The sequence below is a fragment of the Mycobacterium sp. 852002-51163_SCH5372311 genome (assembly GCF_001667115.1).
Lineage (GTDB): Bacteria > Actinomycetota > Actinomycetes > Mycobacteriales > Mycobacteriaceae > Mycobacterium.
The window spans coordinates 1-41,981 of the sequence record NZ_LZIJ01000012.1 but is presented as its reverse complement, the minus strand read 5'-3'; the positions used below and the strand labels follow the sequence as shown (position 1 = coordinate 41,981).

Genomic DNA, 41,981 nt, shown 5'->3' with positions numbered 1-41,981 from the left:
GGTCCCGGCCGTCGACCGGCGGCCGTCGCCCGCCGGCACGGCGCACCTTCTCCTCCGGGCAGCGCGCGCTGCTGTGGGCCGCCGGGGTGCTCGGAGCCCTGGCGATCATCATCGCCGTGCTCATCGTCATGAATCGCGGTGGAAACGAGTCGCCCACACCGACGTTGACCGACACCGGAACCCCACCGGCCAGCAACACGCCGAGCGGGATGGCGTCCGGCCAGCCGGGACTGAATTGGACGGATCGCGCCCAAGCGGGTAATTCTGGACGTCAACCGGCCGAACTCGGCTGGGTTGTCAGGTTGATGCCGCAACCCGGTTCGTCGCCGGCCCGACTTGAGACACCGGAATGACTACCCCCCAGCACCTTTCCGACCGCTATGAACTGGGCGACATCCTCGGTTTCGGGGGTATGTCCGAGGTTCATCTGGCCCGCGACCTCCGCTTGCACCGCGACGTCGCGGTAAAGGTGCTGCGCGCGGATCTGGCCCGCGACCCCAGCTTCTACCTGCGCTTCCGGCGGGAGGCGCAGAACGCGGCGGCGCTGAACCACCCGTCGATAGTCGCGGTGTATGACACCGGCGAGGCGGAAACGCCGTCGGGTCCGCTGCCCTACATCGTCATGGAGTACGTCGACGGCGTCACGCTGCGCGACATCGTGCACACCGACGGTCCGATGCCGCCCCGGCGGGCCATCGAGATCATCGCCGACGCCTGCCAGGCGCTGAACTTCAGCCACCAGAACGGCATCATCCATCGCGATGTCAAGCCGGCGAACATCATGATCAGCACCACCAACGCGGTCAAGGTGATGGACTTCGGCATCGCCCGCGCCATAGCCGACGGCGGCAACAGCGTCACCCAGACGGCGGCGGTGATCGGAACCGCGCAATACCTCTCGCCCGAACAGGCCCGCGGCGACTCCGTCGACGCGCGGTCCGACGTCTACTCACTGGGCTGCGTTCTTTACGAAATCATCACCGGTGAACCGCCATTCACGGGCGACTCGCCCGTCGCGGTGGCCTACCAGCATGTCCGCGAAGACCCGGTTCCGCCGTCGGAACGGCACGAGGGGATTTCCGCCGACCTCGACGCGGTCATTCTCAAGGCCCTGGCCAAAAACCCCGACAACCGCTACCAGACCGCGGCCGAGATGCGTGCCGACCTGGTTCGGGTGCACAACGGCGAGACGCCCGAGGCGCCCAAGGTGCTGACCGACGCCGACCGGAGTTCACTGCTGTCGTCCGGTGGTGGCGGGTACGGGGGCTCCCGCACCGACCCGTTGCCCAGGCAGAACTTCGACGACGACGACGGCGAGCGCGGCGGCGGTTCGATCGGCCGCTGGGCTGCCGTGGTCGCCGTGCTGGCGGTGCTGACGATCGTCGTCGTCATCGGCTTCAACACGTTCGGCGGAAGCCCCCGAGACGTTCAGGTGCCCGACGTGCGCGGTCAAGTGTCGGCCGACGCCATTGCCTCGCTGCAGAACAAGGGCTTCAAGACACGCACCCAGCAGAAACCCGACTCGACGATCCCGCCCGACCATGTCATCGGCACGGAGCCCGGCGCCAACACCTCGGTGGGTGCGGGCGACGTGATCACCATCAACGTGTCGACCGGCCCGGAGCAACGCGAAATACCCGACGTCGCCTCGATGACCTACACCGAGGCGGTTGACCGGCTGAAGCGGGCCGGATTCAGCAAGTTCAAGCAGACGACGTCGGCGTCAACCCCCGAGCAGGCGGGCAAGGTCATCGGGACGAACCCCCCGGCCACCCAGTCGTACGCGATCACCAACGTGATCACCGTCATCATCGGCTCCGGGCCGGAGACCAAACAGGTCCCCGACGTCAAGGGTCAGACCGTTGAGCTGGCGCAGAAGAACCTGACCGTCTACGGCTTCAGCAAGTTCAGTCAGGCCGATGTGGACAGCCCCCGCCCGAAAGGCGAGGTGATCGGCACCAATCCGCCCCCGGGCCAGCCCGCCGCCGTCGACTCGGTGATCGAGCTGCAGGTGTCCAAGGGCAACCAGTTCGTGATGCCGGACGTGCGCGGCATGTTCTGGGTCGACGCCGAACCGCGACTACGCAACCTGGGATGGACGGGCGCACTGGATCGGGGCCCCGACGTGGACGCCGGCGGAGCTGGGCACAACAAGGTCATCTCGCAAAGCCCGACGGCCGGGACCCCGGTCAACTTCAACGGGATCATCACGCTGACGTTCGGCCAGTAGCCTCGATTTCCGTCGGCAGGTGTGGCCGCACCGCGGCGAGCACCTCATTCTCCAGCCGACGCACCAGTGTGTCGTCTCGTGTCCACCCGCAGAACTCCAGCCAGTTGGCCAGCATCCGGTGGCCGCCTTCGGTCAGGATCGACTCGGGATGGAACTGGACGCCGTGGATCGGTAATTCGGTGTGTCGCACACCCATGATCACGCCGCTGCGGGTGCGCGCCGTGACCTCGAGCACCCTCGGCAGCGACTCCGGCAGGATGGTCAGCGAGTGGTACCGCGTCGCAGTGAAGGGATCCGGAAGCCCTTGCAGCACACCGATATTCGTATGGAAGACCTGGCTGGTCTTGCCGTGCAGCAGCTCGGGGGCGCGGTCGACGGTGGCACCGAACGCCACGCCGATGGCCTGGTGTCCCAGGCAGACCCCCAGCAGCGGGGTCCGCGCCGCAGCGCACGCACGCACCAGATTGATCGACGCGCCGGCCCGTTCCGGGGTGCCCGGACCCGGACTCAGCAGCACGCCGTCGAAGTGCTGGACGGTCTCGTCGGACAACCGGGCGTCGTCATTGCGCCACACCTGGGCCTCGACACCGAGCTGTCCGAGGTATTGCACCAGGTTGAAAACGAAGCTGTCGTAGTTGTCGACGACCAGAATCCGCATCGTGCCAGGCTACCTTCAGTAGCCGATGGGGCCCGCGGGCTGCGCGAAGTGCATCCGGACCGGCTCGGTGCGCCCGACGATCTGCACGTCCGGCTTGACCTCCTCGCGGTAGCCGAGACCGAACCGCACCACGTACTGCTTGTAGAGGGTCACCAGGGGAGCGCCGGCAAGGGCGGCCTGCATGGCCGACGCATTGCCGATCGCCGTGATCGCGTACGGCGGGCTGTAGGTGCGGCCGTTGAGCAGCAACGTGTTGCCCACACAGCGGGGCATCGAGGTCGCAATGATTCGCTGGTCCTGCATCTGAATCGCCTCGGCGCCCGCGCTCCACAACGCGTTGAGGACGGCCTCGATATCTTGCTGATGCACCACCAGGTCGTCGGGGGAGGCGTCGCGCGGGAAGCGGCCATTGGTGTCGCGCTGCGCGTCGTCGAGGGTCACCACCAAACCCGGCCCGTGGACCGGGTTCATGCCCGCCTCACCGGCCAGCTCGGCGGACCGCCTCAGCATCGCCGCCAGCGCGGCGTCCGAAGACCTGCCGTGCGCCGCGTCGATCTTGGCGGCCAGCGCATTGCGCTCGGCATCCAGACGGCTCACCGATGACCGCGTCTCGCGGACCAGGTCGACCAGCCGCGGCGCGTCACTGCGACGGATTTCGGCCCCGCCGGATACCCCGTGCGTGGCGGCCAGCAGCAGACCGGCCAGCAGGCACACCAACGGCACACCGAAACGCCAGGGTGAGCGACGCGCGTTCGTCGCCTCCTTGGCGTCCTGTGCGTCCTGCGCACGTTTCATCGGAGTTCCGTTCCTCGGTCGCGGTCCCAGGTGGGTTAGTCTCGTAGCCAAGCTATGCCCGAGCGTGCCTGGGCATGCACTCGCTATCGTTGCATCCGTCCCGCTTGCTGCGTTGTCGAGGTATTGAGCTAGTTCCCGAGTAGTCCCCGAGGTAGCCCGAGGTAATCATGCCCAAGTCCAAGGTCCGCAAAAAGAACGACTTCACTGTCAGCGCGGTGAGCCGCACACCGGTGAAAGTCAAGGTCGGACCGTCGAGCGTGTGGTTCGTCGCGTTGTTTGTCGGTCTGATGCTGATCGGCCTGGTCTGGCTGATGGTGTTCCAGTTGGCGGCGGTGGGCAGCCAGGCCCCGGCCGCGCTGCACTGGATGGCGGAACTGGGGCCGTGGAACTACGCGATCGCGTTCGCTTTCATGATCACCGGATTGTTGCTCACGATGCGCTGGCACTGAGCAACCTTAGACACGTGATGAATTCATTTTGGTGCCATCTCTTTACTGAGCCAGCAACTTTCCGGTCCCTCAATCACACGCGTGTGATTTATCCCCACTGTTGATAGCGCTTGTGGATAACTGCATCGACAGTGGTGGGAGGGTGTAGAACCCTCATGCAGCAAACTCAGTGGGAGCCTCCCGCCGCCGGAATCGCTGGTTGCGGCGTTGCGGGCGTCGTGATGGCTATTGTCGGTGTGACCGTGGTCACAGATGTGCCAGGGCGCGTAATGGCGGGCATTGCCGCACTGGGTTTGATCTTGTTTGCGGGCTTCTCGTGGCGCGCGCGTCCAAAGCTGGCAATTACCTCCGCCGGTCTGGCCTTGCGGGGGTGGTTCCGCACGCAGCTATTGCAACCCTCCGACATCAAGATCATCCGGATCACGGAGTTTCGCCGCTGGGCCCGCACCGTGCGGTTGCTCGAGATCGAAACGGTCGACGGCGGTCTGACCGTGCTGTCCCGTTGGGACCTCGGGACCAATCCGCTGGACGTGCTCGACGCGCTCACCGAGGCCGGCTACGGCCTCCCATAAGCACCCTCCCGGCGAGCGTGCGCGTATGTGCACCGACACGCCCGTTGCGGACGGCATTTTGCGCACTGCCGCGGGGGCCGGCCGCCCGTGCCGACTTAGGAGATCGTGATCGACTCGATGACGACCGGCTCGGTGGGCCGGTCGTTGCCATCGGTGGGCGTCGTGGCGATGGCGTCGACGACCCGCTGCGACTCGGGGTCGGTCACTTCACCGAAGATCGTGTGCCGGCGGTTGAGGTGAGGTGTCTGCCCGACGGTGATGAAGAACTGTGAGCCGTTGGTGCCCGGACCCGCGTTGGCCATCGCCAGCAGATAGGGCTTGTCGAATTGCAGCTCGGGGTGGAACTCGTCGGCGAACTTGTAGCCCGGGCCGCCGCGGCCGGTTCCCGTCGGGTCGCCGCCCTGGATCATGAAACCCTTGATCACCCGGTGAAAGACCGCGCCATCGTAGAACGGACCGGAAGGCCCGCCCGATGCGTTCTGGGTCGAGTATTCCTTGGTTCCCTGCGCCAGGCCGACGAAGTTCGCGACGGTCTTGGGCGCGTGGTTTCCGAACAGGGCGATCTTGATGTCACCGCGGTTGGTGTGCAGCGTGGCGGTGGCGGTCTGATAAGGGCTGTTGGTCACGGGAACACAGTCTGCCATCAAGCGGGCGCGGGGCCGCACCGGGTGTCACCCGACGCGGCGTGCCCGCAACGTGCCCGCGAGCGGCCCGATGGTGGCAGTCTGTGGAGGTATCAGGGCAGCGACGGCTAGGACCTCGAAAGAACGCAGAAAGGCGGCAGATGAGCGCGAAGACGCAAGCCCGGCTAACCCCTCAGGAGCGATTGACCCGCGGCCTGACCTACTCAGCCGTGGGCCCGTTGGACGTCACACTCGGCCTTTTCGGGATCGGGCTGAATTCCGCGCAGACAACCGCGTCGTCGCTGCGCCGCCGCTATCAAGAAGGCAAGCTGGCCAGGGAACTCGCTGCCGCGCAGGAATCACTCGCTCAAGAACTCGCCGCAGCCCAAGAGGTGGTCACCAACCTCCCGCAGGCATTCCAGGAGGCCCGCCGATCCCGGCGACACAACAAGCGGCCGTGGCTGATCGCCGGCGCCGCCGCTGCGACGCTGGCCGTCGGGGCCGTCACCTTCAGCATCGTGCGGCGCTCGATGCGTCCGGAGCCGTCGCCCCGGCCGCCGAGCGTGGAAGTCCAGCCGCGGCCCTAGGCGCGGCCGGGGACTAACGGCCTTCCCGGAGAACCCGACAGCATTTCTGTCAGCAGGCTAGGCGGCGTCGAACTGAACCGGAAGCGTTGCCGGGCCGGTGATTCCGACGATCGGCTTCCACACCGACGGCCCAGTGTGACGCAGATTCCGCATCCGGCCGGCCATCACCCGCAGCGCCTCGGCAAGCTCGCGCCTGGCGAGGTTCGCGCCAAGACAGTAGTGCGCGCCCGCGCCGAATGTCTGCATCGGCGCCGCGCCCTTGCGCGTGATGTCGAGGCGATCCGGCTCGTCGAAGACGCTGGGGTCGCGGTTGGCGGCGGCCGTGTTGCACAGGACGAAGGTGCCTGCCGGAATGATGACCCCTTCCAGCTCGACGTCCTCAGCCGCGATCCGCATCACGCCAAAAACCACTGGGGAATAACGCATCACTTCCTCCGCGGCCTTCATCGCCAGCTCGGGCTGCTCCGCGAGGAGTTCCCATTGCTCGGGATGGTCGCAGAACACATCCACCGCCGCGGCTACTTGGTTGCGAGTGGTGTCGGTGCCCGCCATCAGAATTCCGGCCGCAAGCATCCGCAACTCTTCGATGCTCAGCCGGTCGCCATCGTCCTCGGCGCGGATCAGTTCGGAAATCAGATCGTCGGTGAGTGAATGGCGCCGATCGGCCACCATGTCGTCGATGTACCCGTCGAGTTCTTCCCACGCCGTGAGGATTTCGCGCTCGTAGGCCGCGACGTTCCACGTGAAGAGCTTGAAGAAGTCGTCGGCCCACGCGGAAAAGCGCCGCCAATCCTGGCGAGGAGCACCCAGGAGCGCGCTGATGACCGGAACCGGATACGGCCGAGCGACGTCCCCGACAATCTCGCAGCGTCCCGTGGCCATCAGCGGGTCGATCAACTCGTTGAGGATGTCCGTGATCGTGGTGTCGAGTCGGGCCACCGACCGCGGCGTGAACGCCTTCGACACGAGTCGGCGAAGCCGGGTGTGATCGGTGCCGTTCATGGCCAGCAAGCTGGTGCTCGTACGAAACCACAGCGGGCCGGAGGTGATGCCCTGTGTTTCGAGGCCGAGCCCCGGGGGTGGGCTGAACCGATGGTCGCGCAGCGTGGTGTGCACCAGGTCGTAGCTCAGTATCTCGGGGCCGTGCGGCCCCATCGCGATCGAGCTCTGCTCAAGCGCTTTTCGGAGGTTCCGGTGAGCCTCGTCGGGACTCGGGGCCTCTTCGTACCCGACCGCAGGAAGGTCAGCTTCGAACACGCTCGGGGTTTTCGATCCAATGACAGCGACACTCACGATGACCTCCCGGGCTCGCGACGATTTTCGACGCCTTCAATCCTCGGGACGAGCGCAAAAGCTCAATAGCGTAGTCGACTACTTGTGTTGCGGCAGGGCCTCGCAAATGTGGTTTCGCGCGGGCTCAGCGTCCGCCGCGACCGGCGCTCAGGATGGACGCCAGCTCTTCGCGAGATTGGGCACCCACCCGTTGACACGCGCGATATACGTGGCCCTCGACGGTGCGCACCGACATCACCAACCGTTCGGCGATCTCGCGGTTGGAAAGGCCGGCGACGACGAGTTCGACGACGCCGCGCTGGCGGCCCGACAGGGGAAGACCCACGCGGCTGCGCAATGCCGGCGTGTCCAGCCCACCGCACTCGTCCGCCAATTCCCGCGCGAGCGCTGCCGCATAGAGGCCGCGCTTGCTTCGGTCATTGCGGGTGAACATCGCGGCCGCCTGCGCTGCGGTGTCGGCGGCCGCGGCCCGATCACCGATGGCCCGGTACTCGGATGACGCTGCCAGCAGCCCATCGCCATCGTTGGCCCGCAGCGATTCCGTGTGTCGCGCAACCGCATTGGCGAGCGGCAACGACAACGCCCCGGCCAGTTCGCGCGCGCGTTCCGCACCGCAGCTATCACCCCACTGGGCCGCGGCCTGGATGCAAGCGAGCTCGTGGGTCGGCTGAGCGCGCTCGCGCGCCTGCGCGGCCGCGGCCCGCGCGGTCTCGACAGCGTCGGTCAGGCAACCGCTGGTGGCCAACGCCCAACCGGTCGCCAGGGCCAACCCGGTGTGCATGAACAGGTAGTCGGGCGGAACACACGACCGGGCTTTGGCCGCCGCGTCGTTGGCTTCCTCGGGCTGGCCCAGCTTGGCGTGTGCTTCAGCCAACGCAAAGCAGCTAGCGGGGTGCAGGCCCGTTGTGACGCTGTGCCTTTGCACCCCTGCCTGCGCTTCGTGAAGGAGTTTCACCGCGTCGCCAGCGGCGCCGCGAACCAGCTCGGCCTGACCCAACAGGAATGCCAGGTTTGCATAAGCAAGGCCAGGAACATCGCGCGCTGAGTCGGCGAGCTGCGCTGCGGCAGTAATGAATTCGTCGATGCGGCCGGTCAATCGGCAGGCCCGGCCGTAGACAGCACCGAACCAGAACCGCATGTGCGACGCCTGAAAAGACGTGGTAGCGCGACGCAATGCCTGCTGGGCGACAGATGTGAGGTCGTCAACGTCTCCCAGCGCGCCCATTGCCATGATCAGCGCCAGCGATGCCATCATTGCGTGAAAATCCGGCAAATCCGCGGAACTCAGTGCGGCTCTGGCCTTTTCAGCGGCTGATACACAGCGCGCGGACACCGCGTCGACGCAGGCTTCGACAGCGGTGCGCTCCGCCCGCTGCGACGGAGTTTCCTGCATCCGCGCCAAGCCGTCGAGGATCTCCGCGGCGTCGTTGGGTCGGCCAAGCATCCAGACCAGGTTGGCCGCCCGCACCGTCGCCCAATGATGCGCGTCCTCACAGCCTTCACCGATCTCCCGCAAGGCCGTTTCCGCCTGCTCGCCGCGACCGAGAAGTACCAGGTTCATCGCCCGAACCCCCATGGCGTCGGCTAACCCCGCTTCGGTAGCAGCGGTTGCAAATCGATCAGCCAGGGTGAGATCGAGCAGCGTCATCGCATGCCGTGCCGATTCCAGGTACAGCTCGGGGTGGGGGTCGAGGTCGGACTCGAGGGTGAGCAGCGCCCGGCGCACGGTTGCGCGCATGTCGGCGTCAGGGTCTTTCGCCAGCCGTTGCGCCAACCTGCCCCGAATTCTCGACAAGTACATCTCGCCTGCCGTTGCGCGGCGCAGTTCACCAAGGAGCGGGTGCGCCAGCCGCGTCATCAGTGTGTCGCCCGTACGCTCAACGCTCACCAGATGCATCTGCTCGGCGACCTCCAGCTCGTCGCGTCCCACCAGGTCGCACAACACGTCCACCGCCAAGGGCTCACACTGCGACAACGTGTCGACAACCAACGCCAATTGCGGGGTGAGACAACTGAGCTGCCGCCCAACCGCGTCGTGCAGGCTCGCCGAGACCGCCACGTCGTCGTCCCACATCCACACCCCGGCCACTTGCCGGATCCGTCCCGCCGCAAGCTGGGCACTCAACAGCTGACGCAAAAACAATGCGTTGCCCGCGGTGAGCTTCCACAACCGATGGGCGCTGCGAGAATCGACGGCTCCGCCAAGCGTGCTCTCGATCAAGCCGCGGGTGGACTCTTCGGACAGGGTCGCAAGGTCCAGACGGGCCAACAGACCGTCTTTCCACAGCGCAGTCACCGCGTCGGGCTCGTCGCCACCCGTGCGCACCGTGACGACCAGGCGAGTCCCACGCGACTGCGCCAGCTGGTGTACAACGAGTGCAGACAATCCATCGAGCAGGTGCGCGTCGTCGACACCCACCAGAACGCGGCCCCGGCCTTGTTGGGCGACAAAGGAATTGGTGACCCGACGCACGTTGGTCAGTGGATCGGCCATCTCGTCGCCGAGCGATCCGATGAACGCGCCCAGCGGCAGCGGGCGCGCCGATTCCGTGCCGACGACCCAGTTCGTGCGCTCGCCGGCGGCTTCGGCGCGACGAAGGACTTCGCGGGCGAGCGCTGTCTTGCCCACGCCCGCGTCTCCGACGATTACCACGCCGGAGTACCTACCCGCCCCGCCTAGTGCGCGGTGAATGGCGGCTAATTCGCTGTCGCGCCCTGTCAACGGATCTCCGCTGATCACACGGCGACTATAACCATGCGCCAGCCACCAAACGAGACCATTACTCGACTATTTCAAGTCGTTCGCCGGCGCGCTGACTCATCAGTCTTGTGCGCGGCGCTGATAGTCCCAGCGCTCCAACATCGCCTGCAGATAGCTGACACCCACGGCGAAAGTTGGTGCCCCGATCAGGACCAGCGCTACCACAACGGCGTTCACGGCCTCCCCCTTTGCGAGCGACTAAAGCCAAAGCGGCGCGAACTGCTGCCCGAGTCCGTAGCGGGTTACAGGCGATCCATTTCCCGCGACATGCAGGCGTTCTCAAGGAAGGAATAGCGCTTCGGATAGTCCCCGCGGGACGCGCGCACGTCAGGTGTTGATGCCGCAAGCATCCTGCGCATTGCGGTGACGACAACGGAGAGCCCGCCGGCCGACGGCCGCCGCGTCGTCGGCCGCACTGGCATCGCCGCCGCGGTGCTGAAGGCAACCTCTTGCACGGTGATCAATACCGGCGGCGGCACCCCGACTTGGGGGTTGGGCTCAGTATCCGGTGCGGCGAGGGCGAGGGTTTCTGCCGTTGCGGTCATTTCGGGCCTCCTTGTGGTTTCCGGCCAGGTCGACGGGCTATCGCCGTTGCTGTGCCCACCTTCCATTGCGTCCAGCTTCGCGTGCGCAGGCCGGGATGTACCGCGTAGTGGACTACGCGAATTTCCGTTCGCAGCTACGCGGCGGGTGCCTCGGCGCAATGGCGGATGGCCAGGGGCCGGCGCTCCTGGCGTTGACTGCGCTGAGGGCGCGCCACACTCGTATTCTTGCGCCGCACACCCAGAGTCAACGGCAAAGTGCGGTCCTGAGCAGGGGTTTGTGTGACATCCTGTGCGGGTGGCCGCCGGGGTCGCCCCTACCGGGGTGGTGACCTTTTTGTTCACCGACGTGGAGGGCTCGACCCGTCGGTGGGAAGCCGACGCCGATGCGATGCGCGCCGCGCTAACGCCCACGATCAGGTATTGCGTACCGCGATCGAAACCCACGGCGGCTGGCTGTTCAAGCACACCGGTGACGGGGTGTGCGCGGCGTTCGCCTCGCCCAGGTCAGCGGTGGATGCGGCGGTGGCCGCGCAGCGGGCACTGGACTTGCCGGTGCGGATGGGCATCGCCACCGGCGAAGCCGAACTGCGCGACGGCGACTACTTCGGCACGGTGCTCAACCGTGCGGCGCGGGTGATGGCCGCCGGGCATGGTGGTCAGATTCTCGTGGCGGACTCGACGGCGGGTCTGCTTGCCGGAGTAAACCTGGTCAATCTGGGGCCGCGTAGGTTGCGGGATGTACCCATGCCCATAGCGATGTTTCAAGTCCAGGCGGCGGGACTTCGGACGGAGTTTCCCCCGTTGCGGGCGCTCGATACCACTCCCGGAAATCTGCGGCCTGCGACTACCAGCTTGATTGGACGTGAGTCCGAGGTCGCCGAGCTTGAAGCGGCGGTCAGGGCGCATCGCTTGGTGACGCTGACCGGTGTGGGTGGGGTCGGTAAGACCCGTCTGGCAATAGAAGTCGCAACGCATCTGGCTGATGAGTTTCCTGACGGCGTTTGGTTTTTCGAGTTGGCCGCGGTGACTGACCCGGCGGCGGTTCCCGATGCCGTAGCAGCGGTGCTGGGCATCACCCAGCAACCGGGTAAGACCGTCAGTGAGTCGGTGGCCGCTGCGTTGGAGGGCCGGGTCCGGCTGTTGGTGATCGACAATTGCGAGCACGTCCTCGCTGCCGCCGCTGACTTGATCGAAGCGATACTCGCAAGGTCGGCGACTGTACGAATCCTGGCCACCAGCCGCGAGGGACTCGGAGTCCCAGACGAGCAGGTTCGGCCGGTGCGCTCGCTGGACGCCGCCGCCGGAATCGACTCCGCGGCCGTCAGCCTGTTCGTCGAACGCGCACAGGGCATTTCGCCGAGTTTCTCGATGGTCGACGGCGATGAAGCCACCGCAGTCACCGAGATTTGTCGGCGCCTGGACGGGATTCCATTGGCCATCGAACTGGCCGCCTCCCGGATGGCGTCGATGACCGCCAGTGAAATGCGTGACCGTCTTGATCACCGCTTCAGGCTGCTGGTCGGCGCGCGGCGCGGCCTGGAACGTCACCACACGCTGCGCCACGCCGTCGCCTGGTCCTACGACCTGCTCGACGACACCGAAAAGACAGTGCTGGAACGCTGTTCGGTGTTCGCGGGCGGCTTCGACCTCCAAAGCGCCTGCGCGATAGCCGGATTCAGCAACTCTCACGTCCTCGACGAGTACGCCATCCTCGAGGTGCTCGACGCTCTGGTGCGCAAGTCACTGCTCGTCGCGGACCAGTCTGCTTCACGCACACGTTTTTCGATGCTCGAAACGATCCGCCAGTTCGCCGAGGAACAACTCGTCACATCCGGTGCGGCAGAAGCGGTCCGGACCGCCCACGCGCGGTACTTCGCCGGACGGGAAACCGACATCATGGACCTGTGGGACAGCCCGCGCCAGCGCGAGGCCTACGACTGGTTCACGGTCGAGTTGGCCAACCTGCGCACGGCGTTTCGGTGGGCTGCCGATCAAGGCGACCTGGACGCGGGCGCCGCCATCGCGGCGTATGCAGGGTGGCTTGGCCCCTGTCTCGAGAACGGCGAACCGACAACTTGGGCCGAAGAGTTGATAGAACCCCTGCGCGGCGTCGAACATCCTCGACTCGCCGCCGTTTGTGCTGTGGCGTCGTTGTGCATGGTCGTCGGACGCTTCGAAGAAGCCGTGCGCTATAGCGAGATCGGCCAGACAGTCATCGCCGCTGCGAGCGATAAGGTGTCGTACTTCGGCGAGGTGTGGCTCGGCCTTGCCTATCTGTTCGTCGGCCGGCCCGAACGTTATCTCGAGCTAAGCCGCGCCCAGCTGGCCCGCACCGGCGAAGCCAACATATGGGCCAGGGTGCATCTGGTGTCCGCTTTAATCTCCTCCGGTTCGACTGACGAAGCGATGGTCACCGCCAACGGCCTCATCGACGCCGCCGAAGCCAGTCAAAATCCGATGGTGCTTGCGTACACACTTAACGTGTGCGGGTATGTGTTCCGCGACGCTGATCCAGGCCGTGCGCTCGAGGCGTCGCGCCGCGGTGTGACCGTCGCGCGGGACAGCGGCAACCGAACGTATGAGACGCAATTTTCGCACTGGCTGGCCGGAATTGAGATCGAACACGGGGACCGGGCGGCGGCGTTGAATCACCTAGACGTGGCCATCCGCAACATCCATGAGTCGGGCAACATCGGCACGTTGCATATCTCGCTGGCATTCCTGGCCGTTGCCCTCGACCGGCTCGGACGCTACGAACCAGCGGCCACCATCACTGGTTTCGCAACGGTCAATCCCGTGGCCGCACGGGAACTCGGCGCAGCGATCACCCACCTCCGCGAGGTTCTCGGCGACCAAACCTACGAATCGCTCGCCCGCAAGGGTGAATCCATGAACACCGCCGCCATGGTGACCTACGCCTACGACCAAATCGACCAGGCCCGAACAGAACTGAACGCGGTCTCGGAATAGAGACCTTCGGTGACGCCGAGGTGTCGAATCAGTGGAAACAAACCAGTGGCAATCACTGACATCACGGCCTGACACCGCTGCTCAGCCACGCTCAACTCCCTCATCTAGGCAGTGTCAAGGATCAACCGAAACAGCTGTAAAGAATCAGAGAATCAGCCGAGGCAATACCCAGCAAAAAGTGGAGCCTAGGGGAATCGAACCCCTGACACCTGCCTTGCAAAGGCAGTGCTCTACCAACTGAGCTAAGGCCCCTCGACGCCACGGGGTGGGCCATCGGGTGGATCGGTCACCGCCACATGCCACACCTCGACGTCGCGTCGGGACCGCACCACCGCCACCACCACAGCGAGCGCTGCCAGTGGCAATGCGAGCCTCACACAACGTCTTGACGAGCACATGGTTGTGGGCCTAGGAGGACTCGAACCTCCGACCTCTTCGTTATCAGCGAAGCGCTCTAACCGCCTGAGCTATAGGCCCGTACACGGGTACGGCCGAGCGACGAGATTACCGCAATCGACTCCCCACTCCCAAAAGCCGCTCGACTAGTCCAGATCGGCGAGGGTCACTTCGATGCCGCCGATCAGGTCGGTGGCCAGGTTGTAGATGAACGCCCCGATGGTCGCCATCGCGGTCAGCAGCACAATGTTGACCAAGCCGATCAGCACGGCGCCGCCGAAGATGGTGCCGCTGGAAACCAGCTCACCGGCGCTGCCGCTGGTGTTGTTCAGCAGGTCACCGACGTTGCTGTTGAGTTTGGCCCATACACCCATGCCGCCGAGCACCAGGTACAGGAACGCGACCGCGATCATCCAGACGAAGAACAACGCCACCGAGAGCAGCAGTGACACCTTCAAAGTGCTCCACGGATCGATCCGGCGGATCTGCATGCTGGCTCGAACCGGTCCCCGGGCCCTTCGCGACACGTGCACCCGGCCTTCGCGCTTTTCTCGCGCCTCCCGGGCTTCGCGTGCCTCCCGGGCTTCGCGGGCCTCGCGGCTTTCGGTTGTCTGTGTACGGGCCGTGCTGGAGGTGGTGGCCGTCTCCGAAGCCCGCTCGGATGCGGGTTTACGCTGCGGGGATCGTGGCGGCCCCGACAGATCCGGCAACTCGCTGGCGTAAGCCTCGGTCGGCGGCCCGTCGCTGCGTGCCGGTCCGGCATCGAAATCCTGGGTCTCGTTCAGCGCGTGGCTCGACGAGCCGGCCGCCGTCCCCGAAATGAAGCGGTTCAGCCGCGCGTCGATGCCGCTCGTCGGGTTCGACGGTCTCGGCTCCGCCGGTGCTTCCGGCGCGGACCGGCTGGCGCGTGCGGCGCCCCGCTGCCATGGCGGCGAGTCTCCGGCCTCGGGGCTGCGGCCCGTCGATTCCGGCGCCGCCCGGTGACTACCGGTCCGCTCGACAGCACCGTCCCCATTCGAGTTATCGCCCTTTTTGGGGGAGCCCGACTCGTTCGGTGAGTTCACCCCGACTCCTAACCTGTGTACCCAGGCCAGCCTGGGCAGTGCAGTCGCATTATTCCTAGCCGGGCTCAGGCCCGACCACCCGACTCCTCCGCACCGTCGGTTTCCACCCCGTTGTCGTCGCCGCTTTCCTCGGCGTTGCGTGCGATGGCTAACAGTGTGTCGCCCTCACCCAAGTTCATCAAGCGAACGCCCTTGGTCTGCCGTCCCGCCTTGCGGACCTGGCGGGCCGCCGTGCGAATGACGCCGCCCACGGAGGTGATGGCGTACAGCTCGCTGTCGTCGTCGACAATCAACGCCCCAACCAGCCTGCCACGCCGGCGGTCGTACATCACAGTCAGCACACCCTTGCCGCCGCGGCCCTGTACTGGGTACTCCTCGATCCCGGTCCGTTTTGCGTAGCCGCCCGACGTCGCGACCAGCAGGTAGGTGCCCTCGCGGACGACGTTCAGCGACAGCAGTCGGTCGTCGGTGTTGAAGCGCATGCCCTGCACACCGGAGGTGGCCCGGCCCATCGGCCGCAACGCCTCGTCGGTGGCCGAGAACCTGATCGACTGGCCGTTGGCCGAGACCAGCAGCAGATCGTCGTCGGACGAGCACAGCACCGCCCCGACCAGCTCGTCGTTGTCGCGAAGATTGATGGCCACAATTCCGCCCGAGCGGTTGGAGTCGAAGTCGGTCAGCTTGGACTTCTTGACCAGACCGTTGGCGGTGGCCAGCACCAGGTATGGAGCATCCTCGTAGCTCTTGATCTGGATGACCTGGGCGATTCGCTCTTCGGGCTGGAAGGCCAGCAGGTTGGCGACGTGCTGACCACGCGCGGTCCGCGCGGCCTCCGGCAGCTCGTAGGCCTTGGCCCGATACACCCGGCCCTGGGTGGTGAAGAACAGGATCCAGTCGTGCGTCGAGCACACGAAGAAGTGCCGCACGATGTCGTCCTGCTTGAGCCCGGCGCCCTGCACGCCCTTCCCGCCGCGTTTCTGGCTGCGGTAGAGGTCGGTCTTGGTGCGCTTGGCGTATCCGGTCTCGGTGATGGTGACGACGACGTCCTCGCGGGCGATCAGATCCTCGTCGCTGACGTCGCCGTCGGCCGCGATGATCCGGGTGCGACGGTCGTCGCCGTGCTTTTCGACGATCTCGGCCAGTTCGTCGCGCACGATGGCGCGCTGCCGCTCGGGCTTGGCCAGAATGTCTTCCAGATCGGCGATCTCGGCTTCGATCTTGGCCAAGTCGTCGACGATGCGCTGACGCTCCAATGCGGCCAGGCGCCGTAGTTGCATGTCGAGAATGGCCTGGGCCTGGATTTCGTCGATGTCGAGCAGTTCGATCAGGCCGGCCCGCGCGATGTCGACGGTTTCCGACGCCCGGATGAGCGCGATGACTTCGTCCAGCGCGTCGAGGGCTTTCACCAATCCGCGCAGAATGTGGGCCCGCTCGTTGGCCTTGCGCAGGCGGTAGGTGGTGCGCCGCACGATGACATCGAGTTGGTGTTCGACGTAATAGCGGATCATCTGATCCAGGCGCAGCGTGCGTGGCACCCCGTCGACGATCGACAGCATGTTGGCGCCGAAGCTCGTTTGCAGCTGGGTGTGCTTGTAAAGGTTGTTCAGCACCACCTTGGCGACCGCATCGCGCTTGATCTCGACGACGATGCGCAGGCCAACGCGGTCGCTGGATTGGTCCTCGATGTTGGAGATGCCCGCCAGCTTGCCGTCGCGCACCTGCTCGGCGATCGAGGTGATGAAGTTGTCGTGGTTGACCTGATAGGGCAGCTCGGTGATGACCAGCGACGTGCGACCGCGCGAATCTTCTTCTACCTCGACAACTCCGCGCATGCGAACGGAACCGCGGCCCGTCTTGTACGCGTCGTGGATGCCCTGGGATCCGACGATCAGCCCAGAGGTTGGGAAGTCGGGGCCTTTGACCCGCTGCATGACGGCGTCCAGCGTGGCCTCTTCGTCGGCGTCGTGGTTTTCCAGGCACCAGAACACCGCGTCGGCGAGCTCGCGCAAGTTGTGCGGCGGGATATTGGTCGCCATGCCGACCGCGATGCCGCCGGAGCCGTTGGCCAGCAGGTTCGGGAACCGGCTCGGCAGCACCGTCGGCTCCTGCACGCGGCCGTCGTAGTTGGGGATGAAATCGACTGTCTCCTCGTCGATTTCGCGCAGCATCTCCATCGCCAACGGAGTCAGTCGGGCTTCGGTGTTGTGGCTGACGAATCCGTTGGTCAGGAAGGCGTGATCATCGGTGTCGACGCGCAGGCTATACACGGGTTGCACGCCCGCATCGGAGACGGCGGCGACTTTGGCGTAGTAGAACCGGCCGTCGGTGAGTTCGGTTGCGATGGCGCGGACATCGGGATCTGCTATGTGGGACAGGATTTCCGCGCCGCGGGTGCGCCATTGTTGGATGCGGTCGATGTTGTGGCGATTCAGAAAATCCTTGTCGACCCAGTGGCTGCCGCAGTGCTCGCGGATGAACTTTGCCAAGCCGGGAACGTGGTCGGTGTCGCGGCCCGCGCAGGGTGGCATGGACGACAGGATCCCGGTCAGCTTGGTTTGTTTGGCCCCGCCGAAACCGATCTGCGAGGCGAACATTTCGGCCTGGGCACGGTTGGTGATGACGACCTTATATTCGCCGACGGCGTGGCGGTAGCGCTTCGATACGACTCCGAACTCGAGCAGTATCTGCTGGACGTCTTTGGCCAGCCGTTCGCTGCGGGTCGAGTAGGAGATCTGAATCGTATTGCGCGGCAACGCGGAGCAAGATCCGTCGCCTTCGAATAATGCCTGCAGGAATACGCGCTTGACGGCGGCGGGGGAGTGCCACAGCCACTCCGGCACGTGCTTGTCAGCCGAGCGCTGCCCCAACATCTCCCATAGACGGGTCTTTTTGAATTCCGTGAGGTTGTGAATATCGAGCTCGAGCAATGTCGGCCCGGAGGCAATAGTCCGCGGTGATACGTACCGCCGTCCTCCGACCACCGCGTCGTACGCGCCCACGACCATATTGAAGTAGTCGCGGTCGAGATTGTTGAATCCGGCACGCGAGTCAGACACAAAGCCCTCACTGATGAACGCCCCCAACAGGAGGGCTTCCATGACGTCATGCCAGTCAGCGGGTCCCAATTCCGTTGGAGGAGTGCGCTGCAGCACCACATAGTCGTCCGAACGGATTTCCTCGATCAGCCTCCACAGCAGTGTCGGTACACCGCCGACGTCGACCAGGCACAGCAAGGGGTGGTTCGACGTGCCGGTGACCTCGTAGCCTTCAGTGGTACGCACCGTGTAGGTCTGGTGCTCGCCCGAATGGAACAACCGGTCGGCAACAACGGGGTCTCCGTGCCGATCGACGACTTTCAGCTCGATGGCGTTATCGGAGTTGGGCCGGGCACCATTGACGACGTCACGGATCCGTACTGATTGCCCAAAAGGCAAGCGCACCAATGCATCTCCAGACACGCAATAACGCATCGCGGCCGGAGGATCGTTACCCGGAGAGCCGAAGTTGCCCTGCCCGTCGACCAATGGATACCGCAGCGACCACGGCTGCGCCATGCGCACCAACGTGTCGTAGATCGACGCGTCGCCGTGCGGGTGGTAGTTGCCCATCGTCTCAGCGACCGACCGCGCCGACTTGGCGTGGCTGCGGTCCGGGCGGAACCCGGAGTCGAACATCGCGTAGAGCACCCGGCGGTGCACCGGCTTGAGGCCGTCGCGCACCTCCGGCAGCGCGCGGCCCACGATCACGCTCATCGCGTAGTCGATGTAGCTGCGCTGCATCTCCTGCTGGATGTCGACGGGCTCTATCCGGTCGCCGGCCTCGTCGCCCGGCGGCAGCGTGGTATCAGTCATGTGTTCCTCGGATTGGTGGACTGGCGCGAGACGTCATCAGACATCTAAGAAACGAACATCCTTGGCATTGCGGGTGATAAAGCTGCGTCGGGCGTCGACGTCCTCGCCCATCAGAATGGAGAACAACTCGTCGGCGGCGGCGGCATCGTCCAGAGTCACCTGACGCAGCACCCGCACCGAGGGGTCCATCGTGGTCTCCCACAACTCCTTGGCATCCATTTCACCCAGACCCTTGTAACGCTGGATGCCGTCCTCCTTGTTGATCTTCTTGCCGGCCTTCAACCCGGCCTCCAGCAGACCGTCGCGCTCACGGTCGGAATAGGCGAACTCCGGATCCGAACGCTGCCACTTCAGCTTGTACAGCGGCGGCTGCGCCAGAAACACGTGCCCGTTCTCGATGAGCGGCCGCATGAAGCGGAACAGCAAGGTCAGCAGCAGAGTTGAGATGTGCTGGCCGTCGACGTCGGCGTCGGCCATCAGCACGATCTTGTGGTAGCGCAGCTTGCTGATGTCGAACTCGTCGTGGATGCCGGTGCCCAGCGCGGTGATGATGGCCTGGACCTCGGTGTTCTTTAGCACCCGGTCGATGCGGGCCTTCTCGACGTTGATGATCTTGCCGCGCAACGGAAGAATCGCCTGGAACATCGAATCGCGGCCGCTTTTCGCCGAGCCGCCGGCCGAGTCACCTTCCACCACATACAGCTCGGACTTCCGCGGATCGGTGGATCGGCAGTCGGCCAGCTTGCCCGGCAGTCCACCGAGGTCGGTTGCGCTCTTGCGGCGCACCAACTCTCGCGCCTTACGCGCCGCGATGCGGGCCTGCGCCGACGAAACCGCCTTGTTCACAACGGTTTTGGCTTCGGTCGGGTTGGCTTCGAACCAGTGCGTGAGCTGTTCGTTGCAGACCTTCTGCACGAACGACTTGACTTCGGTGTTGCCCAGCTTGGTCTTGGTCTGCCCCTCGAACTGCGGTTCGCTCACTTTCACCGAGATCACCGCTGCCAACCCCTCCCGGATGTCGTCGCCGGTGAGGTTGGGGTCTTTGTCTTTGAGCAGCTTCTTGTCCTTGGCGTACTTGTTCACCACCGATGTGAGCGCGCTGCGGAAACCCTCTTCATGGGTTCCGCCCTCGTGGGTGTTGATGGTGTTGGCGAAGGTATGCACCGATTCGGAATATCCGCCGTTCCACTGCATCGCGATTTCGACTTCGTGACCTTCACCCTTTCCCTCGAAAGCGATGACGCTCTGCTGAATTGGGCTCTTGGTGCGGTTGATGTGCTTGACGAAGTCGATCAGACCGCCGGGGTAGTGGAAGGTGCGGTGTTTGACCTTGTGCGGCGCAGTCGATTCGGCGGCCTTTTCCTCCGCGGACTTGGGTGCTTCAGCGGTATCGCTGACAACCTCCTCGACAACCTCGTCCTGCTCCACCCGCTCGTCAGTCAGATTGATCGTCAGACCTTTGTTGAGAAACGCCATCTCCTGGAGCCGGCGGGCCACGGTCTCGAAGTCGTACTCGATGGTTTCGAAGATGTCCGGGTCCGCCCAGAACCTGATGGTGGTCCCGGTCTTCTTGGTCGCCTCACCCTGTTTGAGGGTGCCGGGCACGGCGTGGTCGTAGAACTGCGACCACTCGTGTCCATCGCGTTTGATATCGACTTCCAGGCGGGTCGACAGCGCGTTGACCACTGACACACCGACACCGTGCAAACCACCGCTGACGTTGTAGCCGCTGTTCTCCCCGCCGAATTTGCCGCCGGCGTGCAGTTGGGTCATAACCACGTCGACGGTGGGGGCGCCGGTGGCGTGCATGGCGACCGGAATGCCGCGGCCGTTGTCGGTGACCTCCACGCTGCCGTCGTCGAGCAGACGCACGTCGACCTGATTGGCGTAGCCGGCCATCGCCTCGTCCACCGAGTTGTCGACCACTTCCCAGATGAGGTGGTGCAAACCACGTTCGCCGGTGGACCCGATATACATGCCCGGGCGTTTGCGGACAGCCTCCAGACCCTCGAGGACGGTAATCTGTTCAGCGCCGTAGTTGGCTTGGGTCTTCTTCCTCTGGGCAGCCACGGTCGGAATGCTCTCCTTGGGGTTGCATGCGAGCGGTTCAGTCACCGCAGCGGTCGCATCCGTCCACTCTACCGTGAGCGACCGTCAGCACCGATTTTCTGGGCGCGTTTCTACCTATCTGATTGCGCCGTGTGCTTGACATCTCCGTTCTGGTCGCGTCCGGACGTTTGCCACGGGTGTCCGTTTCGTTCTAGCGGCTCTGAGCCCGCCGTGGTCCAACACTTGTTGGACGTCGCCGCAGGCCGCTGGGTTCCCTATCCGTAGGTGTCGCGCGGGCCCCGCCCAGCGATATGTCGGGGGCCCTTCCGCCACGATGGTGCGGCCGGACCGGTGATTCGCAAGGACGTCACCACACCGTTGCCCACCGCCGCCGCGATCTTCGCCAGCAGCTGGGCTTGCATCATCCGCAGCTGCGTTGCCCACGCGGTCGATTCGGCCGCCACGCTGAGCACTCCGTCGTTCAATCCGGTCGGGGTGGCGTGGTCGGCGATCTGCGCACCGACCACGGACCGCCATTGACCCAGTACCGTGCCCTCGGCGACGTGCGCAGACCAGCCGCGTTTCTTCGCCAAGTCCCGCGCCACCCTGCCCAGCGGCTGCGGATCACGCACATCGGGCCCGGGGCCAGACCAACTGCGCCGCTGGCCCGCGACGCGGCGCGGTGTCGGCGATGACGCACGGCCGCGTCCCGAGTCCTTTCCCTGCGCGCGCGCCGCAGCCCGCGCTTCTTCCAAAGTCCGGCGCACCAAATCGATGCCCGCCAGCTCACCCGGAACTTCCAGCGGCTGCGGCCCCGTGTCGCGCTCGGTCACGATTGCACCACCGACATCCGTCCGGAATCGTCGTCGCGCATCTCGATGGCCACCCGCCTAGCATCCCAACCGGTCGGCAGGTCCTCCAGCACCGCCGCGGTCACCAGCACCTGCTCTGCGGATTCGGCCACCGCGCCCAGCGCCCGCCGACGGGCGGTATCGAGTTCGGCGAAGACGTCGTCGAGCAAGAGGACCGGATCGCCGCCGTCGGTACGCAACAACTCGTAAGCAGCCAACCGCAACGCCACGGCGAACGACCACGATTCCCCATGGCTGGCAAAGCCTTTCGCGGGCTGACTGCCCAACCGCAACTCCAAGTCGTCGCGGTGCGGACCGACCAGACACATGCCCCGCTCCAACTCGGCGGCACGCCGTGCCGCCAGCTCAGCCAACAGGGCGGCCTCGAGGTATTCCCGGTCGGGCTCCGGTTGGCTCCCGATGTCCAAGCTGGCGCGGTAGCCGATCGACGCGGATCGCGATCCGGGTGCCAACAGCTGGTAGGCCTTTTCCACCTGCGGTGCCAGCTGGTCGGTCAGGGCTATGCGCGCCGCCATCAATTCAGCGCCGTGCTCGGCCAACCGGCTGTCCCAGACATCGAGGGTGTCCAACGCGCTTTGATCTCCGCGGTGACGTGCCCCGGACAGCGACTTCAACAGGGCGGTACGCTGCCGCAAAACCCGGTCGTAGTCGGCGCGCACCGCTGCAATGGTTGGCCGGCGCTGGCTCGCCAGGTCGTCTAGATAGCGCCGCCGGTCCGCGGGATCGCCACGCACCAAAGCCAGGTCTTCGGGAGCAAACAACACTGCGCGCAGTACCCCGATCACTTCGCGGGTGCTGCGCACCGGTGAACGGTTCAGCCGGGCCTTGTTGGCGCGCCCGGCGGCAATCTCCAGGTCCACCGCACATTCGCGGCCCTCGTTCACGACGATCGTCGACACCACCGCTCGCGCCGCACCCGTTCGGATCAGAGGCATGTCGGTCCCCACCCGGTGCGAACCAAGAGTCGCCGAATACCACAGTGCCTCAATCAAATTCGTTTTGCCGAAACCGTTCGGACCGACGAACACCGTCCGGCCCGGATACAGTTCGAGGTCTGCGTGCGCCCAGGACCGGAAGTCGCGCAGTCCTAAATGCCGGACGTACACCTAACCGGGCAACCGGACCGGCATCAACAGATAGACGTATTCCGTCGGCAGGGCGGCGAACGGCGCGTTGCCTGTGGGGTGGTCGGCTTCAGAAGCGGGGCGCAGCAAAGCCGGCTTGCCGGGAGTCGTGAAACCGAACGACACCCGCTCGGAGTGCACCGACCCCAGCCCGTCGGTCAGATACGTCGGGTTGAACGCGATGGTGAGCGGCTCGCCAGCGAAGTCGACGGCCAGGTCTTCTTCGGCGCGCCCGACATTGTCATCGCCGGCGGACAGCCGCAGCATGCCGTCGCCGAATTCCATGCGCACCTGCGCACCGCGATCGGCCACCAATGCCACCAGCTTGATCGCTTCGGTCAGCTCGGCCACATCGATGGTGGCAACCGCGGTGTGTTCAGCCGGTAGCAGCTGGCGGAATTTCGGGAATTCCGCATCCAGCAGCCGGGTGGTGCTGCGTTTGCCGTTGCCGCTGATGCCCAGCAACCCGTCCTTGCCCACGCCCATCCCGGCGCCCAGCGACAGCCGCACGTCCGAGCCGTCGATGCCCGACTTGGCCGCTTCGGCCAACGTCCTGGCCGGCACCAACACCGAGGCCTCGATGTCGGGCGACAACGCCGACCAGGTGAGCTCGCGCACCGCCAGACGGAACCTGTCGGTGGCGGCCAGAACTACCGTGTCACCCGAAATCTCGACCCGGATGCCGGTCAGCATCGGCAACGTGTCGTCACGGCCGGCTGCGATAGCAACCTGGTTGATCGCCTCGGCGAACAACTCCGAAGGCAAGGTTCCGGTTTCTTCGGGCAGCGTCGGCAGGGTGGGATAATCCTCAACCGCCATAGTCGGCAGCGAAAACCTGGCGTTGCCACAGGTCAACGACAAGCGGTTACCGTCGACATAACAGTCAACAGGCTTGTTCGGCAGCGCCCTGGTGATATCCGACAACAACCTACCGGAGACCAAAACGCTTCCAGGAGAAGCGATTTCGGCGGCAACCTGCGCCTCGGCGGACACCTCGTAGTCGAATCCCGAGATCGTCAGGCCGTCGTCCGACCCATTCAACAGCACTCCGGAGAGCACCGGCACCGTAGGTCTGGTAGGTAGATTTTTGGCCACCCAGGACACGGCGTCTGCGAAAGACTCTCGGACCAAACGAAATTTCAAGTCGGTGAGGCCGGCTCTTGTCGTCGCCGCGTCCATAGCGTCCCTTCACCATTGAGTTCGAGTTGACTGGCTAGCCGCCCCGCAATGTTCTCGATAGGCAGTCGAAGAACAACCGTAGAGCCTCTGGCCCCAACTTGAAAGCTAAACGGCAAGGGTGACAACGCGGGCAGTCAAGCCACTCGCGAGGCCGGTTTCGCTGCGTGTCCCCAAGCCTGTTCTTCGAAGAACAAATGACGAAGAGATTTCAGTAACAGTAATAAGGGGTGTGCATGTTGTGGACAGTTCGGCCTTCACGCAGCTAGGGGAGCGGCGGGGTTGTGGATGACAAGCGCGGCCGGTGTGTGGTTCGTGTTGGGCCGGTGGGGATGAAGTGCGGATGTACACGGCCTTGCGAGTGATTACGGGTTGTTTACGGGGTGTCTGCACAGCGCTGTGCACAGCTCATCGGTGTGACTGCTGTGACGCGCGTGCGAGAAGTTTTTTGGAAAAAAGCGAGTGCTGAACGGCCGGATCAGCGCTTGGACCGCTGACGGATGCGGGTGGTGAGTTCTTTGACATGATCGAAGACTTCACGCCGCTGCGCCATCTCGGACAAAATCTTGCGCTGCGCGTACATGACCGTGGTGTGGTCGCGGCCGAACGCCTGGCCGATCTTTGGTAGAGACAGGTCGGTGAGTTCCCGGCACAGATACATCGCGATTTGTCGCGACTGAGCCAGCGCCCGGGTCTTGCCCGGCCCGCGCAGCTCTTCGACGGTGGTGTCGAAGTATTCGGCGGTGGCGGCCATGATGGTCGCCGCGCTGATCTGCATGGTGCTGGCGTCGGCGATCAGGTCGCGAAGGACGATCTCCGCCAGCGCTTTGTCGATCGGAGTCTTGTTCAGCGAGGCGAACGCGGTGACCCGGATCAGGGCTCCTTCGAGCTCACGGATGTTGCGTTCGATGCTGCTGGCGATGAGTTCGAGCACGTCGTCGGGGACCGCGAGCCGTTCCATCTGCGCTTTCTTACGCAAGATGGCGATGCGCGTCTCTAATTCCGGTGGCTGCACGTCGGTGATCAGGCCCCACTCGAACCGGGTCCGCAGCCGGTCTTCCAGGGTGGCCAGTTGTTTGGGCGGCCGGTCAGACGAGATGACGATCTGTTTGTTGGCGTTGTGCAACGTGTTGAAGGTGTGGAAGAACTCCTCCTGGATACCTTCCTTGCCTTCGATGAATTGGATGTCGTCGACGAGCAGCACGTCGACGTCGCGGTAGCTGCGTTTGAACGCGACTTTGCGGTCGTCGCGCAGAGAGTTGATGAAATCGTTGGTGAACTCTTCGGTGGAGACGTACTTGACCCGCATGCCGGGGAAGAGTCGTTGGGCGTAGTTGCCGGCAGCGTGCAGCAGGTGCGTTTTGCCCAGGCCGGATTCGCCCCAGATGAACAGCGGGTTGTAGGCGCGCGCCGGTGCTTCGGCGATCGCCAGCGCCGCCGCATGAGCAAACCGGTTGGAGGCGCCGATCACGAACGTGTCGAAGGTGTAACGGCGGTTGAGGCTCGTCCCACTGCCGTTGCCGGATTCGGCGGGGCGCTTGGTGAAGTAGGTCGGCCAGCTCTGGTGAGCGCTGCCAAGCGTCTCACCGTTTTCGTAGCCTTCGTCACCGTCGAGGCCTTCGAGGCCGTCCAGACGATTGTCGATCCCGGTGTCGGTAGCGATCTCGTCGGCTTGGGCGAATGCCTCGGCCGGAGCGAAGGGGGTGTCGTCGGCGTCGTTCTCGGCAGTCGGTGCGATCCGCACGCCCAGTTGGATTTGCTGACCAAGTCGGCGGCTGAGCGCATCGGTGATCGGGGTTCGCAGGTGTCGTTCGATTTCGTTTTGCACGAAACTGCTCGGCACCGACAGCAGAGCAAACCCCTCCACAATCGTGAGTGGTTGAACCAGGTTGAGCCAGGCTCTTTGCTGGGGAGTCAGCGGGGTGACAAGAGTTGTACCGCTGGTGGGTTCTCCGTCTGGATCTGACTCACCGTTGAGCTCGGATACGACCGCGTTCCACACTTTTGTGAAACCGGAACCGGGATCATCGGTCAACGACGCATCTCCCTGGTTCTCGCGAATTTAGGGTCGGGTACAACCGCTTTTAGCGACCGGAGCAACTGTCCACATGCTTATCCACAGCTGTGGACAGGACGATCATAAACTAGCCGCTCGGCGACGGCTTACGACTCCGTTCTGGAGACAACCCGTGCAGGTCGTCTAGGCGCCCGTCGTTCTGCCATCCTTGCTGAGTTGTCGACCGCCGCTCCAGTCCGAGACCGAAGCTAACAGTTTTCTGTGCGGCTGCCAACAGTTTCGCAACATTACGCCGAGGTTCATTTGGGCCGCGCCAACCGGACGCGGGTTCGGTTGGCCGCCAACGAATGTTTTCGGGCGTGGCTTGCGCCAACTGACACCCCGGGGTGGGGTGTGGTGCGTTGGGAGAGGCCAGGTTTGACCCGGCGAACGGACGTCAGTACCCTCAAAAAGTCGCCCGAAAGTCGGCGATACGGCTGCGACCCGAACTGACGCCGAAATGTCAGCCTGGGGACCGCGCCGGCCAGTAGCAAGACAAGCCCCAACCAATCCCGGGCGCCTAGCGGACCAACTCAGTTGCAAAGTGCGTGCGGCCGGATGGCTCGGACACTCGAGCCGTACACAACGAGGAGAACGCCGTGGCCAAGGGCAAGCGGACCTTCCAGCCCAACAACCGGCGCCGAGCCCGCGTGCATGGTTTCCGACTGCGGATGCGCACCCGCGCCGGGCGGTCGATCGTCTCCAGCCGGCGCCGTAAAGGCCGGCGTGTGCTGTCTGCCTGAACGCAACACCAGGTCCTTGGGCGGTGCTACCCGCGAATAACCGCATGAGGCGGTCAACCGAGTTCGACGAGACGGTGAAGTACGGCATGCGTACCGTACAGCCCGACCTCATCGTGCACGTGCGCCGCGGCAGCGATGAGGGGATCGGCAGAGGTCCGCGAGTGGGGCTGATCATTGCCAAGTCGGTGGGCTCGGCTGTGCAGCGTCACCGGGTCGCGCGCCGGCTGCGCCACGTTGCGCGGACCATGCTGGGGGATCTCGATCGATCGGACCTGGTGGTGATCCGTGCGTTGCCGAGCAGTCGGCACGTGTCGTCGGCCTGGCTGGAACAACAATTACGTGCCGGGTTGCGGCGCGCTTTCGAGTCGGCGGGGGCCGCCCGGTGAAGGGCTCGCTGAGCGGGATGGGCAGGGCCGTGGCGCGCGGCCTGATTTTCCTCATTCAGCTCTACCGGCACATGGTTTCGCCGTTGCGGCCGGCGACCTGCCGCTTCATTCCGACCTGTAGCCAGTACGCCGTGGATGCTCTGACGGAGTACGGCTTGATTCGGGGTAGCTGGCTGGCCGCCGCCAGACTCGCCAAGTGCGGACCGTGGCACCGGGGAGGATGGGATCCGATACCCGAGCGCCGCGAATGCGGTGCGGAACACGTGGACACCAGGAGTGAGTCTTTTGCCGTTTGATCCTTTCAGTCTCGACTTCGTGTACTACCCCGTGTCCGCGATCATGTGGGTTTGGTACAAGCTGTTCGCCGCGGTGCTGGGACCGTCGAACTTCTTCGCGTGGGCGCTCTCGGTCATGTTCCTGGTGTTCACCCTGCGGGCGCTGCTGTACCAGCCCTTCGTCAAGCAGATCCGCACCACCCGGCAGATGCAGGAGTTGCAACCGCAGATCAAAGCGCTGCAAAAGAAATACGGCAAGGACCGTCAGCGCATGGCCCTGGAGATGCAGAAGCTGCAGCGCGAGCACGGGTTCAATCCGATCCTGGGCTGCCTGCCGATGCTGGCCCAGCTGCCCGTGTTCCTCGGCCTGTATCACGTGTTGCGCTCGTTCAACCGGACAGCCACCGGCGGCATGTTCGGCGGGGTGGGTGGACCGCAGATGACGGTCGTCCAGAACCGCGCCACGCGCAACTACGTGTTCAGCCCGAGCGACGTCGGACATTTCCTGGACGCGAACCTTTTCGGCGCGCCCATCGGGGCGACGATGACGCAGACAACCGGCATCAAAGCCTTCACCGACTTCGGGGCGTTCTCCCGGCCCGCGGTGATCGCCGTCGGGCTACCGGTGATGATCCTGGCCGGCATCGCGACCTACTTCAACAGCCGGGCATCGGTGGCACGGCAGAGCCCGGAAGCGGCGGCGAATCCGCAGACCGCGATCATGAACAAGCTTGCGCTGTACGTGTTTCCGTTCGGCGTGGTCGCCGGCGGCCCGTTTCTTCCGCTGGCGATCATCCTGTACTGGTTCTCCAACAACATCTGGACCTTCGGTCAGCAGCACTACGTCTTCGGGATGATCGAAAAAGAGGACGAGGCCAAGCGGCAGGAAGCCATTGCCCGCCGGGCGGCCAACGCACCGGCGCCGGGTGCCAAGCCCAAACGACCGCCGAAAGCGGTCGTCGGATCAGTGACCGATTCCGACGGGGAAGCCGGCGCCGAATCGGGGCTGGAAACGTCCGACGGACAAGTGACCGAAGTGGCCCAGCCGCAAGCAAAGAAGCCGAGTTCGGCCGGACGGAATAACGGCCCAAGCAACCGCACACCACGCCCTGGCGCACGACCGAAGAAGCGCAAGCGCTGACGCGGACCGAGACAGGCGAGACCGAAAAGACAGGCAAGGGAGACACAGCATGACGGATGCCGACACCACCGAGCGCGCCGCCGAAAGCGATCTGCCGGCCCAGGATGTTGCGCCGGATGCGGCGGCAGACAGCCGTGACGAGCAAGCCGACAACCCAGCCGACGAGACCGCTGAGGCCGACCAGGCGGACGAGTCCGACGAGGCCGATCAGTCCGACGACCTCGAGGAGCGGCTGGTCGCCGAGGGGGAGATCGCCGGCGACTACTTGGAAGAGTTGTTGGATCTGCTCGACTTCGACGGCGACATCGACCTCGATGTCGAGGGCAACCGCGCGGTGGTGAGCATCGACGGCAGCGACGACTTGAACAAGCTCGTCGGGCGCGGGGGAGAGGTGCTTGACGCCCTGCAGGAACTGACCCGGTTGGCGGTACACCAGAAGACCGGTGTGCGGAGCCGGTTGATGCTCGACATCGCTAGCTGGCGACGTCGGCGTCGTGACGAGTTGGCCGCCTTGGGCGACAAGGTGGCGCGCCGGGTCCTAGAGACCGGTGAACGAGAAGAGCTCTCGCCGATGACGCCATTCGAGCGAAAGATCGTGCACGACGCCGTCGCCGCGGTCGCCGGCGTCCGTAGCGAAAGTGAAGGTGTGGAGCCGTCCCGCCGGGTCGTCGTCCTGCGCGACTGACGCCGGCGGCACGCGCCGTGATAAGCCAGCCGCGATCCGCAAGCCTCCGACAGGCCAGCCGGAAGCCCGAGAATTGAGGAATGTTTCACGTGAAACATGGCGGTTCTTGCGAGCGGGCGGCGACGGCGGGTGCACCGCCCGACGCTGCGGCCCAGGTATTCGGGACGAGGCTTCCGCTCGTACGGCGCTACGCTGACATCTTGGCGAGTGACGGAGTGGAGCGGGGATTGCTCGGTCCCCATGAGGTCGATCGGTTGTGGGAACGGCACGTTCTCAATAGCGCCGTCGTCGCCGAGCTGCTCGAGTCGGGCGACCGAGTGGTGGACATCGGCAGCGGGGCTGGGTTGCCTGGGTTGCCGTTGGCGATCGCGCGGCCCGATATCGAGATGGTGCTCCTCGAACCGCTACTGCGGCGAAGTGAGTTCCTGCACGAGGTGGTTGCCGAGCTCGGGTTGCCCGTCGAGGTGATACGCGGCCGCGCGGAGGAGCGGCAGGTGCGCGAGCGCATTGGCGGACGGGACGTCGCCGTGTCGCGTGCCGTGGCGGCGTTGGACAAGTTGACGAAGTGGAGTATGGCGTTGCTACGACCGGAGGGCCGGATGCTCGCGATCAAAGGCGAACGCGCTCACGACGAAGTCCGCGAGCACCGGCGTGTGATGGCGGCGGCCGGCGCGGTTGATGTCAGGGTGGTCACATGTGGCGCGAACTATTTGGCTCCACCCGCAACCGTGGTGTCAGCGCGACGGGCGAGGCAAACGCGGCCCAACGCTCCACGACCGGCACGCAGGCGATCGCGATGAGCGGTCCAAGTTCTTCGGGCGGCCCGACGGTGGCCCCGCAGCACGTGTCGCCAGACACCGCCCACGGACAAATGTCAGCCGAGACGTCCGATGTTTCACGTGAAACATCGGACGAACACGACACCCCGATCGGCGCCGCCGCCGAACGCGCGATGCGGGTATTGCACACCGTCCACGAACCGCTGCAGCGACCACCACATCGTCGGGTGTTCACTGTCGCGAACCAAAAAGGCGGCGTGGGCAAGACGACAACCGCGGTCAACCTTGCCGCCGCCCTTGCCGTCCAGGGGCTCAAGACCTTGGTCATCGACCTCGATCCGCAGGGCAACGCGAGCACAGCGCTCGGCATCACCGACCGGCAGTCGGGCACGCCGTCGTCGTACGAGGTGCTCCTCGGCGAGGTGCCGCTGCACGCCGCGCTGCGCCGCAGCCCACACAGCGACCGACTGTTCTGCGTGCCGGCGACCATCGATCTTGCCGGCGCCGAGATCGAGTTGGTCAGCATGGTGGCCCGTGAGAATCGCTTGCGTACGGCGCTGGCGGCACTCGACAAAACCGACTTCGACTACGTCTTCGTCGACTGCCCGCCGTCGCTCGGGTTGTTGACGATCAACGCACTCGTCGCCGCGCCCGAGGTGATGATCCCGATCCAATGCGAGTACTACGCCCTGGAGGGCGTGTCACAGCTCATGCGCAACATCGAGATGGTGAAGGCCCACCTCAACCCGCAACTCGAGGTGACTACCGTCATCCTGACCATGTACGACGGCCGAACCAAACTCGCCGACCAGGTGGCCGCGGAGGTGCGCCGCTACTTCGGGAGCAAGGTGTTGCGCACCGTGATTCCGCGCAGCGTGAAGGTCTCCGAAGCCCCGGGGTACAGCATGACGATCATCGATTACGATCCGGGCTCGCGCGGGGCAATGAGCTATCTGGACGCGAGCCGGGAGCTCGCCGACCGCGATCGACCATCATCCGCGAAGGGACGACCATGACGCAGCCGTCACGCAGGAAAGGCGGCCTTGGCCGCGGGCTGGCTTCGCTGATTCCCACCGGACCCACCGATACCGACGGCCTCGGGCCGAGGATGGGCTCCGCCGCCGCCGATGTGGTCATCGGCGGTCCCGCGCCGGATGCTGGGGCTATCGGAGCAATCGGGGCAGTGTATCGGGAGATCGCACCCGCTGATATCGAAGCCAATCCCCGCCAGCCGCGACAGGTGTTCGACGACGAGGCGCTCGCCGAGTTGGTGCACTCCATCCGCGAGTTCGGCCTGCTGCAGCCGATCGTGGTGCGGGCGGTCAGTGGTTCCCAGAGCGGCGCCCGATACCAGATAGTGATGGGGGAGCGGCGGTGGCGAGCGGCTCAGGAGGCGGGTCTGGCCACCATCCCGGCCATCGTGCGCGAGACCGGCGATGACAATCTGTTGCGCGATGCACTGTTGGAGAACATCCACCGCGTGCAGCTGAACCCCTTGGAAGAGGCGGCGGCCTATCAGCAACTGCTCGACGAATTCGGGGTCACCCACGACGAACTGGCTGCCCGCATCGGACGGTCCCGCCCGCTGATCACCAATATGATCCGGCTGCTCAAGCTGCCCATCCCGGTGCAGCGCCGGGTAGCCGCAGGGGTGCTGTCCGCCGGTCATGCACGGGCGCTGCTGTCGTTGGAGGCCGGCCCCGACGCACAGGAGGAGCTGGCAAGCCGGATCGTCGCCGAGGGCCTGTCGGTGCGTGCCACCGAGGAAGCCGTCACCGTCGCCAACCACGAGGCCAACCGCAGTGGCACGGCCAAGCCGGCACATCCGCGGCGCAAGCCGATTCAGATGCCCGGCCTGCAAGACGTTGCTGAACGACTGTCGAACGCCTTCGACACCCGGGTGACCGTCACCCTCGGCAAACGCAAGGGCAAGATCGTCGTGGAGTTCGCTTCGGTAGACGATCTGCAGCGCATCATCGACATGATGACCGCGTCCAAGGCATGACCCGGCATACGCTGTAATTACGTCACTGTGACACTGCGCTGGTTTGGCCTGGCACGGCACGCCGCTCTGCCACCGAACTGCAACCGAGACGTACTGTGCGTCAAGCGCTTTCGGCGTTCTCATGAGGGCCGCGATGAGTGGGGGGTGAGCTACGGAGATCGTTGCGGCGCGAGCAGGCGGGCGGCGACGACAAAACTGGCCCGATGCTCCGAAACTCTCCTATCCTGGAGAGGTTGCCGGTGCAGCCCGGCCTGGGGGCAGCCGGGCCGCAGTACCGCACGGAGGCCAGGAGACTAGTGTCTGCTCGAATCACACCGCTGCGGCTCGAAGCCTTCGAGCAGCTTCCCAAGCACGCACGGCGCTGCGTCTTCTGGGAGGTCGACCCCGCGACCCTCGGTAACCGTGACCACCTCGCCGATCCGGAGTTCGAAAAAGAGGCCTGGTTGTCGATGGTGATGCTGGAATGGGGTTCGTGCGGTCAGGTTGCGACCGCGATTCCCGACGAGCGCAGCAAGGCCGAACCGCCCTGCCTGGGGTATGTCCTCTACGCTCCGCCGGGGGCGGTACCGCGTGCGCACCGGTTTCCCACCGCGCCGGTGTCCGCCGACGCCGTGTTGCTCACGTCGATGGGTATCGAAGTTGGGCAAGCCGCCGACGACCTGCCACACGGCCTGATCGCGCGGGTGATCGACGAGTTGGTGCGCCGCGGAGTGCGGGCGCTGGAGGCCTTCGGCCGTACCCCGGCAGCCTCCGAATTGCAGGATCCGCGCATGGTGGACCCCGACGTGCAGCCGGTGCTGGAGGCGCTCGGCGACTGCTCGGTGGACCACTGCATCATCGACGCGGACTTCTTGCAGGACGTGGGTTTCGTTGTGGTCGCACCACATCGGTACTTTCCGCGGCTGCGGCTCGAACTCGACAAGGGGCTGGGATGGAAAGCCGAAGTCGAGGCCGCCCTGGAGCGATTGTTGGCGAATGCTCAACTGCAACAACCGGTTGGGGCTGGGGCCACGGCCACCAGCGTGCACGCGCCGGAAGGTTAGGAGCCGCTTCGGGTGGCCCGCTCCACCGATAATTCGTGGGCCAGCAACTCGGCGAAAGTGAATGTGCCAGTGGGGCGGTCGTTCTTGCCCAAGAGGTACAGCCGCTTGACCGCGGCCAGGATGCCTTCGGCGATGGCATCGCGGGTCTGCGTCGAGACCAGCATTCCGCGGTCGTGCGGGTTGGTGATGTAGCCGATGTCGACCTGAACGGTCGGCATCCGGGTCAGTCGCAACAGATCCCACGTCCGGCCATGGGTGCGGCAGTCGCGTAAACCCGTGCGGGCCACGACTTCTCGTTGAATGAAGTCGGCGAGGTTGCGGCCGATGGTGGAAACCGAACCATGCGAGTTGCCGAAGTGAAACGATGCCACGCCGTTGGCCGCTGGGCTGGCCTGGGATTCGCAGCGCAGGCTGATCATCAGATCGGCACCGACATTGTTGGCGGTGGCCGCCCGCTCGGCGTCGGACGGGCTGCGATTGGTCGGCCGGGACAGAAACGTCTCCATGCCGATGGCGGTCATTCGGCCCTCAAGACGACTTGCCAAGTCCCACAAGACATCTGCTTCGCTGATCGGACCGTCTGGACTTTGGGTGATCAGGCCGTGGTCCGCGCCACCGCGGCCCGGATCGATAATGATCCGTTTACCAGACAATTTCGGCCCGGACCGTCGCACCAGCTCTTCCTCGCGGATGGCGTGCGGCGAACCCCCGGTAACCCGCGAACTCAGAAAGTACAAGGAGCGCAACGTTTCTGGCCCGCAGATACCGTCGGCGGCGAGCCCGTACTCACGCTGGTAGGACATCAGCGCGTTATGCGTCTGCAAGCCGAAGTGTCCATCCACCAGACCGGTGTAGAAACCAAGGTCCTGCAGCCGGGCTTGCAGCGTTGCCACGTCGTCGCCGTAAAGCGGCGCACCGAATTGGTGATACAGCGTACGGGCGCCAAGCCGGTAGGAGGCCTCCTTCAGCGCCCGGTAAGTGGCCTCGCCGACGACGCCGTCCACGAGTAGTCCGCGATGTTGCTGAAAGGCGCGCACCGCCTGGTCGAGCTCGTCGTCGAAGACATCGAGCGCTACATGCCTGCCGGTGTTCAGATCCTCTTCTGGGCTGTCAAGCATTCCCAGCGCGGCGAGCGCAGCCCGAATCTCGGTAACAGCGGCGCCACGGTCACCAGCGCGCAACGCGTCGCCGGCTTCGCGGCGCGGACTCGACATACCAAGGGCCCTCCGGGGCTAATCAATGCATAACAGTTAGCCGGTATTGTCGCAGATCCTTGAGGATTTTCGGAAAACCCCAGGCTAATCGAGCGTGTGGTGCGCCGAATTAGACCCGCCGCGTTATGGATGGCGGCGACCCGTCCCCCAGCTTCGCGGGGGTACCCCCAGCGCACAGCTGCGCCGCGCTTGCGATCGCCGCGTTCTGGATGGCGGCGACCCGCTTCGCCCGGCTGCGCCGCGCTTGCGATCGCCGCGTTACAAGCCGGGGACCGCGTCCGAAAGCTCGCGCAACAGCGCAGCCTTACCCTTTGCGCCGACGATCCGTTTCACCGGCTGACCGTCCTTGAACAGGATCAGCGTGGGGATCGATACCACCTGAAAATCGCGCGCAGTTTCGGGATTGGCGTCCACGTCGAGTTTGGCGACGGTGAGCTGGGCGCCCTGCTCGGCCGCGATCTCCTCGAGCACCGGGGCCACCATCTTGCACGGTCCACACCAGGTTGCCCAAAAGTCAACCAGCACAGGCTTATTGCTGGACAATACGTCCGTTGAGAAGGACGCATCGGACACTTCTACTGTGGCCCCGGCGTTTTCGGTATCGGTCATCGTGGTGCTCCAATCAAATCGGTACTGTCAGCCTTTCCAGCCGCTTCGCCCTCGGTGGCCGAGTCTGCGTGCTCGGCCAGCCAACGCTCGGCGTCGATGGCCGCCGCACAGCCGCTGCCCGCGGCAGTGACCGCCTGCCGGTAGGTGCGGTCCACCAGGTCCCCGGCCGCGAACACACCTTCCAGCGAGGTGCTCGTGGTGCGGCCTTCGACCAACACGTAACCGTCCGGGTCGACGTCCACGGCATCGCGCACGAGTTCGGAACGCGGTTCGTGGCCGATCGCTACGAACACGCCGGTGACCGGCAGGGTGGTCTCCGTACCGTTGACCGTGTCGCGCACCTTCAGTCCGGTCACCGTGGTATCACCTTCGACCGCGACCACCGTGTGGTTGGTGAGGAACTTGATCTTCTCGTTGCTGCGGGCCCGATTGAGCATGATCTTGGAGGCCCGGAACTCGTCGCGGCGATGCACCAGCGTGACGCTGCGCGCGAACCGGGTCAAGAAGGTCGCCTCCTCCATCGCGGAGTCGCCGCCGCCGATGACGGCGATGTCCTGGTCGCGGAAGAAGAAGCCGTCGCAGGTGGCGCACGAGCTGACGCCGCGACCCAGCAGCTCCTGCTCGCCACGAACGTGCAGGTAGCGTGCCGCGGCGCCCATCGCCAGGATCACGGCGCGGGCGCGATGAGTTTCTCCCTCGGCGGTGACGACGGACTTGACCGGTCCGTCCAGCGACACCGACTCCACGTCTTCCATCCGCAAGTCCGCGCCGAAGCGCAGCGCCTGCTCGCGCATCTCGTCCATCAACTCCGGGCCGGTGATGCCGTCGCGAAAGCCGGGATAGTTCTCCACCTCGGTGGTGGTCATCAACGCGCCACCGAACGAGGTGCCTTCGAACACCAGTGGCGCCAGCTGGGCGCGCGCGGTGTAAAGAGCCGCCGTGTATCCGGCGGGGCCCGAACCGATAACGATTACTTCGTGGACAGGGTCATCAGCGGAAGCAGTCATGCGAGCCTTTCGGGTACGGGCACTGATAAGAGCGCTGACAAGAGCTAAGCCTTCGAACGCCAGCGTAGGCGCGGCTGTTCCCGGGTATGTCGCACCACACCCTGAACGCCGTTCATGAGCGGGGAATCTGCGTGCTGGCCAGCAACCCGGTGTCGACCGCGCTGCAGTTCAGTCCCACCGCAAAGACCGCCAAGTCCTGCGGCGTATCACCAGGCAGCACGAGCAGCACCCCCGGACGTGCGTCCACCTCGACCGGCCGTGCGCCCAGGACCGAGGTGGACGGGGGATAGCCAAGGCCGCGCAGGCACGATGCCCGCCGCGGCGGATCCTCGAGAGCGCCATGGGTACCGTAATCGGGGCTTTGGTTGAGCAATTCAAGAATTTGGGGTTGCGACAGCGGGATCGCGGCTGCGGGCCCGGTGGCAGGTCCTGGCACTGTTATGTGGTCGGCGGTCGCCGGCGTGCTCGACGTGGGCGGGGGCGCGTTCAACAGCGCCGATGTACCCAGACCGATGGCGACGACGAGCGCACCCAAACCGGCGATGCCCGCAATCAAACGGCCGGGGCGGATTGGGGGACGTGCGGAGTGGGCGGCGGCCGACGACCTCGGAGCAGCGGTGACTCCCGCCGGCGGCGGCGCCGAGTTCGAGTCGGCGCCCGCGACACCCAGGTCGCCCAGATCGGTACGCACCCTGTTCAAGGCCCGCAGGATGTCCTCGGCTTCGGGATCGGCGCGGACCCGGCTGCGCACTCGAGCGGCGGCTTCGTCGTCGAGCAGGCCGGCCTGCAGGTCAGCGAGCAGGTCAACGGTCAGCGGCGGGTCCGCGTCGCCTTCACCATGCTGCGGCGGATCGCTATCGGGTGCACCCATCCGCCCCAGTGTCCTTGATGCACAGTTCGATGGCTACGCACAGGGGGTCGCGATGATGGTCAGCACTGATTGGCCGGGCGATCCGCCGCGGCGCTGACGCCGGTGTTGAGGTAACCGAGCAGGTCGGCAAGCCGGGCGCGTGCACGAGCGCAGCGGCTCTTGACCGTGCCTTCGGCGACGCCCAACAGCCGGGCCGTATCGGCGATCGAATAGCCCTCCATGTCGACGGCCACCACCGCTGCGCGCTGCTCGACGGGCAGCCGCATCAGCGCTCGATGCACCAGGATCGCCGTCTCCACCTGCGCCGTCCGATCGTCTACCGAATGGATGTCCCGCAGCGGACTGGTCGGGTGGGCTTTGGCGCGACGCAGGCGGTCCAGGCAAGCGTTGACCACGATGCGGTGCAGCCAGCTGCGCACGGCGGCGTCACTCCGAAAAGAACCCGCGCCGCGGTGGGCTGAGAGCATGGCGTCCTGCAACGCGTCTTCGGCGTCTTCGGGGGAGCGGCTGGTGAGCCGCGCGAGCCGATGCAGTTGGCGTCGGTGGCGGTGGAACAGCTCGTCGAACGCATAGCGGTCGCCGGCGACGTGGGCGGCCAGTAATTCGCCATCGGTGCGGTCCCGCTTGATGTTTCGCCCGAATCCCACGAGCCGGGACAGTAGCCAAACGGGGGCCGCGGGGCACTTCACCCGTCGCGCCGGGGAAGACCGGTTACGACGCCGCCTGGACCGTGATTTCGGAGATGCTGGCCTGGCTCTTGCCGTTCATGGTGCCCAGGGTGGAGATCCACACCAGCAGATTCGACGTCGGCGAGGAGGACTTCACCGAGATGGTGTTGCGGCCGGGTTTGAGCGCCGTCGCGCCGGTCAGCAGCGTGGTGTCCTCGAGCTTCGCCGGCGTCGCCGTGTTGGCGGAGCGGATCTCGACCTTGGTGCCGGTGCTGGCGGCGTCGATGGTCACCGCGCCGACGACCGTGGGCTGCGGCAGCTGCAAAATCAGGCCGACGCCGTTCTTGAAGCCGGGGAACGGGACCGGGTCGCTGTAGACGTCGGTTTCCCAGGAGGTGCCCGCGTTGCCGTCGATCACGTTGCCGGCGGTGCCCGGGGAGTCGGCTTCGCCGCCGGGGGAGAAGACCGTGGCCCTGGTGGGTTTGATGACACTGCCGGCCGGTGCGCTGCCGGCCGGGGCCGACGAGGTGGCCGACGACGGCGTGTTCAGGCCGAGCTCTTCTTTGCTGAAGCCGCCGCCGACACCACCGAAGATCTTGTTCACCAGTTGGGCGATCACCAGCAGCGTCACCACGATGACGACGGCAGCGGCGCCGATACCGATCAGCACGTTGCGGCGCCGATTTCCCAGCGGACCGGCGTCACGAACCGACGGCGGGCGCCGTGACGCTGCGGCCGGCGGTTCGTCGATGGCGTCGGAATCGTCGATCGGGCCGAGTACCTCGGTGCGGTCGGCTACCGCGGTCGCCTGCTGCAGCAAGTTCAAAAGCGTTGAGGCGCTGCGTATCCCGCCGTCCTCTTGGACGGAACGAGCCGCCACCGCCGAAATCTGGAACGGGATGTCGGGTTCGATGACGGTGGGTTCGAGCGGGTTGCCGGAAGCGTCCCGCTTGGCCGGCGCCAGCCCACTGCGCACCCCGGACTCCTGCAGTGGCCACCGGTTGACCAGCAGGGCATACAGCGCCGCGCCGATTCCGCGGATGTCGTTCTGCGGACTGGCGTCGGGCATGGTTGCGGGGTACGCCAAAACGACGTCGCCGTCGATGCTGACGCGCACCCGCGCCGGATGGTCGATCGACAGCGCGACGCCGGCACGGTGAGCCGCCGCGGCGGCCGCGGCCAGTGACTGCATTGCCCGGACGGCGCCGACGGGTGACGGCGCCGTGTCGGCGACCTCCTGCAGCGAACCGCCCCGAATCCACTCCGAAACCACCAAGCCGCCGGCGCCGGTGTGGACGACGTCGAGCACCCGCGCCACGCCTGGCGTGTCGATCCGGCTGAGCCGCAGGGTGCGGGCCAGGATCTCCTGCAGCACCTCGGGGGGCAGAGCCCCGTCCGGGTCAACGAAAGTCAGCGCAACCTGTCGGTCCAGGGCGGTGTCCAGCGCCTGCCAGAACTGCAAGGGGGGTGCGCCGCCGTGGAAGACCAGCAGCCGGTAGCGGCCACCGGCGATGCGGGCGCCTGGTACCAAGTGGACATCATCGGACGACGCCGACGAATCGGGCCCGGGTGGGCGGGGGGCGTCGAAGGCAAGCGGCGAACGAGCGGGATCGGCGGACAGGTCGCCGTTCAGCTCGTCGGACGAACGCGGTGCCGACTGAGGACCGGGCTCGTGAACATCACGGATGTCGGGAATGTCGGGGTGAAAGTCGTCGGCAACCGAGCGCTGCACGTCGTGACCGCGTGCGGAGCCGGATGCGAAATCGGGCGAGGTGCTCTCCAATGGGCGGTCGCTCACCTCCAGTCCTTTCGCTATTCCGACTCTGGCGCCCCGCTCAGGAGGTCTGCGCCGGATCGGCTCCCGGACCGCCTTTGGCCCCGGCGGGGTCGAATTCCTCTGCTCAGGGTACGTGACCGGGCCGCGGCGAGACGATTTAACCGGTAGCGGGGCTTTCCGTAGCGGTGCAGCCCCGGGGATCCGGCGGCGGATGGCGGCCCACGCCGCATGCGCCTCGGGGACCTGCCCGCGCAGCATCACTGCCGCCATGATCGGGAGCATGATCGTCGCCAGCGTCAACAGCCGCAACAGTGAGCCCGGGCCGCCGAAGTGAGCGGTCAGTGCGCCCAGTTTGAGCAGCCGGTCGGCCAGGTGGGCGAGCAGGCCCGCCAGCAGCGATGCGGCGGTCGTCACCAGGATGGTCCGCGCCTCGTTGGCGCCGATGAGGTGGCCGCCGCGCGGCAGCAGCGCACGCCGCAGCAGGTAGTAGCCGACGATCGCGCCGGCCAGAAAGCCCAGGCCGTTGGCCAGCCCGAGGTAGCCGGCGACCAGCTTGGGGTCGCCGGTGATGTGTGGGGCCAGCACCGAGCCGGCGATCTTCACGCTGGTGATCACCAGGATGATCACGATCGGCGTCCAGGGCTGCTCGCGGGCGTAGAAGACCCGCAGCAGCAACAGCACCAGTGCGTACGGAATCAAAGTGAACGCGGACAGCGAGATCGCCGCACCCAGGTAGCCGGCGTCGACGCCGCCGAAGTGGCCGTAGGCGAACAGGGCACTGCCCATTGCCGGGCCGCCCACGGTCATGAACGCCACGATCGGGATGAGCGTGATCATCGTCAGGCGGGTGGCCAGCGACAGATCGGCGAGCACCGCCCGGGTGTCGTCAGCGGCGGCGTTGCGGCTCAGCCGCGGCATCACCACGGTCAGCACCGTGACCCCGATCATGCCGAAGGGCAGCATTAACACCAGCCAGGTGTAGTTGTAGATCGCCGGCCCGGAGGCCGCCGCCGTGCTGGCGATCTGGTTGCCGATCACCAGACCGAGCTGACTGATCACGACGTACAGCACCATCGCGGCGGCCATGGCGCCAAAACGCTTGAGCCGCTCGTCGATTCCCCACAGTGGACGCAGGCTGATGTGCTGGCGGCCGATCGCCACCAGCAACACCGCGGTCTGCGCGAACACTCCCAGACTGGTGCCGACCGCGAGGACCAGGAGTTTGGTGTTGCCCATTCGGACCGGGTCGACCGACAGCTCGCCGGGTACCAGCAGGTACACCACCAGCGTGGCGATCGCCACCACGTTGTTGACCACAGGCGCCCACGCGGGCGGCCCAAAAACGTTGCGGGTGTTGAGGATTGCCATGAAGACAGATGTCAGGCCGTAGGCCAGGACCTGCGGCAGTAGCAGGTAGGCGAATGCGGTGGTCAGCGGTTCGTTGACCTGTGGGTTGCGGCCCAGCATCAGCCGCACCAGCATCGGCGCGGCCAGCACCGACAGCACCGTGGCGATCAACAGCAGAGTGGTCGTCAACGTGACCAGGCGGCGCACGAAGGCGGCGCCGCCGTCGGGGTCGCCCTGCTCGGCGCGGGCCAGCACCGGAACGAAGATCGCGGTGAACGTCGCCTCCAGCACCAGCGCGGCGACGAGGTTCGGCAGCTGATTGGCCACCGAGAAGGCGCTGGACAGCGCCGCGCCCAGGATCGCGGCGAGCAGCACGATGCGGGCGAAGCCGGTGATCCGGCTGATCAGCGTCGCGAACGCCATCCCCCAGGACCGCGACACCAGGGCGGCATCGGACAGTTCGGGTCGCCGCGCGGCGGGCACAGGCGCCGGTAAGCGGGGCGGACTTACGACCTGAGCGGGCGCCGTGCGTCTCTGCGGTGGTCGCTCGGGCCGACGGGAGGCGGGTTTCATACTCGGTGTTGTTGGTCGACCCGGTCATCGACCCGGGGCGGCGGATCGGCCTTCGTGTGATGAGACGGGGGATCGGGACGGTCGAGGTCGGCGCGGTCGGGCTGGCCGCGGAAGCGATGCCACAGCCGCCGCCCGGCCAGCGTCACCAGCACGGCCGCCGCCGTCAGCGTGATCGCGAACAGCACCTTGCCGTAGGCGTTGGAGTGCACCGAGAACCGGACCGGCTCGCCCAGCCGCGCGCCGTCCGGCGTCCGCAGCGATACGTCGATAGCAACGCGCTGGGTGAAGCGCACTTCGATCGGCACCCGCAGCGGCAGGTAGCCCGGCGGCAGCTCGATCTGGCCAACATCAGTGACGCTCATCCCGGGCGGCGTGTCGACCTGCAGTCGCACCCGGATGGGCACGGCCAGGCCGTTGTGCAGGGCCAGCGGAAGCGGACTGTGTTCAGTGGCCAGGGTGTAGGAGCCGCCCGGGTTGACGATCGTCACCGCCCCGAACAGGTCGTTGATCGTCTTGCCGACGACCGCCAGCCGTTGCTGGGCCAGTCCGTTGCGGGTGTCCGGCGGCTGGGACTGGCTCAGCGCACGCAGCATGTCCTCGCGCAGCGGCGCGGTGTACTGGACGCCGGTCAATCCGGTGCGGTCATCCGTCATCAACGCCGAGGTCAGTCCCCACAGGCGGCCGACCTGACCGGTGATCTGGCCGGTGACCTCGTCACTGAACTTGGCCAGATCGAGCTGCCGCCGGGCTACCTGCCGCTGCGGGTGCCGATCGAAGTGCGCTTCAC

General features: G+C 65.6%; 34 protein-coding genes, 2 tRNA genes and 1 pseudogene. 15 read left to right on the top strand and 22 right to left on the bottom strand.

Going from position 1 to position 41,981, the window contains the following annotated elements:
• Positions 1-353: pseudogene (locus A5791_RS26300) on the top strand (serine/threonine protein kinase); the annotation flags it as partial.
• Positions 350-2,230 (top strand): Stk1 family PASTA domain-containing Ser/Thr kinase, encoded by a 1,881-nt coding sequence (gene pknB, locus A5791_RS01265; protein ID WP_067229714.1) that lies wholly within the window; start codon positions 350-352, stop codon positions 2,228-2,230. The pseudogene A5791_RS26300 and the gene pknB, both read left to right, overlap by 4 nt.
• On the opposite strand, the gene A5791_RS01260 is transcribed toward pknB, so the two are convergent.
• Together A5791_RS01260 and A5791_RS01255 are read right to left on the bottom strand one after the other, a co-directional pair.
• Positions 2,208-2,888 (bottom strand): aminodeoxychorismate/anthranilate synthase component II, encoded by a 681-nt coding sequence (locus A5791_RS01260; protein ID WP_067229711.1) that lies wholly within the window; start codon positions 2,886-2,888, stop codon positions 2,208-2,210. The two genes, pknB and A5791_RS01260, sit on opposite strands and share 23 nt — an antisense overlap.
• A gap of 15 nt (positions 2,889-2,903) precedes the next feature.
• Positions 2,904-3,683 carry a DUF881 domain-containing protein gene (locus A5791_RS01255; RefSeq protein ID WP_067229707.1) on the bottom strand — a complete coding sequence of 260 codons (780 nt, stop codon included), beginning with the start codon at positions 3,681-3,683 and terminating at the stop codon, positions 2,904-2,906.
• A 167-nt stretch (positions 3,684-3,850) separates the two neighbouring features.
• On the opposite strand from A5791_RS01255, the gene crgA reads away from it, so the two are divergent.
• Both crgA and A5791_RS01245 read left to right on the top strand, forming a co-directional pair.
• Positions 3,851-4,132: a cell division protein CrgA gene (crgA, locus tag A5791_RS01250; RefSeq protein WP_067229704.1), complete on the top strand. Its 282-nt coding sequence runs from the start codon at positions 3,851-3,853 to the stop codon at positions 4,130-4,132.
• 155 nt (positions 4,133-4,287) lie between these two features.
• Complete coding sequence (locus tag A5791_RS01245; RefSeq protein ID WP_067229699.1) at positions 4,288-4,704, top strand: PH domain-containing protein; 417 nt, start codon at positions 4,288-4,290, stop codon at positions 4,702-4,704.
• Between the two features lie 95 nt (positions 4,705-4,799).
• Here the strand turns inward: A5791_RS01245 and A5791_RS01240 are convergent, their stop codons facing one another.
• Complete coding sequence (locus A5791_RS01240) at positions 4,800-5,348, bottom strand: peptidylprolyl isomerase (protein ID WP_067229696.1); 549 nt, start codon at positions 5,346-5,348, stop codon at positions 4,800-4,802.
• Between the two features lie 140 nt (positions 5,349-5,488).
• Between A5791_RS01240 and cwsA the strand changes: the two genes are divergently transcribed.
• The gene (gene cwsA / locus A5791_RS01235) at positions 5,489-5,914 is read left to right on the top strand and encodes a cell wall synthesis protein CwsA (RefSeq protein WP_067229693.1); all 426 of its coding nucleotides are present in this window, start codon (positions 5,489-5,491) and stop codon (positions 5,912-5,914) included.
• A gap of 57 nt (positions 5,915-5,971) precedes the next feature.
• On the opposite strand, the gene A5791_RS01230 is transcribed toward cwsA, so the two are convergent.
• From A5791_RS01230 to A5791_RS01220, 3 genes are all read right to left on the bottom strand, one after another.
• On the bottom strand, positions 5,972-7,207 hold the full coding sequence (locus tag A5791_RS01230; protein WP_067229690.1) for a cytochrome P450: 1,236 nt from the start codon (positions 7,205-7,207) through the stop codon (positions 5,972-5,974).
• Positions 7,208-7,331: 124 nt separating this feature from the next.
• Positions 7,332-9,947, bottom strand: coding sequence for a LuxR C-terminal-related transcriptional regulator (locus A5791_RS01225; protein WP_067229687.1), 2,616 nt, complete (start codon positions 9,945-9,947; stop codon positions 7,332-7,334).
• Positions 9,948-10,210: 263 nt separating this feature from the next.
• Complete coding sequence (locus A5791_RS01220) at positions 10,211-10,513, bottom strand: hypothetical protein (RefSeq protein WP_067229683.1); 303 nt, start codon at positions 10,511-10,513, stop codon at positions 10,211-10,213.
• Between the two features lie 420 nt (positions 10,514-10,933).
• Here A5791_RS01220 and A5791_RS01215 point away from each other — a divergent pair, with 420 nt between their 5' ends.
• A complete protein-coding gene (locus A5791_RS01215; protein WP_369827998.1) occupies positions 10,934-13,483 on the top strand; it encodes an adenylate/guanylate cyclase domain-containing protein in 2,550 nt (849 codons plus the stop codon).
• A 179-nt stretch (positions 13,484-13,662) separates the two neighbouring features.
• On the opposite strand, the gene A5791_RS01210 is transcribed toward A5791_RS01215, so the two are convergent.
• From A5791_RS01210 to dnaA, 9 genes are all read right to left on the bottom strand, one after another.
• Positions 13,663-13,735: transfer RNA gene (locus tag A5791_RS01210), tRNA-Ala, on the bottom strand.
• A 151-nt stretch (positions 13,736-13,886) separates the two neighbouring features.
• Positions 13,887-13,960: transfer RNA gene (locus A5791_RS01205), tRNA-Ile, on the bottom strand.
• 65 nt (positions 13,961-14,025) lie between these two features.
• Positions 14,026-14,943: a DUF3566 domain-containing protein gene (locus tag A5791_RS01200; RefSeq protein ID WP_067229679.1), complete on the bottom strand. Its 918-nt coding sequence runs from the start codon at positions 14,941-14,943 to the stop codon at positions 14,026-14,028.
• A 65-nt stretch (positions 14,944-15,008) separates the two neighbouring features.
• Positions 15,009-18,794, bottom strand: a complete 3,786-nt coding sequence (gyrA, locus tag A5791_RS01195; protein WP_067229676.1) for an intein-containing DNA gyrase subunit A — start codon at positions 18,792-18,794, stop codon at positions 15,009-15,011.
• Positions 18,795-18,830: 36 nt separating this feature from the next.
• Positions 18,831-20,864, bottom strand: a complete 2,034-nt coding sequence (gene gyrB, locus A5791_RS01190) for a DNA topoisomerase (ATP-hydrolyzing) subunit B (RefSeq protein ID WP_067229722.1) — start codon at positions 20,862-20,864, stop codon at positions 18,831-18,833.
• A 254-nt stretch (positions 20,865-21,118) separates the two neighbouring features.
• Entirely contained in the window at positions 21,119-21,676 is a 558-nt protein-coding gene (locus A5791_RS01185; protein WP_231995764.1) for a DUF721 family protein, read from the bottom strand.
• Positions 21,673-22,821, bottom strand: coding sequence for a DNA replication/repair protein RecF (gene recF, locus A5791_RS01180; protein ID WP_067229671.1), 1,149 nt, complete (start codon positions 22,819-22,821; stop codon positions 21,673-21,675). Before recF ends, A5791_RS01185 begins: the two co-directional genes overlap by 4 nt.
• Positions 22,822-24,018, bottom strand: coding sequence for a DNA polymerase III subunit beta (dnaN, locus tag A5791_RS01175; protein ID WP_067229668.1), 1,197 nt, complete (start codon positions 24,016-24,018; stop codon positions 22,822-22,824). It lies immediately after the preceding gene.
• A gap of 475 nt (positions 24,019-24,493) precedes the next feature.
• The gene (gene dnaA / locus A5791_RS01170; RefSeq protein WP_067229663.1) at positions 24,494-26,050 is read right to left on the bottom strand and encodes a chromosomal replication initiator protein DnaA; all 1,557 of its coding nucleotides are present in this window, start codon (positions 26,048-26,050) and stop codon (positions 24,494-24,496) included.
• Between the two features lie 620 nt (positions 26,051-26,670).
• Here dnaA and rpmH point away from each other — a divergent pair.
• The 9 genes from rpmH (at position 26,671) to A5791_RS01130 (ending at position 33,128) form a co-directional block, all read left to right on the top strand.
• On the top strand, positions 26,671-26,814 hold the full coding sequence (gene rpmH, locus A5791_RS25690; RefSeq protein WP_082966674.1) for a 50S ribosomal protein L34: 144 nt from the start codon (positions 26,671-26,673) through the stop codon (positions 26,812-26,814).
• A 23-nt stretch (positions 26,815-26,837) separates the two neighbouring features.
• The gene (gene rnpA / locus A5791_RS01165; protein ID WP_067229660.1) at positions 26,838-27,200 is read left to right on the top strand and encodes a ribonuclease P protein component; all 363 of its coding nucleotides are present in this window, start codon (positions 26,838-26,840) and stop codon (positions 27,198-27,200) included.
• Between the two features lie 17 nt (positions 27,201-27,217).
• A complete protein-coding gene (yidD, locus tag A5791_RS01160; RefSeq protein WP_067229718.1) occupies positions 27,218-27,496 on the top strand; it encodes a membrane protein insertion efficiency factor YidD in 279 nt (92 codons plus the stop codon).
• Positions 27,477-28,616, top strand: coding sequence for a membrane protein insertase YidC (yidC, locus tag A5791_RS01155; protein WP_156660934.1), 1,140 nt, complete (start codon positions 27,477-27,479; stop codon positions 28,614-28,616). The genes yidD and yidC overlap by 20 nt, the downstream gene beginning before the upstream one ends.
• A gap of 49 nt (positions 28,617-28,665) precedes the next feature.
• Complete coding sequence (locus A5791_RS01150) at positions 28,666-29,301, top strand: R3H domain-containing nucleic acid-binding protein (protein WP_067229656.1); 636 nt, start codon at positions 28,666-28,668, stop codon at positions 29,299-29,301.
• A gap of 80 nt (positions 29,302-29,381) precedes the next feature.
• Positions 29,382-30,101, top strand: a complete 720-nt coding sequence (rsmG, locus tag A5791_RS01145) for a 16S rRNA (guanine(527)-N(7))-methyltransferase RsmG (RefSeq protein WP_067229653.1) — start codon at positions 29,382-29,384, stop codon at positions 30,099-30,101.
• Positions 30,098-31,096, top strand: a complete 999-nt coding sequence (locus tag A5791_RS01140) for a ParA family protein (protein ID WP_369827997.1) — start codon at positions 30,098-30,100, stop codon at positions 31,094-31,096. The genes rsmG and A5791_RS01140 overlap by 4 nt, the downstream gene beginning before the upstream one ends.
• Positions 31,093-32,085, top strand: a complete 993-nt coding sequence (locus A5791_RS01135; RefSeq protein ID WP_067229646.1) for a ParB/RepB/Spo0J family partition protein — start codon at positions 31,093-31,095, stop codon at positions 32,083-32,085. Before A5791_RS01140 ends, A5791_RS01135 begins: the two co-directional genes overlap by 4 nt.
• Positions 32,086-32,381: 296 nt before the next feature.
• Positions 32,382-33,128, top strand: coding sequence for an acetyltransferase (locus A5791_RS01130; RefSeq protein ID WP_067229643.1), 747 nt, complete (start codon positions 32,382-32,384; stop codon positions 33,126-33,128).
• On the opposite strand, the gene A5791_RS01125 is transcribed toward A5791_RS01130, so the two are convergent.
• The 7 genes from A5791_RS01125 to A5791_RS01095 form a co-directional block, all read right to left on the bottom strand.
• The gene (locus A5791_RS01125; protein ID WP_067229640.1) at positions 33,125-34,342 is read right to left on the bottom strand and encodes an N-acetylmuramoyl-L-alanine amidase; all 1,218 of its coding nucleotides are present in this window, start codon (positions 34,340-34,342) and stop codon (positions 33,125-33,127) included. The genes A5791_RS01130 and A5791_RS01125 overlap by 4 nt on opposite strands.
• Before the next feature lie 258 nt (positions 34,343-34,600).
• Positions 34,601-34,951, bottom strand: coding sequence for a thioredoxin (gene trxA, locus A5791_RS01120; RefSeq protein WP_067229628.1), 351 nt, complete (start codon positions 34,949-34,951; stop codon positions 34,601-34,603).
• Positions 34,948-35,958 (bottom strand): thioredoxin-disulfide reductase, encoded by a 1,011-nt coding sequence (trxB, locus tag A5791_RS01115; RefSeq protein WP_067229624.1) that lies wholly within the window; start codon positions 35,956-35,958, stop codon positions 34,948-34,950. Before trxB ends, trxA begins: the two co-directional genes overlap by 4 nt.
• Before the next feature lie 112 nt (positions 35,959-36,070).
• The gene (locus A5791_RS01110; protein ID WP_067229622.1) at positions 36,071-36,829 is read right to left on the bottom strand and encodes a hypothetical protein; all 759 of its coding nucleotides are present in this window, start codon (positions 36,827-36,829) and stop codon (positions 36,071-36,073) included.
• Positions 36,830-36,888: 59 nt separating this feature from the next.
• Complete coding sequence (gene sigM / locus A5791_RS01105) at positions 36,889-37,476, bottom strand: RNA polymerase sigma factor SigM (RefSeq protein WP_067229620.1); 588 nt, start codon at positions 37,474-37,476, stop codon at positions 36,889-36,891.
• A gap of 64 nt (positions 37,477-37,540) precedes the next feature.
• Positions 37,541-41,044: a lipid II flippase MurJ gene (locus A5791_RS01100; protein ID WP_369827999.1), complete on the bottom strand. Its 3,504-nt coding sequence runs from the start codon at positions 41,042-41,044 to the stop codon at positions 37,541-37,543.
• Between the two features lie 146 nt (positions 41,045-41,190).
• A partial coding sequence (locus tag A5791_RS01095) for a DUF6049 family protein (RefSeq protein ID WP_231995763.1) occupies positions 41,191-41,981 on the bottom strand: 791 nt, incomplete at its 5' end.

Excerpts from the sequence above, each read along its gene's own strand:
- pknB (WP_067229714.1), top strand. The coding sequence starts at position 350 with ATGACTACCCCCCAGCACCTTTCCGACCGCTATGAACTGGGCGACATC.
- A5791_RS01260 (WP_067229711.1), bottom strand. The coding sequence starts at position 2,888 with ATGCGGATTCTGGTCGTCGACAACTACGACAGCTTCGTTTTCAACCTG.
- A5791_RS01255 (WP_067229707.1), bottom strand. The coding sequence starts at position 3,683 with ATGAAACGTGCGCAGGACGCACAGGACGCCAAGGAGGCGACGAACGCG.
- crgA (WP_067229704.1), top strand. The coding sequence starts at position 3,851 with ATGCCCAAGTCCAAGGTCCGCAAAAAGAACGACTTCACTGTCAGCGCG.
- A5791_RS01245 (WP_067229699.1), top strand. The coding sequence starts at position 4,288 with ATGCAGCAAACTCAGTGGGAGCCTCCCGCCGCCGGAATCGCTGGTTGC.
- A5791_RS01240 (WP_067229696.1), bottom strand. The coding sequence starts at position 5,348 with ATGGCAGACTGTGTTCCCGTGACCAACAGCCCTTATCAGACCGCCACC.
- cwsA (WP_067229693.1), top strand. The coding sequence starts at position 5,489 with ATGAGCGCGAAGACGCAAGCCCGGCTAACCCCTCAGGAGCGATTGACC.
- A5791_RS01220 (WP_067229683.1), bottom strand. The coding sequence starts at position 10,513 with ATGACCGCAACGGCAGAAACCCTCGCCCTCGCCGCACCGGATACTGAG.
- gyrA (WP_067229676.1), bottom strand. The coding sequence starts at position 18,794 with ATGACTGATACCACGCTGCCGCCGGGCGACGAGGCCGGCGACCGGATA.
- dnaN (WP_067229668.1), bottom strand. The coding sequence starts at position 24,018 with ATGGACGCGGCGACGACAAGAGCCGGCCTCACCGACTTGAAATTTCGT.
- yidD (WP_067229718.1), top strand. The coding sequence starts at position 27,218 with ATGGGCAGGGCCGTGGCGCGCGGCCTGATTTTCCTCATTCAGCTCTAC.
- A5791_RS01150 (WP_067229656.1), top strand. The coding sequence starts at position 28,666 with ATGACGGATGCCGACACCACCGAGCGCGCCGCCGAAAGCGATCTGCCG.
- rsmG (WP_067229653.1), top strand. The coding sequence starts at position 29,382 with ATGTTTCACGTGAAACATGGCGGTTCTTGCGAGCGGGCGGCGACGGCG.
- A5791_RS01140 (WP_369827997.1), top strand. The coding sequence starts at position 30,098 with ATGAGCGGTCCAAGTTCTTCGGGCGGCCCGACGGTGGCCCCGCAGCAC.
- A5791_RS01135 (WP_067229646.1), top strand. The coding sequence starts at position 31,093 with ATGACGCAGCCGTCACGCAGGAAAGGCGGCCTTGGCCGCGGGCTGGCT.
- A5791_RS01125 (WP_067229640.1), bottom strand. The coding sequence starts at position 34,342 with ATGTCGAGTCCGCGCCGCGAAGCCGGCGACGCGTTGCGCGCTGGTGAC.
- trxA (WP_067229628.1), bottom strand. The coding sequence starts at position 34,951 with ATGACCGATACCGAAAACGCCGGGGCCACAGTAGAAGTGTCCGATGCG.
- trxB (WP_067229624.1), bottom strand. The coding sequence starts at position 35,958 with ATGACTGCTTCCGCTGATGACCCTGTCCACGAAGTAATCGTTATCGGT.
- A5791_RS01110 (WP_067229622.1), bottom strand. The coding sequence starts at position 36,829 with ATGGGTGCACCCGATAGCGATCCGCCGCAGCATGGTGAAGGCGACGCG.
- A5791_RS01100 (WP_369827999.1), bottom strand. The coding sequence starts at position 41,044 with ATGGCGTTCGCGACGCTGATCAGCCGGATCACCGGCTTCGCCCGCATC.